Source organism: Pseudoalteromonas sp. SS15, from assembly GCF_049257195.1.
Taxonomy (GTDB): Bacteria; Pseudomonadota; Gammaproteobacteria; order Enterobacterales; family Alteromonadaceae; genus Pseudoalteromonas.
Genome location: NZ_JBMMUD010000011.1, coordinates 1 through 57,671 on the forward strand (window position 1 = coordinate 1; position 57,671 = coordinate 57,671).

57 protein-coding genes (1 of these 57 running past the window's edge) are annotated in these 57,671 nt (G+C 41.1%); 12 read left to right on the top strand and 45 right to left on the bottom strand.

Annotation, left to right across the window (positions count from 1 at the left end):
* Nucleotides 1-340: 340 nt before the first annotated feature.
* Complete coding sequence (locus AAEU28_RS18620; protein ID WP_421965443.1) at nucleotides 341-2,194, bottom strand: choice-of-anchor I family protein; 1,854 nt, start codon at nucleotides 2,192-2,194, stop codon at nucleotides 341-343.
* A 103-nt stretch (nucleotides 2,195-2,297) separates the two neighbouring features.
* Nucleotides 2,298-3,185: a LysR substrate-binding domain-containing protein gene (locus AAEU28_RS18625; protein WP_421965444.1), complete on the bottom strand. Its 888-nt coding sequence runs from the start codon at nucleotides 3,183-3,185 to the stop codon at nucleotides 2,298-2,300.
* A gap of 200 nt (nucleotides 3,186-3,385) precedes the next feature.
* Between AAEU28_RS18625 and AAEU28_RS18630 the strand changes: the two genes are divergently transcribed.
* From AAEU28_RS18630 to AAEU28_RS18655, 6 genes are all read left to right on the top strand, one after another.
* Complete coding sequence (locus tag AAEU28_RS18630) at nucleotides 3,386-4,516, top strand: S-(hydroxymethyl)glutathione dehydrogenase/class III alcohol dehydrogenase (RefSeq protein WP_058031687.1); 1,131 nt, start codon at nucleotides 3,386-3,388, stop codon at nucleotides 4,514-4,516.
* 62 nt (nucleotides 4,517-4,578) lie between these two features.
* Entirely contained in the window at nucleotides 4,579-5,421 is an 843-nt protein-coding gene (fghA, locus tag AAEU28_RS18635; protein WP_421965445.1) for an S-formylglutathione hydrolase, read from the top strand.
* Between the two features lie 146 nt (nucleotides 5,422-5,567).
* Entirely contained in the window at nucleotides 5,568-6,848 is a 1,281-nt protein-coding gene (locus AAEU28_RS18640; protein ID WP_421965446.1) for a LysM peptidoglycan-binding domain-containing protein, read from the top strand.
* Nucleotides 6,849-6,894: 46 nt separating this feature from the next.
* The gene (locus tag AAEU28_RS18645) at nucleotides 6,895-7,686 is read left to right on the top strand and encodes a hypothetical protein (protein WP_421965447.1); all 792 of its coding nucleotides are present in this window, start codon (nucleotides 6,895-6,897) and stop codon (nucleotides 7,684-7,686) included.
* A gap of 28 nt (nucleotides 7,687-7,714) precedes the next feature.
* The gene (locus tag AAEU28_RS18650) at nucleotides 7,715-8,365 is read left to right on the top strand and encodes a glycoside hydrolase family protein (protein ID WP_421965448.1); all 651 of its coding nucleotides are present in this window, start codon (nucleotides 7,715-7,717) and stop codon (nucleotides 8,363-8,365) included.
* Nucleotides 8,362-9,381 (top strand): helix-turn-helix domain-containing protein, encoded by a 1,020-nt coding sequence (locus AAEU28_RS18655; RefSeq protein WP_421965449.1) that lies wholly within the window; start codon nucleotides 8,362-8,364, stop codon nucleotides 9,379-9,381. Before AAEU28_RS18650 ends, AAEU28_RS18655 begins: the two co-directional genes overlap by 4 nt.
* Here the strand turns inward: AAEU28_RS18655 and thpR are convergent.
* A complete protein-coding gene (gene thpR, locus AAEU28_RS18660) occupies nucleotides 9,373-9,900 on the bottom strand; it encodes an RNA 2',3'-cyclic phosphodiesterase (protein WP_421965450.1) in 528 nt (175 codons plus the stop codon). The two genes, AAEU28_RS18655 and thpR, sit on opposite strands and share 9 nt — an antisense overlap.
* A gap of 134 nt (nucleotides 9,901-10,034) precedes the next feature.
* Between thpR and AAEU28_RS18665 the strand changes: the two genes are divergently transcribed.
* Complete coding sequence (locus AAEU28_RS18665; RefSeq protein WP_421965451.1) at nucleotides 10,035-11,273, top strand: serine hydrolase domain-containing protein; 1,239 nt, start codon at nucleotides 10,035-10,037, stop codon at nucleotides 11,271-11,273.
* A 71-nt stretch (nucleotides 11,274-11,344) separates the two neighbouring features.
* Here the strand turns inward: AAEU28_RS18665 and AAEU28_RS18670 are convergent, their stop codons facing one another.
* From AAEU28_RS18670 to AAEU28_RS18715, 10 genes are all read right to left on the bottom strand, one after another.
* A complete protein-coding gene (locus AAEU28_RS18670; RefSeq protein ID WP_421965452.1) occupies nucleotides 11,345-13,681 on the bottom strand; it encodes an ABC transporter permease in 2,337 nt (778 codons plus the stop codon).
* The gene (locus AAEU28_RS18675) at nucleotides 13,668-14,351 is read right to left on the bottom strand and encodes an ABC transporter ATP-binding protein (protein WP_421965453.1); all 684 of its coding nucleotides are present in this window, start codon (nucleotides 14,349-14,351) and stop codon (nucleotides 13,668-13,670) included. The genes AAEU28_RS18670 and AAEU28_RS18675 overlap by 14 nt, the downstream gene beginning before the upstream one ends.
* A gap of 30 nt (nucleotides 14,352-14,381) precedes the next feature.
* Nucleotides 14,382-15,617: an efflux RND transporter periplasmic adaptor subunit gene (locus tag AAEU28_RS18680; protein WP_421965454.1), complete on the bottom strand. Its 1,236-nt coding sequence runs from the start codon at nucleotides 15,615-15,617 to the stop codon at nucleotides 14,382-14,384.
* A gap of 86 nt (nucleotides 15,618-15,703) precedes the next feature.
* Nucleotides 15,704-16,273, bottom strand: coding sequence for a hypothetical protein (locus AAEU28_RS18685; RefSeq protein WP_421965455.1), 570 nt, complete (start codon nucleotides 16,271-16,273; stop codon nucleotides 15,704-15,706).
* Between the two features lie 26 nt (nucleotides 16,274-16,299).
* A complete protein-coding gene (locus AAEU28_RS18690) occupies nucleotides 16,300-16,869 on the bottom strand; it encodes a hypothetical protein (protein WP_421965456.1) in 570 nt (189 codons plus the stop codon).
* Nucleotides 16,870-16,892: 23 nt separating this feature from the next.
* Complete coding sequence (locus tag AAEU28_RS18695) at nucleotides 16,893-17,444, bottom strand: hypothetical protein (protein ID WP_421965457.1); 552 nt, start codon at nucleotides 17,442-17,444, stop codon at nucleotides 16,893-16,895.
* A 59-nt stretch (nucleotides 17,445-17,503) separates the two neighbouring features.
* Nucleotides 17,504-17,689, bottom strand: coding sequence for a hypothetical protein (locus AAEU28_RS18700; protein WP_421965458.1), 186 nt, complete (start codon nucleotides 17,687-17,689; stop codon nucleotides 17,504-17,506).
* A gap of 259 nt (nucleotides 17,690-17,948) precedes the next feature.
* Nucleotides 17,949-18,464, bottom strand: a complete 516-nt coding sequence (locus AAEU28_RS18705; RefSeq protein WP_421965459.1) for a hypothetical protein — start codon at nucleotides 18,462-18,464, stop codon at nucleotides 17,949-17,951.
* A gap of 219 nt (nucleotides 18,465-18,683) precedes the next feature.
* A complete protein-coding gene (locus tag AAEU28_RS18710; protein WP_421965460.1) occupies nucleotides 18,684-21,866 on the bottom strand; it encodes a lantibiotic dehydratase in 3,183 nt (1,060 codons plus the stop codon).
* Nucleotides 21,867-21,872: 6 nt separating this feature from the next.
* Nucleotides 21,873-23,084, bottom strand: coding sequence for a lanthionine synthetase C family protein (locus AAEU28_RS18715; protein WP_421965461.1), 1,212 nt, complete (start codon nucleotides 23,082-23,084; stop codon nucleotides 21,873-21,875).
* A gap of 193 nt (nucleotides 23,085-23,277) precedes the next feature.
* Between AAEU28_RS18715 and AAEU28_RS18720 the strand changes: the two genes are divergently transcribed.
* The 4 genes from AAEU28_RS18720 (at nucleotide 23,278) to AAEU28_RS18735 (ending at nucleotide 27,002) form a co-directional block, all read left to right on the top strand.
* A complete protein-coding gene (locus tag AAEU28_RS18720; protein WP_421965462.1) occupies nucleotides 23,278-23,466 on the top strand; it encodes a hypothetical protein in 189 nt (62 codons plus the stop codon).
* A 380-nt stretch (nucleotides 23,467-23,846) separates the two neighbouring features.
* Nucleotides 23,847-24,068 carry a hypothetical protein gene (locus tag AAEU28_RS18725; protein ID WP_421965463.1) on the top strand — a complete coding sequence of 74 codons (222 nt, stop codon included), beginning with the start codon at nucleotides 23,847-23,849 and terminating at the stop codon, nucleotides 24,066-24,068.
* 28 nt (nucleotides 24,069-24,096) lie between these two features.
* Nucleotides 24,097-24,315, top strand: a complete 219-nt coding sequence (locus tag AAEU28_RS18730; RefSeq protein ID WP_421965464.1) for a hypothetical protein — start codon at nucleotides 24,097-24,099, stop codon at nucleotides 24,313-24,315.
* Between the two features lie 614 nt (nucleotides 24,316-24,929).
* Nucleotides 24,930-27,002: a winged helix-turn-helix domain-containing protein gene (locus AAEU28_RS18735; RefSeq protein ID WP_421965465.1), complete on the top strand. Its 2,073-nt coding sequence runs from the start codon at nucleotides 24,930-24,932 to the stop codon at nucleotides 27,000-27,002.
* 7 nt (nucleotides 27,003-27,009) lie between these two features.
* Here AAEU28_RS18735 and AAEU28_RS18740 read toward each other — a convergent pair whose 3' ends face one another.
* The 14 genes from AAEU28_RS18740 to AAEU28_RS18805 are packed head-to-tail and all read right to left on the bottom strand — an operon-like array spanning nucleotide 27,010 to nucleotide 37,742.
* The gene (locus AAEU28_RS18740) at nucleotides 27,010-27,288 is read right to left on the bottom strand and encodes a 2TM domain-containing protein (protein WP_421965466.1); all 279 of its coding nucleotides are present in this window, start codon (nucleotides 27,286-27,288) and stop codon (nucleotides 27,010-27,012) included.
* 6 nt (nucleotides 27,289-27,294) lie between these two features.
* Nucleotides 27,295-28,212 (bottom strand): ketopantoate reductase family protein, encoded by a 918-nt coding sequence (locus AAEU28_RS18745; RefSeq protein WP_421965467.1) that lies wholly within the window; start codon nucleotides 28,210-28,212, stop codon nucleotides 27,295-27,297.
* 12 nt (nucleotides 28,213-28,224) lie between these two features.
* A complete protein-coding gene (locus AAEU28_RS18750; RefSeq protein ID WP_421965468.1) occupies nucleotides 28,225-28,569 on the bottom strand; it encodes a pentapeptide repeat-containing protein in 345 nt (114 codons plus the stop codon).
* 35 nt (nucleotides 28,570-28,604) lie between these two features.
* Nucleotides 28,605-29,837, bottom strand: a complete 1,233-nt coding sequence (locus tag AAEU28_RS18755) for an ATP-grasp domain-containing protein (protein WP_421965469.1) — start codon at nucleotides 29,835-29,837, stop codon at nucleotides 28,605-28,607.
* Between the two features lie 13 nt (nucleotides 29,838-29,850).
* Nucleotides 29,851-30,441, bottom strand: a complete 591-nt coding sequence (locus AAEU28_RS18760; protein WP_058031450.1) for a hypothetical protein — start codon at nucleotides 30,439-30,441, stop codon at nucleotides 29,851-29,853.
* Entirely contained in the window at nucleotides 30,431-30,808 is a 378-nt protein-coding gene (locus AAEU28_RS18765; protein ID WP_421965470.1) for a hypothetical protein, read from the bottom strand. The genes AAEU28_RS18760 and AAEU28_RS18765 overlap by 11 nt, the downstream gene beginning before the upstream one ends.
* A gap of 9 nt (nucleotides 30,809-30,817) precedes the next feature.
* Entirely contained in the window at nucleotides 30,818-31,189 is a 372-nt protein-coding gene (locus AAEU28_RS18770) for a hypothetical protein (RefSeq protein ID WP_421965471.1), read from the bottom strand.
* 2 nt (nucleotides 31,190-31,191) lie between these two features.
* Nucleotides 31,192-32,430: an AMP-binding protein gene (locus AAEU28_RS18775; protein WP_138561537.1), complete on the bottom strand. Its 1,239-nt coding sequence runs from the start codon at nucleotides 32,428-32,430 to the stop codon at nucleotides 31,192-31,194.
* A 35-nt stretch (nucleotides 32,431-32,465) separates the two neighbouring features.
* Nucleotides 32,466-33,881 carry an AMP-binding protein gene (locus AAEU28_RS18780; protein WP_421965472.1) on the bottom strand — a complete coding sequence of 472 codons (1,416 nt, stop codon included), beginning with the start codon at nucleotides 33,879-33,881 and terminating at the stop codon, nucleotides 32,466-32,468.
* A gap of 16 nt (nucleotides 33,882-33,897) precedes the next feature.
* On the bottom strand, nucleotides 33,898-35,184 hold the full coding sequence (locus AAEU28_RS18785) for a beta-ketoacyl-[acyl-carrier-protein] synthase family protein (RefSeq protein ID WP_421965473.1): 1,287 nt from the start codon (nucleotides 35,182-35,184) through the stop codon (nucleotides 33,898-33,900).
* A 15-nt stretch (nucleotides 35,185-35,199) separates the two neighbouring features.
* Nucleotides 35,200-36,297: a beta-ketoacyl synthase gene (locus AAEU28_RS18790; protein WP_138561533.1), complete on the bottom strand. Its 1,098-nt coding sequence runs from the start codon at nucleotides 36,295-36,297 to the stop codon at nucleotides 35,200-35,202.
* Nucleotides 36,298-36,309: 12 nt separating this feature from the next.
* Nucleotides 36,310-36,675 carry an acyl carrier protein gene (locus AAEU28_RS18795; protein WP_421965474.1) on the bottom strand — a complete coding sequence of 122 codons (366 nt, stop codon included), beginning with the start codon at nucleotides 36,673-36,675 and terminating at the stop codon, nucleotides 36,310-36,312.
* A gap of 52 nt (nucleotides 36,676-36,727) precedes the next feature.
* Nucleotides 36,728-37,444, bottom strand: coding sequence for an SDR family NAD(P)-dependent oxidoreductase (locus AAEU28_RS18800; RefSeq protein WP_421965475.1), 717 nt, complete (start codon nucleotides 37,442-37,444; stop codon nucleotides 36,728-36,730).
* A gap of 19 nt (nucleotides 37,445-37,463) precedes the next feature.
* Nucleotides 37,464-37,742, bottom strand: a complete 279-nt coding sequence (locus AAEU28_RS18805; RefSeq protein WP_421965476.1) for a hypothetical protein — start codon at nucleotides 37,740-37,742, stop codon at nucleotides 37,464-37,466.
* Between the two features lie 795 nt (nucleotides 37,743-38,537).
* Here AAEU28_RS18805 and AAEU28_RS18810 point away from each other — a divergent pair.
* A complete protein-coding gene (locus AAEU28_RS18810) occupies nucleotides 38,538-38,942 on the top strand; it encodes a DUF2306 domain-containing protein (protein WP_421965477.1) in 405 nt (134 codons plus the stop codon).
* Nucleotides 38,943-39,179: 237 nt separating this feature from the next.
* On the opposite strand, the gene AAEU28_RS18815 is transcribed toward AAEU28_RS18810, so the two are convergent.
* The 18 genes from AAEU28_RS18815 to AAEU28_RS18900 form a co-directional block, all read right to left on the bottom strand.
* The gene (locus tag AAEU28_RS18815) at nucleotides 39,180-39,752 is read right to left on the bottom strand and encodes a DinB family protein (protein WP_421965478.1); all 573 of its coding nucleotides are present in this window, start codon (nucleotides 39,750-39,752) and stop codon (nucleotides 39,180-39,182) included.
* A gap of 73 nt (nucleotides 39,753-39,825) precedes the next feature.
* Nucleotides 39,826-40,608, bottom strand: coding sequence for a class II aldolase/adducin family protein (locus AAEU28_RS18820; RefSeq protein ID WP_421965479.1), 783 nt, complete (start codon nucleotides 40,606-40,608; stop codon nucleotides 39,826-39,828).
* A 39-nt stretch (nucleotides 40,609-40,647) separates the two neighbouring features.
* On the bottom strand, nucleotides 40,648-40,803 hold the full coding sequence (locus AAEU28_RS18825) for a hypothetical protein (RefSeq protein WP_157599100.1): 156 nt from the start codon (nucleotides 40,801-40,803) through the stop codon (nucleotides 40,648-40,650).
* 24 nt (nucleotides 40,804-40,827) lie between these two features.
* Nucleotides 40,828-41,583: a 4'-phosphopantetheinyl transferase family protein gene (locus AAEU28_RS18830; RefSeq protein ID WP_421965480.1), complete on the bottom strand. Its 756-nt coding sequence runs from the start codon at nucleotides 41,581-41,583 to the stop codon at nucleotides 40,828-40,830.
* A 12-nt stretch (nucleotides 41,584-41,595) separates the two neighbouring features.
* Nucleotides 41,596-42,366, bottom strand: a complete 771-nt coding sequence (locus AAEU28_RS18835) for an outer membrane lipoprotein-sorting protein (protein WP_421965481.1) — start codon at nucleotides 42,364-42,366, stop codon at nucleotides 41,596-41,598.
* Complete coding sequence (locus AAEU28_RS18840; RefSeq protein ID WP_421965482.1) at nucleotides 42,359-43,573, bottom strand: ABC transporter permease; 1,215 nt, start codon at nucleotides 43,571-43,573, stop codon at nucleotides 42,359-42,361. Before AAEU28_RS18840 ends, AAEU28_RS18835 begins: the two co-directional genes overlap by 8 nt.
* Entirely contained in the window at nucleotides 43,573-44,268 is a 696-nt protein-coding gene (locus AAEU28_RS18845; RefSeq protein WP_421965483.1) for an ABC transporter ATP-binding protein, read from the bottom strand. Before AAEU28_RS18845 ends, AAEU28_RS18840 begins: the two co-directional genes overlap by 1 nt.
* Before the next feature lie 5 nt (nucleotides 44,269-44,273).
* A complete protein-coding gene (locus AAEU28_RS18850; RefSeq protein WP_421965484.1) occupies nucleotides 44,274-44,801 on the bottom strand; it encodes a hypothetical protein in 528 nt (175 codons plus the stop codon).
* A 300-nt stretch (nucleotides 44,802-45,101) separates the two neighbouring features.
* A complete protein-coding gene (locus AAEU28_RS18855) occupies nucleotides 45,102-45,890 on the bottom strand; it encodes a LytR/AlgR family response regulator transcription factor (RefSeq protein WP_421965485.1) in 789 nt (262 codons plus the stop codon).
* On the bottom strand, nucleotides 45,874-46,923 hold the full coding sequence (locus tag AAEU28_RS18860; protein ID WP_421965486.1) for a sensor histidine kinase: 1,050 nt from the start codon (nucleotides 46,921-46,923) through the stop codon (nucleotides 45,874-45,876). The genes AAEU28_RS18855 and AAEU28_RS18860 overlap by 17 nt, the downstream gene beginning before the upstream one ends.
* A 4-nt stretch (nucleotides 46,924-46,927) precedes the next feature.
* A complete protein-coding gene (locus AAEU28_RS18865; RefSeq protein ID WP_421965487.1) occupies nucleotides 46,928-48,112 on the bottom strand; it encodes a hypothetical protein in 1,185 nt (394 codons plus the stop codon).
* Nucleotides 48,113-48,281: 169 nt separating this feature from the next.
* Nucleotides 48,282-50,411 (bottom strand): peptidase domain-containing ABC transporter, encoded by a 2,130-nt coding sequence (locus AAEU28_RS18870; protein ID WP_421965488.1) that lies wholly within the window; start codon nucleotides 50,409-50,411, stop codon nucleotides 48,282-48,284.
* 47 nt (nucleotides 50,412-50,458) lie between these two features.
* Nucleotides 50,459-51,703 carry an HlyD family secretion protein gene (locus tag AAEU28_RS18875; RefSeq protein WP_421965489.1) on the bottom strand — a complete coding sequence of 415 codons (1,245 nt, stop codon included), beginning with the start codon at nucleotides 51,701-51,703 and terminating at the stop codon, nucleotides 50,459-50,461.
* A 143-nt stretch (nucleotides 51,704-51,846) separates the two neighbouring features.
* Nucleotides 51,847-53,208, bottom strand: a complete 1,362-nt coding sequence (gene glmU / locus AAEU28_RS18880) for a bifunctional UDP-N-acetylglucosamine diphosphorylase/glucosamine-1-phosphate N-acetyltransferase GlmU (RefSeq protein ID WP_421965490.1) — start codon at nucleotides 53,206-53,208, stop codon at nucleotides 51,847-51,849.
* 210 nt (nucleotides 53,209-53,418) lie between these two features.
* The gene (locus AAEU28_RS18885; protein WP_421965491.1) at nucleotides 53,419-53,646 is read right to left on the bottom strand and encodes a hypothetical protein; all 228 of its coding nucleotides are present in this window, start codon (nucleotides 53,644-53,646) and stop codon (nucleotides 53,419-53,421) included.
* Nucleotides 53,647-53,710: 64 nt separating this feature from the next.
* Entirely contained in the window at nucleotides 53,711-55,096 is a 1,386-nt protein-coding gene (locus AAEU28_RS18890) for a S41 family peptidase (protein ID WP_421965492.1), read from the bottom strand.
* Nucleotides 55,097-55,180: 84 nt separating this feature from the next.
* Nucleotides 55,181-55,558: a hypothetical protein gene (locus tag AAEU28_RS18895; RefSeq protein ID WP_421965493.1), complete on the bottom strand. Its 378-nt coding sequence runs from the start codon at nucleotides 55,556-55,558 to the stop codon at nucleotides 55,181-55,183.
* Between the two features lie 192 nt (nucleotides 55,559-55,750).
* Nucleotides 55,751-57,671, bottom strand: partial view of an insulinase family protein gene (locus AAEU28_RS18900; protein WP_421965494.1) — the 3' portion only. Its footprint extends 941 nt past the window's final position; only the last 1,921 of its 2,862 coding nucleotides appear in the window; its start codon lies off the right edge, out of view — the gene reads right to left on this strand; it ends in the stop codon at nucleotides 55,751-55,753.

Below are 57,671 nucleotides of genomic sequence, written 5' to 3' on the forward strand. Positions count from 1 at the left end.
TATCGGTGCAGCTATGAGAAAGCTTGCTCATATCTGCTTTGGTGTTGTGAAGAATCAAACTGAATATCAGTCTCAAGTTGTTTAAATCAAACTTGAGACTGGTTAGGAGAGATGGTATCTACAGGGGTAAAACCTTTGCCTGTGGGTCGTTTACGACTACAAAAATGGTTTCGTAAATGCCTCAGTTTAACTCCGTCTAAACTGGCTTATTAGCAATCTTGAGGAGTGTTACTTCCTTGTAGCATGGGCCTGTCGGCATCCTTGCCTCCACTTCCTCACACTGCGATGCTACGCATCGGTTGTTCGTCACCCTTGCGCAAAAGTAATCTGCTTCGCAGATCTATTTTGCACTTAATGCAACCTGCCAAACTGCCACTGAGCCTGAGATTTCATTACCAATAATAAGCAATGGCTTGCCTGTAGCACTTTGTTCAGCAGGCACGAATGACATGCCTTCTGGCGCTAAGTCACCGGTAATATCTGCGCCTTCAACCACACCGCGGTTAAAGAAGTAGTCAGCAAACTTGACGTCATAAGGGTTAGTGATGTCGTACACCATGATACCGCCCATACGCTCTAGGCCGATAAACGCAAACATACGCTCGCCAATTTGGCCCAGTGCCAACGCTTCTGGTTCAGCGCCTTTTGCATCAGAACGCGTGTCGCCTTCATTTTCATCTTCATCGTTGTTAAACGCAGCGCCATGAACAGATGCTGTGATACGAGCAATTTCATCACCTGAATCAAAGACAACTAAACCATTGCTGTCCCAAATCGTGAAAGAGCGCGCACCATATGTGTAAAGTGCTTCGTATTGACCATCGTTATCAGTGTCACCTTTCACTGTTGTCACTTTTAGGCGACCAATATCGTCATCATCGTTGTTTAAATAAGAGAAGTTACTGGCAAGCGTTAGGTCTTCTACTCGAGATTCATCGATATACGCTAAACAACCATCTTTATCGTCAAAGTCTAGACCGCCTTTTACGGTACAATCAGCCGCATCTGTGGCATCAAAGAAGTATTCGCGACCGTCACCTTCATTGGCAGACACAATGAAGTTTGCACCTTTCCAGCTAAAGCTTGCGATGGTATCTGGCTGGTACATACCGTACAGACCCGGGTATTTCTTAAAGTTGATCTTGCCGTCTTTGTCAGACGCATCCATGACTAAGTTTGACCAATCTTTAAAGCCTAAACCCATTAACTTAACGCTGTTGTCGCTTAAATCAACCACAGCTAAGCCATTGTTTTCTTGAATAGATACATAAGCATAGCGGTTGTCTTTTGAGATGCTGACATACTCAGGTTCAAGATCCATCGCCACCGTAGTATTAATTAGCTTGCCGTTGATTGTGCGACCCGTTGGGTTTGCGAACACCATCCCCATGGCTTCTAATTCAGCCTGTTTGCCGTTGTAATCTGTGAAGGTAATCTGTGTTGCGGTATCTGCCACTGTACCGCTGGTAACCGCAATCACACTGATGCTACCCTCAGGATCAACACTGTAATCACCTTCTGGCTCACCTTCGTTAGCCACAACGACTTTGCTGCCATCTGGGCTGAACGTCACCATGTCTGGTAATGCACCCACTGTGACATTTTTGATAAATACCGGCGCATCAGCTGAAATATCATAAAATGCGATCTGACCATTCTCGCCAGTGGTTTTTGCTGCCATCGCAACTGCTAACAACTGATTGTTTTCGTCGATTGCTATGCTATTCGCATCGCCTGGGGTGTTGTCGTTTAACGTTAACGTGATCGCACTGCTCAGGTTCGTCGTCGTGATCACACCTTCGTTATTTTTCACTAAACCAGCGGCATCAAAGCTGTCTGCAGCAATGATATTGACCACAGCGCTATCACCTGAGCTGTTAATTGCGTAGATCCATTTTTTAGATGCTTGGTAAACCACGATTTCGGCTGCACCCTCTGGGCTTTGTGCGTTTAACACTGCACGACCAACCATTTGAATATCTAACAGACGGTTGGCATCTTTACCATCAACCCCATTGGTGCCGTCGGTGCCATTTGAACCGTCACTACCATTTGTGCCGTTTGAACCATTCGTACCCGCAACACCTGCTGGGCCTTGTTCACCTTGAGGGCCTTGTTGACCATCGTCGCCGTCAAGGGCACAACCTGTTAGAGCCGTTAATAAAGAGAGCGCGATCAGAGAGCGTTTAAGCATGACTAAACCTATTGTTGTTTATTGTGTAATATTTAATAGCGAACAATTAAACAGCAGGTTTATGACGTTTAAGTTTCTGCGATCTTAAGGATTGATTGCAGTTTTATTGCGCATTATTGTCGGAATCTAAATGCGCATTCAGATAATCCACCAGCAATCTGACTTTAGGTGATAAATGACGATTATGCGGATACAGCGCCCAAATTCCCTCTTCAGCTTCTAAGTATTGCGGTAACACTTCAACCAAGTTGCCTTGCTTTAAGTCATCTGCAATGTAGTAGTCGGGTAACTTGATTATCCCCAAACCTTTAAGTGCCGCATCTCTAAGTGCAAAGCCACTATTACAATTGAGGCGACTTTTCATTTTTAACGTGCGCTCTTTGCCTTCAACGAGAAAACGCCAATACTCGCTGTTCCCTGTTAAACAGTGGTGTTGTTTCAGCTCGTCTAATGTATGAGGTGCGCCATATTGGCGTAAATAATCGGGCGAGGCGCAAACATATTGAATTCGGCTGGTTAAACGCTTTGCCATCATGGTTGAGTCATTCAACTTACCAAGACGGATGGCTAGATCAAATCCTTCTGCCACCAAGTCAAAGGTTTGGTTGCTTAAAAACATTTGCACTTCGACTTCCGGGTATTGGCGCATAAAGTCATGTACTAGCGGCATGATAAACTGCTCGCCATAGGCAACTGGGGCAGTCATTTTAATTAAACCCTGCGGCGTGTCTCGCAAATTACTAATGGCGCGCTCTGCCTCTTCAAGCCCAGTTAGCGCATGCTGGCAATGGTGAAAAAATACGTGGCCCTCTTCAGTCAGGGCAACCTTGCGTGTTGAGCGATAAAATAGCTTAGTACTGTGCTTCTCTTCTAACGCGGTGACTTGGCGACTGATGTGCGCAGTCGATACGCCTAATCGCTTCGCTGCTTGAGTAAAGCTACCCGATTGCGCCACCGCGACAAACTCATTAATGCCCTGCCAACTATTCATATCGCCTCATTATTACCACTGAGTAAAAGTAATTTACAAAAATAAGGGATTATCGAACAGGAGTAAACAAACTACACTTTCTCTCGTCAAAAATAATATTGCAAATACGCGTAAAGCACGTCGCTAAAACGGCTTTGAGTGCCTACGCTCTTATTTGCACAAAACACTTAAAACAATTCACTTAAAAAGCTGAGGACAACATGGCAGATCAATTTATTAAATCTAAGGCGGCCGTCGCATGGGGCCCAAATGAGCCACTCAAAATCGAAGAAGTCGATGTAATGCTGCCGCGTAAAGGCGAAGTATTAGTGCGCATCGTTGCGACGGGTGTCTGTCATACCGATGCATTTACGTTATCAGGTGATGATCCAGAAGGTATTTTCCCGTCAATTTTAGGCCACGAAGGCGGTGGTATTGTTGAGCAAGTAGGTGAAGGTGTAACTGGCCTAGAAGTAGGCGACCATGTGATTCCACTTTACACCGCAGAATGTGGTGAGTGTAAGTTCTGTACGTCAGGTAAAACCAACCTGTGCCAAGCGGTACGTGAGACGCAAGGTAAAGGCCTAATGCCAGATGGCACAACGCGCTTCTACAAAGACGGTCAGCCAATCTATCACTACATGGGTTGTTCTACTTTCTCTGAGTACACGGTGTTACCTGAAATCTCTTTAGCCAAAGTAAACAAAGAAGCACCGCTTGAAGAAGTGTGTTTATTAGGCTGTGGCGTGACAACCGGCATGGGTGCGGTACTGAACACAGCAAAAGTACAAAAAGGCGATACAGTAGCGATTTTTGGTTTAGGTGGTATTGGCCTTTCAGCGATCATTGGGGCAACCATGGCAGGTGCAAGTCGCATCATTGGTGTGGATATCAATGAAAGCAAATTTGATTTAGCGAAAAAGCTAGGTGCAACTGACTGTATCAACCCGAAACATTTCGATAAGCCAATTCAAGAAGTGATCGTTGAGATGACTGACGGCGGCGTCGACTTCTCATTTGAATGTATTGGTAATGTCGACGTGATGCGTTCAGCCCTAGAGTGTTGTCACAAAGGCTGGGGTGAATCAGTGATCATCGGTGTAGCAGGCGCAGGCCAAGAGATCTCAACGCGTCCATTCCAACTGGTTACTGGCCGTGTATGGCGTGGTAGCGCATTTGGCGGCGTAAAAGGCCGTTCAGAGTTACCTGAAATCGTTGAGCGTTACATGGCGGGTGAGTTTGGCTTACAAGACTTTATTACTCACACCATGGGCCTTGAAGACATCAATGAAGCCTTTGATTTGATGCATGAAGGTAAGAGCATTCGCTCTGTGATCCATTACAACAAGTAAACAGTTCAACACCCCAAAAGAGCTTGTATAAACAAGCTCTTTGTTCTTTATGGATATCAAAAATGAACTTAGAGAATATCAGTAATAACAAAAGCTTTGGTGGTTGGCATAAGCAATATACTCATCAATCTGAGGCGCTTAACTGCGCCATGCGCTTTGCTATTTTTCTACCGCCGCAGGTGAACGAAGGCCATAAAGTGCCTGTGCTTTACTGGCTTTCTGGCCTAACCTGCACAGACGAAAACTTTATGCAAAAAGCCGGTGCTCAACGTGTTGCCGCAGAATTGGGTATGGCCATAGTGGCGCCTGATACCAGCCCGCGTGGCGAAGGTGTGGCAAACGATGAGGGGTATGATTTAGGCCAAGGCGCAGGGTTTTATGTGAATGCAACGCAAACCCCTTGGGCGGCGCATTTTCAAATGTACGATTATATCCTTGATGAATTGCCAAACTTAATTGAAGCGAACTTTCCGGTCACTTCACAGCGTGCGATCAGTGGGCACTCTATGGGTGGACACGGTGCATTGATGATCGGCCTTAAAAACCAATCTCGTTTTAGTTCAATTTCAGCATTTAGCCCTATCACCAACCCAACGCAGTGCCCGTGGGGTGAAAAAGCCTTTACTGCGTACTTAGGCGACAACAAGCAAGCTTGGACTGAATACGACAGTGTTGAGCTTTTAAAAGCGGGTAAACCGAGTTTACCAATCTTGGTTGACCAAGGTAGCGAAGATGGCTTTTTAGCAGAGCAATTAAAGCCAGAAAACTTAATTGCCGCAGCTAAATCAGTCGATGCCGAGTGTGAGCTGAGAATGCAAGCAGGCTACGACCACAGCTATTACTTTATTGCCAGCTTTATAGAAGATCACCTGCGCTTTCACCACCAGCATTTAAATGCCAAGTAGCTAAACGGCTTTCACAGAGTGCGCGACGTAAAGTCGCGCCTACCATGTCACACCCTTCCCCGTAAAAATTTTCACTTAACCCCTGTAACTAACTTCTATACAATTGTTGCGATATTCAAAAATAACTCTAACTAAAAAGAATCTTCATGCGCATTGTATTTATCTCACTTTTTCTACTGTTATCTGGCTGTGCCAGTCTCACCAACTCACCCACTGAAGTTGAAGAACCCCTTGTTCATACGCCTCCAGTAGAAGACAACGCACTCGCAGAACCAAGTGAGCCGGTGGCACCGGTATTCGTTGAAAATATCTTACCGAGTGAAGCTGAAGATGTTTGGCATCGTATTCGTATTCAATTGCAATTTGCGCCATCTAATCACGAACGTGTACAAAACCGTGTTGATTGGTATTTAAAACACCCGAACTACATGGAAACTATTACAAAGCGCGCCGAGCCATTTTTGTATTACATCGTCAATGAAGTGGAGCGCAGAGGTCTACCAATTGAGTTGGCTTTGATGCCCTTAATCGAAAGCGATTTTGATACCAGCGCTTATTCTCACAAACATGCTTCTGGCCTTTGGCAACTAACGCCACTCATCGCCAAGCATTATGGTGTAAAAATTGGTCCTTGGTATGACGGTCGCCAAGACGTGATTGATGCCACTAATGCCGCACTCGATTTTTTAACCTATTTGCACAAACGCTTCGATGGCAACTGGTACCATGCTATTGCCGCTTACAATACAGGTGAAGGTCGTGTTGCACGTGCCATTCGCAATAATAAGAAGCAGGGCAAATCGACCGACTTCTTCCATTTAAAGCTGCCTAGGCAAACCCGTCACTATGTACCAAAGCTTTTAGCTGCCGCACAACTGCTTCGTGAAGAGCAAATGGTCTTTCCAAAAATCGCCAACCAGCCAACCATAGATGTGATTGATATGCGTCATGGGGTAATTTTAGATGACAAAAAGAAGTGGGCTCAGCTTGAAGTATTAAACCCGGGTTATACCCGTTTCCCAGCCTTATTAGACGGCCCTAAACACTTAGTTTTAAGAAAAGGCGAAAGTAAGAACTGGCAAGATTATGTCGCGAACTTACCCGAAATGCCGAGCGAACAATGGCAAAAGTACACCATTCGCCGCGGTGACAGTTTGAGTGTTATCGCCCAGCGTCACTCGATTACGGTTTCGCAATTAAAAAGCTTTAATCAATTAAAATCGAGCCGTATTCGCGCAGGCGACACCTTAATGCTGCCCATTTTGGCAGATAAGCAAATAGAGTATAAAGTTAAGTCAGGCGACAGCCTATGGCGCATCGCCAGACACTTTGATGTTACGGTCAGTAAAATTAAGCAGTGGAATAGCTTATCGAAAGACGTTTTACGGATTGGCGATAAGTTAACGATTTTCTTAGCCGCACCTTAAATACGATTTAAATAAAACAATAAAAATAACACGTTAAGGCAAGGACATGAGCGAACAACCAAAACAAGAACACACGCAACAGGCCTCAGACTCAAACCAAGAGACACTCCATGCGCTCTCTGAGCAAGCCGTGCTAGATCATCACGATGATAAAAAGCATAAGCTCAGAGCAAAGCGCCCACCGAGAAAAGGCCTTACCCGCTCAAAGATAAACTCTATGCTCGCAGTGTGTGCCATTGTCATTTCTGCAGCCTCGTTTTATGCCACTTATCTACAAGCAAAAGCCTCGCAAGAGCAAGTTGCCGCCGCTAAACGTCAGCTTAAAGCCGAAACCCTACCTTGGCTCAAAATGGGCTACTCTAATTTCGATATTAACCAAGAAAAACAATATATTAATATCAATATTTCTAACTCTGGCACCGGTCCAGCCATGGTCCATTACATTGAGTACATTTATAACGATGAGAAGCATTTTCACATTGAAGAGTTACTCGACACTTGCTGCTCGTTAAACGCATATAAAGAAGCCCTTGCTGAGATAGAGCAAGACCAAAGAGACATTAATTACCGCAACGCCTTCGGCTGGTTTGCGTCAAGCGATACCACTAACTTTTTACTTGCCGACGGTGAAGAATTTAATGTCTTTATGATGCAAAAGACTAATTTTAACTCGGGTCTTTGGCAGCAAATTGATCAAAGCATATTTGATGTAAAAGTGAACGCTTGCTACTGCTCTATCTTAAAGCATTGCTATATTGTTGATGAAAAGTCTAATATTGAAGAGGTACAAAGTTGTGACCTTCCTAAGCAGGAAGAAACACAAGCATTGACCGAATAATCCGTATTTTTCGACAGTATGAGTAGTTATGCCGAGTAACGACACCCAGTTTATACAGCAACTAAAACGCTTTGAGGGCGAAATCGCCCATCTCTATTTAGATAGCCGAGGTAATCCCACCATAGGGGTTGGATTCTTAATGGCCAACGCAAACCAGTTTTGTGCGCTCAATCTCGTCCATAAACAATCAGGAAAGCCCGCCAGTGAGCGCGAAAAACAAGCCGAATATAAAAAAATAAGCAAACAAAAGTCAGGTTATAAGGCCAGTTGGTATGCGCAGTTTTGTGAACTGACACTACCCAGCCATGAAACCGATAAGCTCCTTCACAAACACCTCGCCCAGTTTAAACAAGAATTGAACAAGGTCTTTAGCAAACAAAGCGGTTTTAACTGCCAATTTGAACAGATGCCACTGAGTGCCCAATATGCTTTGCTCGATATGGCTTTTAATTTAGGCACTCCGCATTTAGCGAAAAACTGGCCGAAACTACACCAAGCCATCAAGCAACAAGACTGGCACTGTGCCGCCCAAGAATGCAGCCGCAGACATATTCAAAGTGAGCGCAATGCAGCAACCGAACAGCTTTTTAAACAAGCCTCGAAGACTTCATCACCTACTACCAAGCCTTCGGTATTGAGTTGGATAACGAGCCGTATCAAAAATAAGCTACTGCCATGACAAGCCTAACACTCGTCGACCTATTACTGCGTTTTTCGAGTGTTGGCATCATGCTGACATTGAGCACCTTACTTTGGCACAAGCTTGGTCGAGGCGAGCGGCTTTTAGCGTTGGCACTTTCACTGTCTTTAACGGGCTTTCTATTGCTGACCCAGCCCATTCATGAGTTGAGGTTTAACCCAGCCAGAGGCGTGTTTCTCTTTTTAACTGAGCTGTTTCCTTTTGTACTCGCACTGACCTTTTGGCGCACCTTCCATGCTCGCTTCCCGCACTGGCTTTCACACAAAGCCAGTCAAGCCGGTATCTCCATACTTGTGCTGATTTTGTTTTGGCAGTTTGTCCTCACCGATATATCAACACCATTTCACCAAGTAATGCACTTATTAGAGGCCATCGCTTTACTTACCGCAATAGGTTTAAGCATGTGGGGCTTTCAGGATGATTTAGTCGATGCCAGAAGACGGTTGCGTATTGTATTGGCAACGTTATCTGTCGCTTATTGTTTATTACTGTTAGTGTTTGAGCTCACCGACTCGCCATGGCGTCGTCAATCTTGGTTTATGTTGAGCAATGCTTTTGTTGTGTTTATAGCCTTATTTGCCAGCCTGCTGGCGATTAAAGACTGGTTGTTCACTTCAGCAACTCAGCTTGGACAACCTACAATTGGCCCCTCAAGTGCTTTAACCGATAAACTCAATGCGCAGTTGGCAGCTAAAATCTATCTTCAACCAACACTCACCATTGCGCAACTTGCTGAAGCCATGACAGTGCCACCTCATCAGTTAAGAAAATATATTAATGAGCAACTTGGCTTTAATCACTTTAGTCAGTTTTTAAACCACCATCGATTAGATCATGTGGTTATGCAATTTAAGCAAGCAGAACAGGTAAATACACCAATATTAACGCTCGCACTTAATGCTGGGTTTAACTCTATCGGGCCATTCAATCGCGCGTTCAAGGCGAGATTCAACACCACACCTAGCCAATATCGAAAGCAGTTATTTTTAGATTAAATCAAAGGTCTCTATTGGCTCGTAAATGAGCCCGTCGGCTTCTGTGCGATACGAGTGATAAAGATGAAACTGGTTGACCTGAAGTGAACATGGCGCGATAGCCTGATTTGTTTCAGGACATGGCTTATGACTTCGGTATAAGGTGATGTGAGGCGAAAATCCATAAGGGTTATCATAAATACCCAGTTCAGTGCCTTTGCTCCTTAATGGCTCAGCTAAAGCTTTAAGTTGTGGCGCGATGAAGTCGGGTTTCAAATAAAAAATACCATTGTGCGCCCAATAGCCAGTTTCGCTAAACGTTACAGAAAAGCGAGCCACTTGAAGTGCGCGAGCAAATTCAATTAATTGCGCTTGCTGCTCAACAGACACATTCGGTAAAAAAGCCAAAGTAAGATGCCAGTTGCTGGGCTTGGTATGTGACTTTTTTGCGGTGACAGAGTTTGCAAGCCAAGCCTCAAGGTGCTCAGTCATCCCCTGATCTAATCCTATTCCAAAGAACAAACGTTTGGCTTCACTCATAGCTTCCTCTTTTTTATGATTTTTAATAAATAAACTTACTCTTTTAACTATCGACCAGCATTTTTATTTATCGGCAAGATTTAATAGCAAAACTTTCAATACATTAGCTCTATCATATTCAATGAGAGCTTGTTATGAAAAACAAAATTATTACCCTTATATGCCTGATTATTGCCTTACTGATCTGGTTATTCAAACCCGTTTACGATTGGGCAGCCTATCGTGGAAAAGTCCCAATTTTATTTGCAAGCCACTATGCGCTGCCAAACTCCCCTCACCCAGAAGCGAGTCATACGCATAGTGAGACTGAACTCGATGAAGCAAAGCTCATTAATATACTTAAGAAGTACCGAGAGCAAAGCCATGCACCAGGGCTATCAGCAGCCATTGCCTACCAAGGCAAACCGCTTTGGTCGGGTACAATTGGCTATGCGTCTTTAGAGAACAACACACCACTAACAACTACTCATCAATTTCGAATTGGCAGCACATCAAAGGCTATGACAGCAACGCTGTTGGCACAATTGATTGATAAGCATAACTTCAATTTAGATACCCCAATCCAAGACTATTTAGGATTCAACCCTAACCCACTATGGCCGGCAATGACACCTAGGCAGCTTGCCTCACACAGCGCTGGTTTACCGCATTACAAGCGCAATACTGACTTGATGGGCCTGTATTATGCTATGGCTCTAACCAATCACTTTGAAACACCGCTTGAGGCGCTAAAGGGCTTTGATGGCAGTGAACTACTCTACTCTCCCGGTGAACAGTTTTATTATTCAAGTTACGGCACTGTGTTGCTGAGTGCCGTGCTTGCTGCCGCATCAGGGCAAGACTTTATCGATGCTATGCGTGAACGCATCTGGCAACCTCTTGATATGACTCATACAGGGTTAGAAGCCGATGCCGAACACCTTGTTGATTTTTATTTTAATAACAAAGGACAACAAACAAATTATATACCTTGGCGCAATGTCGACTTAAGCCATCGTCTAGCGGGAGGAGGATTTATCAGTACACCTAGCGATCTGGCCAAACTCGGCAGTGGCTACCTAGATAGGCACTTTTTAAGTCAAACGACTGTCGATACCATGTGGACACCGCAACAACTCAACAATGGTGAAATAAACCCACAAAACTATGCGCTAGGCTGGCGAGAGGCAAAAAACTTACTACTCGATAAATATACGGTTTATCATCATGGTGGGGTATCAAGAGGGTCGCAATCAATCTTGATGGTTATTCCAGAGTTGTCTTTGAGTATTGCTGCAAACATCAATGTGAATACAGAAAAATTTTGGGACTTTGGTCATGTTGTGACGGCACTAGCCAGTGAAGTACATCAACAAATAGGTATAACAAACTGAATAATGTGTGGCTTTTAATCACAATCGTTCAAAGCCACACGCCTAATTAACTAGAACTTAGGTTACCTACTTTATAACTCCCGTAAAGATTGCTGGATTGGTTGGTTCAGCAACTTTCTCAGCGGTAATACCACTGCTACTGCAGATAATGCAAACGTCACTAACACCGCACTTAAAGCGGCAAGTATGTCTAGTTGCAGGGTATTGAACGAGGATGAATTGAATAGTACAAACACAGTTAAGCTCGTGAATATGGCTACAGCTAATGCCAATAGGCTGTACTTTAATCGCGTCAGCAGCACAAACTGCTCAGAGGCACCGATTGCAAGCAACACACTAATAGTTTGCTTTTCAACGCGTAATTGCGCCTGTATTTGATACCACAAACCACTGAATACACCTCCCACAATCACAGCAGAAACCAATAACGCAAACCACAGTACATCTTGCGATTGCTGATCGAACACTTGGATCACCAGCTCAAGCGTCTGGGCGTCAGATACTTTCGCACTTGGCACTTGTGACTTCACCCACGCCGCTAACTGCGCATGCTGTTTGGACTGCGGTGACTGTAGCACAGTAAATACTGCCATCGTGTCTGAGTTAAGCTGCTCTAAAGGTAAATACAAAGTTGGTTGCACACTCTGGGATCGCCCCCAATGTGGTATGTCTTCAACAATGCCTGTAATGGTATAGGTTTGCTCTTGCAGGCCATATTGAACCTGAGTTCCGAGTAAAGACATCAGATCTTCATGTTGACTCAAGCGCTCAGCAAATGTGTGATTGATCACAACACCACTGTGCCACTGCTTAGACTCTAGCCCAGTGACTTTAGCATCGAGTACATTAAAAAATTCAGAACTGGCATGCATAGTCGCAATATTAATCTCTTGCCCGGTTTGTGGTGCTTTAAACTCATAACGATTAAGTTGAGCAAAAGAAGAGCTCAAAATCGCCTTTGCTTCAGCGCCCTTGTCTTGTGCCAATAATTGTCGCCAAGATATAGGGAAATTGCCCGTATCAACTTGAGTTTGGGTTGCAGACAAGCCAATACTGGTTTGCTGATACTGTTGCCACTGCTCTTTCACCACAAAAGTCAGAGTATAAATAGCGACTAAGGCTGCGCTTAGTTGCAACACTAAAATGCCCTGACTCAATAACTTCTGCCATAAAGAAGCGCTGTGGTTGGTTTGTCGCGTAAACAAATCTTTCTTCAATAGATTCAGCAATGGAATACCGGCACAGGCCAATAAGCTCAGTATCATCATCAAAACTGCACTCAGTAACACAGCGCCGTTTAGCACCATGTCTTGCTGACTAAAATACTGTTGGTAACTGGCGGTGCTTTGCACCATGGCTTTTAAGAAAGCTAAACAAGGATAAATTAAAACACAGACCACACAGGCCATGACGAACGCAAAGCGCATCGCAGAGCGAAAAAAGTCTCGGTTTTGAGCGCCTAACAACCTCAATGTTCGCAATTCATCTGCTATTAAGATCGCCCGACTGCTTGAAAGCGAGAATAGTGTAAAAATTAAAATGAGCCACAACGACACCACTAAACCAAGCAATAACTGCCAAGCAAACACCAGACGCTGATAGCCTTTAGGATCAAACTGAACACCAGATAAAATGGCCAGAGGCAAAGTCGATTTACCGAATGACATACCTTTCACAGACAAGTCTAGCTCAGCCAATTGCGCAGTCGCTTGGTGTGGCTCAAACTCACCCGATGCCGATACCAAACCATAATACATTGGCGCCGCCAGTAAAAAGCGCTCGAGCATCATGCCACCAGTGAATGGAGCTGAATACTGCAAAATGTCTTCTGGCAACCAAGCATCGAGTAATTCAGCGCCAACCTGGTCGTATTTTTGGTCAAGTACCCCCAACACTGGCAGCCCTTGTGGTAAGCGCTTAAAGCTAAACACCTTACCAACCACGTCAGGGTCACTATTTAGGTTTTCTTGCCAAAATCGGTGAGTTAGCCAAATACCCAAGACACTACTTTGCGCCATATCTAGCCCTATATTCTCCGCTGAATTTGCAGAGAACACCGCGCTATTGACCGCATTAAAGGTTTGGTTATTAAGTGACAAGCTATATTTTTTTATCACCAACCAAGAGACATCTTCAACCATAGGAAATGATTTCAGCTTCTCTAGGGCCTGCCGACTCACCGGGCTTAAACTTTTATTCTCATGTAACCTTCCAACCGTATAAAGGGGTTTGTCGGTGTTTGTCCACTGTGGATTTTCGTAAAACAGCATGCCACCTAAACGCAGCGCAATGGCCAGCAAAGCTGCAGAGAAAGCAAAGCCAAATAAAATGAGTGCAAACTTAAAATACTGACCGCGCCAACGTCGCCACTCACATAGCAACTCAAAGAGTGTATTATTCGCCGTCATAAGTCACTTGCCCATCTAGAATTCGGATCTTGCGCTGACAACGCGCGGCAACATTTTCATCATGGGTAACTATAACCAAGGTTGTCCCTTGTGCCGACAGCGACAATAATAAGTTCATGACTTCTTCACCGGTTTTTTGATCTAGGTTACCCGTAGGTTCATCGGCAAGAATTAAAGCCGGCTCATTAATGAGTGCTCGCGCAATAGCCACACGCTGCTGCTGACCTCCAGAGAGTTTGTCTGGCGTGCTATTGCTTTTATCAGCTAATCCTACCTGCGCTAATACATTTTGTGCTCGAGCGATATATTCAGCAGGTTTAATGTCAGCGTTAAACCGCATCGGTTGTATAACATTCTCGAGCACTGTCATGCTGGCGATCAGGTTAAAGTTTTGAAAGATCCAACCTATATGACGATTTCGCAGTTGGCTTTTCTGCTTTTTGGTTAATGACGTGACGTTTTCTGTGCGCAGTAAATATTCACCTTTGCAAGGCTCATCCAGTAACCCGATGATTGAAAGTAAGGTGGATTTACCACTGCCTGACGGCCCCAAAATCGCAATCGACTCACCATCATGAATGGTCAAGTCGATGTCTTTTAAAACCGCTTCATTATTTGCTGCTTGAGCAAACGATTTGTTAACCCTGTTTAGAGCAATAAGAGTATTCACGCTTTAATCCTTAGCTTTATTTTCTGATTATTATAATTTTATTGCTGAGCGAGACTGAGGTAGTGCCTTTAACACCTGCTCACCTATTTCAACGCCCGCCAGCACTTCAATAAATTCACTGCCTTGCATGCCAATTTTGACCTGCTTTTCTTGCACTTCGTCACCATCAAAGACATATAAAACCTGGCGCTCTTCGCCCGCCTTTAAATAAAGAGGTTTAGCAACACGAAGTGTATTGTCTTTACTGGCTAACATGACCTCGGCTGAGACCGACAAGTTATTTACCGCAGAAGCGGGAATGTGTTCTGTAAAGGTGGCTTCAAACTTAATTTGATTGGCTTCAACATTTGGGTGTACGCGAACCACTTGTGCGGCATACGTTTTGCCCTTGATGCCAATATTCACTGCCATCCCCACCGATAAGATATCAATGGCACTTGCTGGTGCTAATAACTGAGCGAACAAGCTATTTTGACTCGATAATTTAGCCAACACTGTGCCCTTAGAGACCGCCTGACCTATTTCTATGTCTGCTAATAGCTCAGTTAAAATGCCCGACTGCGTTGTTGTTACTTGCAAATTGTTAACGTCATCTTGGGTCATCGCCAGTTGCTGCTTTTCGCTTTCAAGCTCAAGCGCCAAGGCTTGTTTTTCGTACTCTAAGGTGTTTTGAAAGGCCGCTTCACTGCGCTTGGTTAAATCGAGCTGCAATCGCAATTGCTCTAACCGCGTTTTTGCACGTAAGAAGTCCAGCTCACTCAATAGTTTGGTTTTATGCAGCTTACTTAAGGTCTCTATCTCTTGTTCTGCAAACTTTAATTCGCTGGCAGCCATCGCGACGTCGTTTTGCAATTGCGTGGCTTCTCGCTGCAATTTCGCCAGCGCTGAGACATGCTTTGCTTGCGCCTTTTGCCAGTTAAGCTTCGCGATTTGTAGCTGTCGTAATAATTGTGGGTTTGAGAGAGTAATAATAGCCGTATTGGCATCAACCTCTGCGCCTGGTAACACATTCAGTTCGCTGACATGCCCGTCGACCTGAGCCACCAAACTATTTGATGCTCTTGGCGTAAGACGGCCAAATACCGCTAAGGTCTGTGTTACTGAGCCACGTTCAACAGCAGCAAGCTGCAGCTCACTGGGTTGCTCTGCAAATAATTGTCGAGCAATAAACCACACAACCAAGGCAGTCAGAGCAACACCACTCATAACGAATATAAGCCGCTGTAAATGTCGACTGTTTGAGTCTTTTTCAGGGATTGTCAGCATCTAATATCCTTATGCTAGTTCAATTACCACAACCTATTAAACACTATATCATTATGATGAATATAATTTTTTAGCAGCATACCCTACTAAAATTGCTGGTTTTTAAAGCCGATTAAAGGAATTTCTATACGATACCAAGGTACCGTCTTAAGCCCTTTTAATATTGTCGCAGCCTTTTGCCTGTGCGCCTGTGCTTTTTCTAAATACTTTCTAAAATTAGGATTATCAGAGAATTCATAATTTCCATTCTTTTTAACTGGAAGCTCAAAGTAGATAAAAATATATTTATGCTTTTTTTTATCGGGAAGCGCGATATTAAAAGTACCTTCAATTTCCGAATGGCTGGCAGAAAATTGACTATTTTTATCTGTTAAAACTGGCTCAATCTCTTCGTAAATTGAGATCGCATTATCATGACTTAAAACCTCTTCAGACTCTAGATCGTACAAATATCCGCATCTGTAAAATGCTTTCTGACCTTTTTTTAAAAAATACTGCTCGAATGTGTCCCACCGTTTAGTCGTGCCCAATCGCCATTGCTCAATTTTATTTTGTTCATCAGTAAACCTGATAAGGTCTTGAGGGTGAACATTGTTTGCGAATACAGAAAATGCCGATGCTAGGAGCAATAAGCAGCTCCATAGAAGAGTTTTCATTGTGATGTCCTTATTAAAATTCACAACTAAAATTGCTGGTTTTTAAAGCTAATAAAAGGGATTGCTATACGATACCAAGGTATCGTCTTAAGCCCTTTTAATATTGTCGCAGCCTTTTGCCTGTGCGCCTTACCCCTCTCAAGAAAACCTCGCATATTAGGGTCTTCAGAGAAGATATAATTTCCTTCTTTATTAACGGAAAGATCAATATAGATATAGACATATTTATGCTTCTTTTTATCGGGAAGCACGATATTAAAAGTACCTTCAATCTCCGAATGGCTGGCAGAAAATTGACTATTTTTATCTGTTAAAACAGGCTCAAGCTCTGGAAAGGCTAATACTGAGTTTTCAAAGCTGAGTATTTCTTCAGACTCTAAGTCATATAAATACCCACACCTTTGATATGCTTTCTGACCTTTACTTAAAAAGTAATCTTCAAATATATCCCACCGTTTAGTCGTGCCCAATCGCCATTGCTCAATTTGATTTTGTTCATCTGTAAACCGGATAAGGTCTTGAGGGTGAACATTGTTTGCGAATGCAGAAAATGCCGATGCTAGGAGCAATAAGCTGCTCCATAGTAGAGTTTTCATTTGTGGCGCCCTTTGCTTATCACCTAGAATGTTTGAGGCTTGTAGCCAATGAGCGGTATTTGAATTAAGTAACCCGTAACATCATGCTGTTGCTTTACAAGCTTTGCGGCGAGCTTGCGCATCTCAATACTTTTCTTTAATTGCTTTGCAAACACCTCGTTACCAGCAAACAAGTACTTGTTGTTATTATCTGTATCTATGGGCGTATCAAAGAAAAATAAGGCATATCGCTTAGCATCTCTGATATCAATATTGGTAAAACTAACAACCTCGGCCAAGGTTAATTTAACGTCCATATGCTGTACATTCAGAATGGGTTGCAAAGCAGGCTTTAGTGATTTCGCGTCTTCATAAGACAGCCATTGCTGCTTTTCAACATCATATAAATAAGCAGTTCGGAAGTAAGCATCTGAGCCATACTTAAGAAAGAAATTTTGAAATGTATCAAATCGTTTTGTGGTACCGAGTTGCCACTGTTCTGTTTTATTATCTTCATCGGTGAAAGTGCTGGCATGTGAATAGAAATTGCCAAACATCAAAAAAACAATCAATAGCAACGCTTTAACTTTTAACATACTTTTAAATACTCCTTTAAAATAGCCAGCATTCGCTGGCTAGGTAATCCTATGACACACTATTCACAAGATATAGTGCAGCGATTATCCTCATCGCAGATTTTGATGCCTGATGGCGTTTCAACTGCACAAGTCCACTTACCATTGCTATCACCGCAAACACTATCACCACACGCTGCATATACACCGTAGCTTGCACCACTTAATACTAATGCCACTAACGTGGCCTTAATTGCTTTTGTCATTTTTAAATCTCCGTATAAATTAACAATTTCCCCAATATAGGGAGAGCTCAAAATAACAGCAGAGCAAAAAACAAGCAACAATAAACAAACAATTAATTCACAATAAACATTCAAGCCTTGTCTGTAGGTTTCGATGAGTTCGAGGTGAAACTTTAAATGGGAGCATCGTATTAAGTTACCCTTAATCAGGTATTGCTGAGGAGACTATGTGGCTAACATTGAAGTCAACCACATAGAAAGAAGGGTATTCTAGAGTGTGCTATTTAAACTTAACTTGTTTATTACTGCGCTGATAGCTACGTGACTCTGGCGCAGTCCATTCACCATTTTTTAAATATTGGGTCGAGACTTTAAACTCACCATCAACGAACTGGCTGGTGGATTTCACTTTGGTGATGCCATCTTTGTTTCCTGTTACGTCTTCATAAGCCACAAATGCCCCATTGGGTAATACCTCCATGGTGCCTTGGGTATAAAAGCCTGCGGTTGTGAAATAGTAAAACACGAGGCTTTGTTTGGTTTTATCCCAAAATATCAATGACTCACCACCATACATACCATCATTAATTGAATGCAGGGTGCGGATCGCGGTGCCGTTTAGTGCGCGCTCCCACTTACTGACATCTTGCATGGCAGGTTGACCTTTTGGCACGGCAAAGTCTGCCTGCCAAGTACCAAGGTAAGGTTCAAATACCTGTAATTCTTTTGCCAGTGAACCAGCAAACGTGGGGACGCTGAGTAACAGTGAGGTGATAAAAATAAGTGCTTTTTTCATGTTGTTATGGCTTTTTGAGCAATGTGAAATAGTAATGTTAGTCAGCATTTGATGAATAGACAATAAGCAAGAAATGGAAGCTATGCTGTTAAGGTGGAGATAAAGATAGACCCGACATAAAGTCGGTACTACCGAGGTTTAGGCTGATAAACATGACTATTGAACATAAAAAAGCACTGTAGAAACAGTGCTTTTTAAACATTGAATTACGATAGCCTGTTAGTGGCTTTGGCCTTTGTCTGCCGAGAAATATTTACGGCGCATCAAGTCATGGATCACCAACTCTTGCTCACGACCATAAGCTTTAAACATACGGTTGTTATGCATGTGCAGCAAAGAGCTCAGCAGTGAGTCTCGACTACAGTTGAGCTTGTCTTCTTCTAGCATCTCATTGAGCTGCGCAACCACAGGTTGTGCTTGCTGTTGCCATAAGTTAAGCAATTGGGCAATCGCGTTTTGGGCCTCATCGTCAGGTAACTGAGTTAAGTCAGCGAGTTTCACAAAGTCATCATCTAGCTGAGTTTGGTAGTCACGATAACGATTGCCTAGTTGCTTGCGCAGATGACTGGTTTCGTTAAATTCATTACCAAAACCGGCTCTTAACCCACTGATTAAATTAAACTTGCCTTCATCAGTATAATTGAACAAATTAAGCAGTTTATCGGTGCACTGCAGCGCCACACGCCAGCGAATGTCTTCACCAAACTCGTCAATTAAGCCACAAGTACGGGCTATTAATTCACTGTCTAGCATGAATAATGACTCAATCAGTGCCATAGACTCTGGACCACCGTAGCGCTCTACTTCACGCTCGTATGTCATTAGCTCGACCTTGTGTAGCTCGCCCGACTCAACCATAGGATCGAGTAACTGATTCAACTTAGGTAACAACTGACCACATAACTTGCTTGGCTCGCCATAGAAACGCAGACGTAAATGCCAGTCGGGATCGCCATAGCGAATGAAGAACCATTTTTCAAAATCACCTTGCTGCTCGGCAATAAATGGCAATAACTTTTCTGTTAATAGCTGCTCGACGATTGAATTACCTGAGTAAATTTTCAAGCTTAACCACTCTGAGCCAGCACTAAAGCGACGTTTAATCGGCTTGGCTGTGATATTTGCAAGTGGATCGTCTGAGAAATGGTGGTGTATTGGTGCATTGCCATTGAATAATGGGATCACCATTTCGTTGTTGTAGTGCTGACCTTGATTGTCGACAACACGCGAAGCATATTGCGTCGTTAGCACTTCTTTTAATTCAACGCGAGATTGCCCCTTGGTTTCTGATAGTAATACCGCCAGCATGTCTGGATGACGCAGGTCTAGCTGAAGTACGTTATCGGCCATGGCATAACAGACTTGTGGATCAAGCTGATACTTGGTCAATAATGCCTCTAGTTTTTCAGATGAGAATTTGCCGTTTTTACTGATGGCTTCGAGCTCTTTACGGTCAATACGCCACGTTTTTTCATTTAAGATCAGATTATCAAGCATCACTCTAGGCACAAACACGTCATTGGCGGTGCTACTTGGCATGCCGAAGTTCGGTGCACGGCCTTCTTGGTGTTGCAGCATGCATAAGAACTTATAAGCACTAAGACTACGCGCTGAGTAGTTATGTGCACATGATAAACGAGGGATGATCTGCTTATTTAAACGCTTGCTCCACAGTTTAACTTTTTGCCCTTCAACCCAGACAAATAAATCACTGAGTGGAATTTGATATTCACTGTCTAAGCTACTGTCGGCCATAAAGACGATTTCGTACTCGCGTAGGTGTGGGCGTGCAATCACGTTGCCTGGACGACCTTCTGGCATATGCGCAATTTCGGCAAAAATCACATTTTCTGAGTGCGCTTGCTCTTTTTGCAACTCATCAATCACAGACTGCTTGAGATCATCGTTTAGGTGACAAAAGCGGCCCAATAAATTGGCAGATGATGGGCCAGCACAACCGCCCAGCTTGAACACAGGATTTGATCTGTCGTCTTGATACGCACTGAGCATCACAGAAAAAGAGGCTGGGAAATTTTTGCTAATGGGTTCTTTGCTGTTTACTTTACTTCTTAGCTCTTTGCTCTTTAGAACTATGGTGTCTTTGCTGCGATTCGCCGGTAAGCTCAGGGCTTCTTCAATGATCTGATTCAGCAAAGTCGGTCTTGGCGCTTCACCCGTGCCTTGATTACCCTTAACTAGGTTTAAACCTGCCACCAGCGGGGCTTCGTATCCGGTTTCATTAGAAACGCCAATGCCTGACTCGTCATCTAAGATCACATCAAGCGGTACAAACTGCCCTTCAAAACGAGCATTAAACTTAGTGATAAAGTTACTCAATGGGTTAGATTTATCGGTATCACCTAATTCAGCCAATAACTCGAGTTGCTTTTGTACCCGTTGCACTTCTTGAGCGCTTAATTGACACTGTTCAAAGGCGCGATAAACGTCTGTTTGAAAAAGCTTATTTTCTTGCGCTTTAACTGGCATGTTCTGAAAATGTTCAAGCAATTGCTTGTAAGGTTTAATTTCGCCGCTTTTCTCGTTATCGAGCTTTTCAATCATGGCCAGAGCTGTTGCAAGTTGATCTGCGGTTGCCAGCTCTTCCATATTTTGTAATGACTTTAAAAGAGCATAATCAGGTGAATCGCCCGTCAGCGGCAGCGGGATATCGGCCTGTAGTATTTTTTCGTCAATCAGATCTTGAATGTATGCTTCAACGTCTTCTTTTTCGGCTTCAGCATACTGTGCGCAAAAAGCATCGACTAGACTATTAAAATTCAAGCCGTCTTTTGCAAGCTTAAGTACACACTGAAAATATTCATCACTGTCTACCGCACTTAAACGATACTGCATGCTGTCTTCAGAGAGATAATTCTCGATATAACGACATTGCTCGGCAACAAAGTAGTGAGAAGGGTTTGGACGATACATCAAGTTATCGGCACGTTGTGCCTCTTTCACAAAATGCTCTTTTAATGCCGACAGATAAAACATATCAAGGCGTGTTTTACGGCTATCTTGAGTATGTGATGCACTTACAAACTCGGTGGTATCACTCACTTCACCTTTGTGGATCCCTGAGAATAAACCAAAAGGCGTCGGCCTTGCGCACATGCGCAACATGTATTTAAGTAGAGCTTGCGCAACCTTTTTACCTTGTTTTGATTCTGGCTTTGTTCGCCATTGCTCAATACGTTCAAGTAAAGAAGGGCTAGCAAGATAAATGGCTTCTTCAACCCCCTCAATTGCTAACCACTTTTCTAAAATGGCATTGGTGTCGGCTGACTCTGAGCTAAATTCTGCTAGGTGCTCTAGTGATAAACGCGGCGTACGCATAACAAAAAATGGCGCATGCTTAATCGGTTTGTTTTCTTGTTTTTGATTATTGTTGTTCAACATCATCACTCCTTATGCCATCAATAAGCATTCAGCCCAATCTAAGTCATCATTTAAAACTGAGATAAAGCCAACGCCAACCCCAGCATAGCCCATTAAGAAACCAAAATTCTCATAGTGCTCCATGGTTTCACCATTGTATGCGTAAAATGCTTCAAGGCCTTTTTCTTGGTATTGCTCAAGGCTGTAGTTGAGCCAATATTTTGCAGCTTGTTCAAGCTCTGGGTGGGGCATAAGTTGATTTAAAAGTTGATAAATACTGACTAGACCAACGAAACCATGACATAAGCCAGCATCGTTTATAAAACCACTTTCGGCATCACGCTTTGCCGCTTTTAACGCCATTCGGCGTGCTTCATCGACATAACTCGGTCTATCTAGTGCGTGACCTGCACGAGCAAGGGTTAATGCGATTGTTAAATCACCATAACACCAACCGAGTCTCGATTTGTGCTCGCCGCCAGAGCATGAACCATAGCAGTGTTCTTCTTCATGATTTGGGTTTTGCTGGGTAAGCAACCAGTCACAAGACTGCGTGACTAACTGAGCGGTCTTATCGCTAATGGCATCTATATTTAACGCAGGAATAAGCGCTGCGATGATCCCCGGCACACCATGGGCCAGTCCTAAATTGAATTCAGGCTTCTTACGGTCTTCTTTTTCAAAGCGATAGACTGAATACTCAGGTTGAGACCAGCTTATTAGTTTGTCATCTACTTGCTGTGCCACACTGGCAAAGTTATCGACTATTACACCGTATAAAGCGGCTTGATCTGATTGCTTGCAGCGCCTTGCGGTATAAGGGGCATAACCCGCAAGGCCAAGTACCGATTCTATTTCACCCGGCCAAGGCTGAAAGTTCAGTGCATCATAAAAGATTTGATCCATATCGCTGAGCAACTCAGGATCATAGTCTTCCATGTCTGCTTGGTTTAAATATTCTAATACCCAAGCTTGACCAGCAAGGCCATTACTGAGCTCAAACCCTTGCTGCTCTAGTTCTTCTTGCAGCTTTTCTAGTTTTTCTGAGAATAGCGTTTCATCAACAAAACTTGGGTCGATGCGGTAGGCATTATATAAAAATAATAAATGGCCAGCTAAGCCACTTAACAATCCATTGGTTTCTACATTATGAAGATCTTGGCTCACTTTTTCGGCCAAGCTTTGAATTATTTCGCGCACCTGAGCTGCTTGCTCTACAGACGCAATCGCTTGTGTTGGCATATCTATCCTTAGGTGAAAACACCATTTTAATTATTATTCCTGCAACAACTGACCGATACCTTACTGAAGCGTCACCAAAACCTCAACAACTTTAAGATTGTTAATAAAAGTTAAACAGCTTGCTAATTTAATTTGTATGAACTATTTTAATTTTGCACTTTTAAAAAGTGCTAATTTTTATAAGGAAAATAAGATGAAACTTAAATTAAACAAAAAGAAAATTAAATCTCTATCTTCAGATAAGAAAAACATTCCTGCAGCAATGACACCAGAGATCGCAGGTGGTTTTGATTATCAATTGACTGATATTGATTGTGGTCGCCTTACACTAATACCTCGTTATACATGTGGTATGGGCTATACGTGTCCGCACGTATTCTAATAAAGCGCTTTCAAATTTAAACTAACTTTTAATCAGTTAAATTTATAAAAAGCGAACAAGGGCCATGTTTTCCTTTAAATATCGCCCTTTACTCACCTTCGGAATTTTTCATAACGACTTTTTAATTCCATAAAACAAAAGTACACCTCTACCTAGTTACAACTCATATGCTTGTTAGTTTTTTCATAATTAGTATTTATTTAAACACTCTATTAATTACGATTTACGCAACAAGCAAAATAACAATAAAAATGCCTAGTTCAAACCAGCCGAAAGGTGAATTTGTTAAATTCAATTTAATAACTTGAAAACATTATAAAGATGAATTAATTTGAATTTGCACCTTTTTTAGGCGCTAATTTTTAAACAAGGATTAGATTATGAAATTAAAGTTAAACAAAAAGAAGATGAAAACCCTGTCTGCAGATAGCAGTAATATCCCTGCAGATATGACTCCACAAATTGCGGGCGGTACGCAGATCAATAGCAGCTACGTAACTTATCGCGATTGTCCTCCACCACGTACTATCTCAGGTGGTGCAGTATCACTATGCCAAGCACATACATGCGGCATGGGTCACACTTGCCAAGATGTTTACTAACCACAATTAACTTAGAAGGAAACTAACAATGAAACTTAAACTAAACAAAAAGAAAATGAAGACGTTATCTGCAGATAGCAGCAATATTCCTGCAGAAATGACCCCACAGGTTGCGGGTGGTACGCAAATTAACAGTAGTTATGTTACTTACCGCTGCCAGCCAATTGATGGCCCAAGTGCAGATGGTGTAACACACTGTGTAGCTAACACCTGCGGTCGTGGTTACACATGTGGTGAGATTTATTAATCTAAGTTTAGATTAATACGCATAAACGCCTCTTTTGAGGCGTTTTTCAATTCGGTATTTGTAAACCCATCAAAAAAATAAAAAGCAACCCCACATCATGCTAGCTTGCAAAACCGCCGGCTTTTAATTTTCATTTTATCAACAAGGTGTTAACCGTAAATCTAAGGCGTTAGTAATGCATGAAGCCCGAAGGTTTGCTAGGAACAATACAATAAATGTAACAAATCAAGGCCCTACCCTAGCTTGAAAAGCGAAATAAATTAACTTAACCTACTCTTGGCCTTAGTTTAGGTATTTGTTTAATTCAAGGATCTAGAAACGATATTAAACAAATTAAAATGATTTAATTAACCATGACAGCCTTAGTTTAGGCATTTGTTTAACACAAGGATATGAAAATGAGATTAAACAACAATAAAGTACTTTCTCGATACAAGCTTAGTTTTTACTTTGTAATTAAAGAGCAAAATTAAAAGCTTAACATTTAAGCTCACTTAATTTTCAAATTTTATTGCCTAAGTTCAGCGTATTGGGAAATTGACTCTAGTTTTATAGCCTCCCACCCTCTGAACAACCGCATTATCAATTCTAAACTATTGTATATTAGAGAAGTTATGCAAACTTATAAAACACCACATTGGACGTTTTATTCCGCTAATAATGAACTTATTTATTCAGATGGTAAATCTATCCAATTAGCGGCAAGACATAATGCCTGCCTATTAGCGCTTTTAGAGGCTAAAGGTGAAGCCGTTGATTACGATACTATGTTATTGAAAGTTTGGGGAACTCAGTTTCGCGATACCAATACCATAGCTTCTGTTATATCAGAGCTGAGAAAACAAATTAATTGTGGTGATCCTTCTTTAAAATACATTGTAACTATTCCCAAAAAAGGTTATCGCTTCAATAACTATGAAGAAGTAGAGGTTCTTCTAAATAGCATTCATCACCCTCAAAAACCCCAAAGCGAAAATGACTCTAATTTACAAACTAAAGCTTTAACAACTAAGTCAAAGAAGCCTTTGAGTACAATTTTTAGTTTTAAAAATACAACTCTTCCAATTCTAGGTTGCTTGCTAGTTTCAGCCTTTTTTATTACTGATGTTTACTCATTTTTATTATCCAAAGAACTTTCTCTTTCAGCTTTAACCTATGAGAAAGGCATTGAGTATGACTTTGAAGTCTCTAAAGATAGACAAACTCTTATTTATACCAACGAGCAAAAAGATAATTCTTATTTAATTTCAAAAAATATAACAACGGGTGAAAAGCAGGTCATAAAACTGGAGACAGACCTTGTTATTTCTTCCTTTGCGCTTTCTGCAGATGGTAATCAACTTGCTTTTATCGAACAGAAAGAAGACAGCGCTTGTCTTTATATAGCCAGAGTGGCTGATAGTAAAATTCAACTCCAAGAAAAAAAGCTAATCACGACATGCGATGAAAATAGCTTTCTGTTTTCTCTTGAGTTTTCTCATTCAGCAGACGCAATATTCTATGCAAAAGGTAAAGGTATCTCAGACCCTTACACAATATCAAAACACGATTTAACGACGGGTCTTGAGCGCAACCTCACTTCACCACCAACCACAGGTCGAGGTGATTATGCGCCCACACTCTCTCCTGATGGCCAAAAAGTTGCTTTTATTCGCGATATTTTTTGGGAGCGTTCGAGTGTTTGGACATTGGATTTAACATCTGGAGAAACACTTAAACTATTCGAGTTTCCTCACGTCATTGATAAAGTCAGTTGGCACAACGATGAGATGATTATTTTCACTCATTCGAATAAGTTGCTTTCTTACTCAACCGTTGATGATGACATTGAAAATATCCATGAAGCTGACTCTCCACTCTATATGCCTAACTCAGTTAATGGAACAATATATTTAAGCGCGGGCTCATTATTCAGCTCATACTTAACAAAGATACAGTTAGCGACTCTAGAGGTTTCTACAAAAGAGCAAAGTGACTATTTAGAGCACACACCTACTCATATTTTAGACGATCAAAGCTATTATTTTTTAAGTAACCGCTCTCATAAAATGGGAATATGGAAAAGCCAAGGCTCTTCTAGTCAACTCGTTATTGATAGTGATGATTTAAAAGACGTGACCACGCTAAGGGATGCTGGTGACATGCTTTTAACGACTACACCAAGCAAGTTACTTCAGATCGACAAAACAACGGGCAATATTTCTGTTTTGAAGAGCGACATTCCCAATATAGAGAATTATTCTTACTCTAAACAGAATGGAAAAATTCTTTACAGTAAAGAAGTCGGTGAGAGCTGGTATTTAGAGTCATATAATTTAAAAACCCAAGACAAAGAGCTACTAGGTGTATCTGGTTACACCGGTCATTTTTTTGATGACATGATTTATCTAACCGAGTTTAGAGAACCTGGTCTGTGGGAATACAACCCGAACACGAGAGAGAAGCGGTTATTAATAGCTGACTTCAATAGTTTTTTTACTGATAGATGGACAGTCACACAAGAGTATATATTTCTCTTAGATAAACAGAATTTGAAAGTGTGGAATAGACTAGAAGACTATAAATTAGTTAAGAATATGCAATTAACCGACACACCAAAGCGTATTAGTTGTGGTGAGAATGAGTGCATATTCGATCAATATGCACTCGGTAGTACAGGTATTGTTTCATTAGTCGAATCTGATTAGTCTTTTTTTACTTACCCGTTTGAGATAAGCTCTTTGCTATTTGCTTCTCCTCCCACCGCTTGTCAAATAAGGAGGCGAATCCAAATGTACTTACCCACTTAACGGCAGCAATTACGGCCCATCCTGCTAAAACCCAAAGGCTCCACATATAATCACTGTTTGTCACAGCGTTAAGCAGGATCAGCATAACGCTGAGCATTAGCCCTTTTAACACAAATTTGTAGAATGATTTTATACGCGCAACATGTGTTATTGCATCTTGATATGATTCAATATCAGTTTTCATAAATTTTTACCTTAATTGGTTTTGATAAACTTCTAACTGGCTATGTACTGCGTTCATCAGTGGCAGTTTAATGCTTTTCTGCTCAGCGAAATTACACAGCTCTGAAATTAAATTAAGCTCAATTACATGATTATTTTGAATATCTTTTAGCATTGAAGCCGAAAGCGGGGAGTTTTTCTGCTTACATGCATCTCTAGTTATCTTGTTTGATCTGGGCCTTATTTCATAACCATGCGCTTTTGCAACTGTTTGGCATTCATCAATGATCGCACTTGCTGTTTGTGCTCCATATTGTGTTTCCACAACATCTCCAACTGTGCCCCTAAGCAAAGTCGTCACACCAGCCAATGCATTAATGAATACAAACTTCTCCCATAACTCTTGCTGAATAGTCTTACTCACTCTTAAATTAAAATTAGCCAATTTAAACTGCTCAATAAGCGCATTAACTCGCTCATCTTCACTGTAAGCTGAAGGTATCCCAATCGTCATTTCATGGATCGAATTATAATGTCTAATATGCCCATTTGACTCTCGAGCAGCACTGACGTTGCAGTACCCATGTAATAGCCGAGCTTCGGGAAAAGCATCTTGAATTTGTTGATAATGACCAAAACCATTTAACATTGGCAGTATGTAAGTTTTATCATTCACTGCTGCTTCGCAATCTTTTAAACACTGTGCCAGGTCATAAGCTTTACAAGTCAACAAAATCAAATCATAGGGTTGTTTAAGTGATGCTTTTGTAATGGCGTCAACTGAGACAGAGACATCGCCTCTTGCACTAAACAATTTTAAACCTTCTCGTTGAAGGCGCTGTTGTGTTTTTTCTCGGGTTAGAAAAGTCACCTTGGTGCCAGCTTCAATAAGCCGAGCACCAAAGTAACCACCAATCCCACCACAACCTACGATGAGAACATTCATTGCCAGCCCTTGTTATGCTGCAGATTGCTGCATTTGATAAGCTTGTAACAACTTGAAGACTTCTATGCCTTCGATGGTCATACCCTCATAGTTACAACTAGAAATTTTAAGATTGTGTAAGTTGCTTCTAGTCAACGTCGCATTTTGCAGGTTAATTGAGATCATATTTGCATTTGTAAATGACACACTGTCTAACTCGGCATTTTCTAACTTCACTTTTTCTAGCTTTGACTCAGTTAAGTTAACCTGGTTAAGTGAAGAACCGGTCGCATCAACTTCTTCAAATGTACTTTCCGTCATGTCTACATTTAATAGGTCAAAAATGTGTTCGCAGTTGTGTAGTTTAATTGTGTTCATGATTTTTCCTTATATTCTCTGTTGATATTTAAAATTTAAACTGTTGTTAATATTAATTTTTCTTGATACTTATCTTGAAGCTCACGCCATTTACTATGGAATGACTCAGTATTAGTTGAATCAAAAACAAATAAGCTTAAGAAATCGGTACAATGCGCTGAAGCCGCTTTAAATGACCCAGGTTGAATAAATGCTTGTTTTAACTTGATACACCCATCTGTGACTGACTCTAATGGCAGGCAAGATTGCACAAAGCCTGACATATTTGAACGTATGCCAATTAACCCCGATATATCACGCTTTTCATAGTTGATAGCCGGCAAAATCTCTGAGCAGCCAGCTTCAATCGCTAATACAGCTTCACTATAATTGACGCCATATTGTGATTCGATCATCCAGACAATACCGCCGCCACCAGGTCTTAGACCTACTTCACAGAAAGTTAACTCACCATTTGGAGATACAAAACACTCTAAATGAGTCACACCATTCTTAATATTGAATGCTTTATTTACCTCATCAGAAAACGCGACAAGTTTACTTTTTAATGATTCATCTTCTTCAATCACACTGATAAATGGCGTACCCGCAGAGAAATCAATATTACTCATTCCCGGTAAATAAGCTGCCGGAGCGGTTAATTTGGCTTCGCCGTCAATAATGAGTGCGTTTACATGGTAAAGCTGTCCTTCAATAAACTCTTCAGCTTCAAATTGGCTTAAATTGGCTTGGTTTTTTTCTAACCATGTTGCTAATTCTTGCTGACTTGATACAAACTCAACTTCTTTACTGCCAAAACCATCTTTTGGCTTGATTACCAGCTTATTGAATTGTTGAAGCATCTCTTTAACACGCGACTCCTCACTACAGCATGCAAACTGCGGATACTTTACAGGAGAGCCTTTAAGACACTGCTTCATCGCTACTTTATCTCTGAAGAGCTGACCTTGAGCACTTTGCAAACCTTCGATATTAAGTAGCTCTCTTAAATTTGCAGCCAGCCCGACGTTTGATTCATCTAATGTTGCTATCGCTTCAAACTGATGCGCTTGGTGCAGCATTTGGGCAGTTTCAAGCACTTTAGTTTCATCAGACCAACGAACCACTTCTACCGTAAATTTGTCTGTCAGCTTTGCAAAAATCTTCGCATTGCCTCTATCTGCTAAAATAACGCCTTCGCAAGGCAAGTTTTCGAAAATGCTAGAACCATCTAACTTCAAAAAACTTTCGTATTCGCCACGCGCCAAAATTAATAATTTTTTACTCATGCTCATTTCCTTTTTATGCTGTTTGCGCTTTTAGTTCTGCTTCTTTTTGAGCTTGTTCACGCATTTTTAAAGCTTTTTCTCTTACATACAGTGGGTACTTGTCACTGAATACTATTGCTGCAGTCAGCACAAAGTAAGTTGTGATTAAGGTTGCCCATGGGAAGTACATTTCAAACATCATGACTAGGCCATTTATTGCAAAACATGATGCCCAAAAAGCTGAAACCACTTTGTTCGTTTTTAAGAATATTGGATGACCCCAAAACTCTTGTGGCGTCACTAATTTTGAATGTGTGATAGTGAATGGCTTATTTACTAACACCGATGTAATTGCCGTAAATGCAAAGACGCCATAACAAATTTGCGCACCATATTGCATAGCCCAATATGACCAACCGACAATACTGTTAATAAACAATGACAAAAATAGTATGGATGATACCCATGACAATGGATTGCCAGCCTTTAAGTAATTTCTACCGAAATAGGTATGTAGTACGAAAAATGCAATCCAAGACGCTGTGATTAAATCAGCAGTACCAAACCTCAAAACTAAACTGAATAGGATCCATGGCCCTACACCAAGAAGTATTTTACGCAGCATGTTCAACCTCACTCTCACTCATGAAAGAAACTATGCCTTTGTTGTAATCTTTTCCTGCATCATCCGAAATAGAAAAGAACAAGGCCTCGTTTGACCTGACTTTAAACTTACATGTGTAAGTATTGCCCGGTACCATAGGGTTCAAAAACTTAGCATTTGAAATTGAGAACTTAACTCCCTCTTGCGTATATCGCTCAGCGACACAGAGGTTAATAAATTCCATAATTAAAGATGCAGGCACGACTGGAAACCCTGGAAAGTGCTCATCAAATAAAAAGTGCTCACTATCAAGAACAAAACTCACTTGATCATCTTGGTGCGCATCAATATTTTTAAAAATTGAATTAGCTTGTTGGAGATATTTCATTGCCATTCCTTAGACTCTTGCCACTGTTATTTGAGCGTTTATTACCTGCTCAGCAGACACCGCATCATTTACTGAGATAGTCACTCGAGCAGACGGTCCAAAAGCAGCCGCTTCACAAGCAAATTCATATTCTTTTAGCTCAACATCTGCGAGCTCAGTAAATTGGTTAATATTTACAGGTAGCACTCGAACATCACGGCTACTTGCACCTTCAATTACTTTTTTGCCCGCTCTCACAGCGACTTGATGAATGCCTTCCAGTGCGAGGAATAATGGCTTAACTGACATGCCGCCTTGATAATTGTTGAGCTTTAAGAGTCCTGAACCCTTGCCTTCTTCAACAGTGCCTAACTGGCAAATGTTTAAAAATTGACTATCCATATTTAAGCTCGCTTATCTAGAATCTGGCGGTGCTTATTACGGCCAGTTAAAGTCGCACTCTGTGGAGTATCGAACTCGACAGTCACAATTCCTGTATTTTTGTCTAAAGCCTCTTTAACTTCTTCATAGCTAAGCAAAGCATCAGCGATCACCACTTCATCTTCTTTAGACAACATGTGGCTCAGCACTCGAATCGTCAGTAAGTCTTGTCCTTGCTGATTAGTATCGAGAAGTGCTTCGATAATAATGTCTGATTCACCAATGGCTGCTGCTGCAATTTGGCGTAACTCGCGAACATCCACTAAGTTTCCGACGAAGTTGAAACTCGTATCAGATCTATCAATACCAGCCATAATCACTTGATCACCGCGTGCTGTCAGCGATACGGCATCTCCAGTATCAAAGCGTAAAAATGGCATTGGTAATTCGTCGTTTAAACAAGTAACGAGTAATCGACCTGCATCATTGATTTCTAGGAAATAAGCGTTTTGTCTAACTTTATACTTTTCACCCTGCTCCTCGATTGCCATAAATCCACATTCTGACAAACCATAAAAACCAATAATGCGTACGCCAGGGAACACCGCTCTAAGCACCTTCGCCTTTGCTTCACCAAGGCGCTCACCTGTGTATAAGATCCGCTCTATTTTTAGGTCTACACCGCTTGCTTGAACAGCATGTGCAACTTGAATTAGCGTCCCTGGCGTGCCCGTTAATACATTGACCTTATGCTTCTTCATAAATGCTAACTGCGTATCCGTTTGCTCTGGGTTTAGCATGCCTAAAGGCAATACTGAGGCATAACATGCTTCAATAATTCGATTAAAACCATGATGCAAAATAGAATACATACCTACCATAAACAGGTTTGCAGCTATGTCTCCAGGACCCAATACACCAGCCATTCTTAGTTCAGTGATCAATTGAATATCGTCTTCGCTTGGTTTTGAGCCCGGTGTATTCGTTTTTTCAATGACTAACTTGCTTTGCCCTGAAGTACCACTTGAACCACCAATGATTAATGGCACGTCTTTATGGTTTGCAAACACCTTCTCAGACAATGCGATGTATTGCTCCTTGCCCATTTCTGGAACTAGGTTTGCAAAAGACTCATAGTCACTAATCTTAGGCGCTTTTTCAGATGGAAAACTTAATGCCCAAAACTTGTTCACAATTGCCTGAATTCTTTTCCTATCAAACGCACTATGGCGTAATGAAAGTGTATCTCTTTCATTATTCATCTTTTATCCTGTTGATTTATATATTTAAATTATTTTTATAGACTTCTTTGGCGTAATTCTGATAAATCTAATTTGCCGTTTTCTGTTCTTGGTAATTTAGGGACTAATGACACTCTGGAGCGCTTACCGCGCAGTGTATTCGTCATCAATGAAGTCAGCTCAGTGTGCAATGCTTCGTTCACATCTGAAGATTCAACAAATGTACAAAGCTCACCCTTTTTATTCGTGACATAACCCACACCTGATACCGCTTCAAAGTTCAGAATTTTGTTAGTAAGCGACGTCAATGGCACTAGCTCACCATTTACTTTGATAGTGTGACTACTACGAGTGATCCAATGCCAGCGCCCCTGTTCGTCTTGTTTGAACAAATCTCCACTGTCTGAAAATGCTTCAACACTTTGAACATCTCCACAATCAAGCAGGTACCCAACCATCTTAAAAGGCGTTTTGTAATAAAGGTTACCGATACCTGTATCTACACTTTTATTAACCAACTTAACCTTAATAGCTTCATCAACTGGGTAGCCCACTGATACCGTGTTGTTGTGGCATACTTCATTTAAATCTGTGAACTGTTTCAGCTCTAAAGCGAAGATCCTTGGACCAGATTCAGTTTGCCCTAGGTTGTTCCAAAACGCTGTGGCCCATGGCATTACTTCTTGTGCCTGTGACTGCAATAACCTATCTGAAGCGTTCAGTAGAATCAGTCTGTTGGGCTCAAAACCTGATAGCCACACTTGACTCAATTCATAACTCCATTCACCTAAGATAGGTAACACAGTGACATGATTCTTCATGGCATAACTTGCAACTAATGAAGGACTAACAAACTCTCCATATGAGATTTCACTGCCACTATGTAATGCACATAACGTTGTCGATAGACCATACATATACTGCATCGGAAACACGCAGTAAGAACTATCTGTTTGCGTTAAACCTAAATAACTAGAAACGACTTTTGCATTGTTCACTAACCGCGTTTCGCAATGCACCACACGCTTTGCTTTACCCGTAGAACCTGAAGTACAAAAAACAAATTGCGCTTTACTATCACTCGGCTGAAGCGACTCTGTTGTCGCGACTAAAGTCGGTGAATAGTTTAATTCTAGCGACTTTACCTTTTGCGGAAGGACGGGTGTTTTTCTACCAATAGGTGTAACGATGACCCCTAGTTTAGATACATCATATCCATCAAGTAATTTATTCAGACTTCGCGGTGAAACCACAGCGCAAGTCAGGCCTAGATATGAGCCAATGAAATAGGACAACAGTGCTTGCAAAGGACTATAAACACAAAACACATGTAATTTCTGTTTATCTAGCTCGCCAAGAGGACCGGCATTCACTGTGCTCAATAAATTAGAAACAAACTCTGCATTGATAGAATTTTTTCCGTATTTCGCAACCCAAGTTTGCTTTGCTCCTAAGAAATCGATAAAACGCATTCTAGGCTCCTTACAACTAAGCTACAGACGGGTTCTGCAGCACCATTGATGCAGCTAAACCACCCATACCAAAAGAGTTTTTAAGTACGTTAGTAATAGGCTTATATTGAGTTTCTTTTACAACCGGAACCTTAATGGCAGGGTCTTGTTGCTCAAGATTCGCTACTGCTGGAATGAAACCATCACGAAAAGAGGCCATGACACCCAATACTTCCATCGCGCCTGCCGACGCAATTAAATGTCCATGAAGTGATTTCGTCGACGTTACCGGTGGTACATTATCTTCACCGAAAATGCCTTCTAGAACCTGAGTTTCATGGTAATCGTTCAATTTCGTAGATGTCCCATGCGCATTTACAAAGCTATAAGATGCTAACGGTAACGCGGCCTCCTCAATGGCTCTTTCCATGCATAATTGCATCTCTCTACCTTCAGTATGAGGCGCAACCACATGTTGAGCAGCTAGACTTGCGCCATAACCTTTCAAGCGACAATATTTTTGTCCTTCTCGAGCTTCAATGGCGCTTTCTTTTTCAAGAATGAAAAGAATTGAGCCTTCAGCCGGCATAAAGCCAGAGCGACGAATATCAAATGGACGACAGCGTGCAGGCCCTTCTAAAAGCGGATCTGTACTTACTGCACCCACAGCTTCAAGCTGGGCTAGATTAAATGGTGTCACCTTTGCTGATACACCACCGACGATCATCGCATCCGCTTTTCCATCTAAGATTGCCTGTCTTGCCATGCCTAGAGCTTGTAAAGAAGCCGAACATAAGCCGACATGACAACGTGTGTAACCACTAAAAGGAATATGCTTGTGTATGACCTTTAATGCAGATGTAACATCTAAGTCCATCATCTCTGAAATGCGGTAAAACTCCGTTCCTTCAGGGATAAACTCATCACGCTTCTTGCATTTATCAGCACCAATCTTTGCCGTGAATTGTGTTGTTCTTTCTGGATCAACACCAGGTTCATCAATGCCGATGACACAGCCAATTCGGTCTGGGCTGTATTTTTCTAAGGGGTTGAACTGTGCAACTAACTGTTTAACTGCTTTTTCTGCGTAAATTAGCTCGCCAGGTCTGTTTGGTTGGCCAGGTCTTTTCGGCCAACGAATATTTTCATTGCCGTACTCAGGTAAACCTGCCCACTTTGTTTTAAATGTCGAAGTATCAAATTTCTTTACTTCGCGGATCCCTGTGATCCCATTTTGTAAATTATGACTAATTTCATCTAATGTTTGACCCAGTGGGGTCATTGCACCATACGCGCTAATGCAAACACTATCCTGCTGATTCATTTTATTCACCTATGGCTATGATATTTTTATGTTTTTTAATTTTTTAATGACAATAAAGCCAATACCAACACTAAACCCTGCACCATTGATTAGAATCGTCGAGCCAACTGGCACACTTTCATCTACTAATGCAGCTGTAAGGTCTAAAATATTGTTTGCCTTACTGGTGTAACCAAACGATGATTTATAGTTTTTCTGTTCAATGTTTGGGTATACATCTCTTATTGCGGCTAACTCGTTTTCATTATTTGTTTTTACGCCGTTGCAATATGAAACTATTAAATCAATATCAAGACCTTTAGATTTCACTGATTCAAGTAAGTCATACCAATCTCTTGCAGACGGAAATGGCGATGGACTATAACGACTTTCCACTGCTAGCACTTCTGCAAGCGCATCATGCTTTTCTTTACTCAGGTGAAGTGTGCCGGCACCAAACGACGGGTCTATTTCACTTTCTTTTTCGTCTTTGCTTAAAAGACCCAACTTGTCGAATACCAGTAAAGTGTCAAAGTTGCGCATACTACCTGCACCCACAACCACCCCTTGTGACTCTCGACCTTGCTTAATATCAGTAAACGCATCTTCTAAAGCCTGCATGCCTGATAGGGACATGCCACGAATTGGATAGCCACCACCTCGCAGGGTTAAACGCTTTGAAGCATGATATAAAGGGTTTGTAGATAGGTATCGCATCATATTGATAGGGTTGCTCATTTTACTAAGCTCACCTAAATTCTTTAGTGCACCTTCTACACCACCGTGCTTTTCAATGACTTTATGCAATCCCGAAAAGTTATATTCAGAAACACCATCCGTGCCTGCATAAAGCGGCGTATTTTCAGAATCTTTTACTTCTCCATCAGGACTATTAGCTAACAAATCTCCAATAGAGTTTAAAATCATGGTTGATAGATCATTTAAGATAGAGCGATCTTCTCTGGCAATTGCTGCAACCTCTGATTTAGTTAATTTCCGATTCAGAGGCTTATAGATATTCTTTTCTGCACTTTCAGCTCGAGCCTGTCCGCGGTTTAACACCGCATCCAGGGCTGCTAGCTCATCGAAATACTCAGTTTGAATACCTGCTGCTCTTACATAAACTGCAGACATAACGAAACCTCTTTATAGTGTGCCAATTCGGTGTTGGATAAAGTCCACACTAAATAAGTTGTATAGTGACTCTGGGCTTGGGTTTTCTTCGTTTAAATCTGTAAAACCATTGAATACTTTCTTTAATGCTTCACGACCTGCATCAGTCCATTGGCCATTTTCATAAAAATCAGGGTTATCCATCATAGTGTTGATTGGCCAAAGCTCATCTGGATCGAATTCTTTACCAGACTCACCTTTTAGTTCGAAAGCAAAGTCAACGTAATCTAGTGAAGACATTGAGTAGTCGCCGAATAGAGAGCGATCAAATTCAATTTCACTTACATCATCTAGATATAGAATATTTGCTGCGATTGTTGCGATTTCTGTTTGGTTCATTTTGTTTACCTTTATTTATTGTGTTAGTTGTTGTATCTATAGTTAATTTTGGTTAAAGCACAGGTGCGCCGTTGGTTAGTGACAACGTAATACCCGTAGATTTGATATTGCCGGTGACAAATGCCATAGCTGCATTTGCAACATCCTCGACCTCTAGAATTTCTCTCAAAGGTAGAGTGCGAATAACTTCTTTTTCTTTTCCGTTTGCAAACTGAGTAAACATAGGCGTGTTTACAAATGCAGGTGCTATATTGATTGTTCGAACCTTGAATCGGGCTACTTCAAGACTCAGTGATGCGGTGAAGCGCTCAAGCGCGATTTTCGCACTGCCATATGCGCCATTACCTGTTTTAGGGCTCTTTGCAGCAACTGAGCTGATATTTATAATGTGACCTTTACGGTTAGCCATCATCAACTCTGCTGCTTTTGCTGAAATAATCGAAGGCGACAAGAAGTTTACGGTATGCACCTTTTCCAAATTCTCTGAAATTTCACCGAATGAAAGCGCGTCATTTGTAATACCAGCGACATTCACTAAAACATCTGGTGAAAAATCTGATTTGAGCATTTTTGTAAACGCTACAACTTCTTGTGTATTTGCTAGATTTAGCTTCGCAAATTGAATGTTTGTTGGCTTATAGCTAGCAACTTCTTCTGCTTTATTTTTGTTGCTGTTATAGGTAAACATCACATCATAGCCACCATCGACTAGTTTATTGACTATGGCTTTACCAATTTCTGATGTTCCGCCAATAATTAATGCCTTCATCACTTTTAACCTTTATTTTTTAGTTAGCTTTTTTGATACTGTCAGAGACACTTGAAGTGCCATCTGTTGGATTGATTTTGCATCGTGGATAAGGGTTGCATTTCATTGGCTGTTTCTCTTCCTTTTCGCCGTCAATCAATCCATCTAGACTTAACCACTTCATGATTTCTAATTCGATTGGCGCTTTAACTTTACTGTCATGACTCACTTCATTCTCTGCTAGAGAGGTAAATGATGCTGTAATTAGGCTAGCGGCAATTAAACCCTTTAAAGCTGATGTAAATTTTTTAGAAACCATGTTGTGCACTCCTTTAATACAAATATGTACGTTTTTTTATTTTGTGTAGTGAGGGTGCTTAGTGCTCCCTCGCTGTTGATGAGTGCCATTTTGTCAATCTGACGAAAAAAGTCTTTTGGGAAAGGTTCTATAAAACTTCCAAAAAAAATAAGCAGCAAAATCAATTGCATGAGTTTTTAAACTCAGAAATTTAAAAGCTTTTTATAATTGGAAAGAGGTGCGATATCGATTTAACAGTTAATCAAAAAAAGCTGAGTCAGTATTTTTAGTCACTCAGAGACCTAAGAAGCAAAATTTGCATATGTGATTTGACTTCTTAAGCTTGAAATCAAGTGTTTTTCTATTCATTTTCTTGAAATTCATCTTAACTTTGAGAGGTAACGAGGGAGTAGAAGCGCAAAAAAACGCGCTGCTAATTGAATTACCTGTTTTGCTAATGAGTTGGCGAGGATAAACGTGTTCTTTAAGGCAAACACACTTTATCTAATCGATATGTAAAACGAACCTGTACTGGCCAGATCTAAGATTTGGTTAAATGCACGCTGTATCTGCAAGCATATGCAAGGAATCTTTTTGTTATTATTTTAATCCGCCTTTTATTTTCGGCTAAAGCTTCCCAGGTTAAATATCTAAAAAGGCATAGTAAAGTAAAAGCGATCTATTAAGTGTTTTACTCTCTAAAGTAAGGACTTAGAGTAAATCAAAGGCGCTCAATACCCACGCCATTTGTACCTTTAAAAGAACACAGTAACTCGATACTATAAATAGATAAAAATAAACTCTAAGGAATAGTTAATGAATATTGGTATCTTATTGAATGCCTCTCACCCCATACCCCTTCACTCTTTTTTTGCCATAGCTGCACTCATTTTTGGGGCTGTTCAACTCACTAGACAAAAAGGTACACGCGCGCACAGAGCATTTGGGTATTTGTGGGTAACATCTATGGTAATTGTCTGCTGCTCTAGTTTCTTTATTAAAACCTTGCAATTTGACTTTTTGTTTGGCTTTAGCCCAATTCACTTGCTAAGTATTTGGACTTTAATTTCTATGTACTTAATGATTTCTCATGCTAGGAAAAAGCAAATACCTCAACATAAAACATGGTCAAGAAATACCTATTTTCTATCTCTCGTCGTCGCTGGCTTTTTTACTTTTTACCCTGGCAGGATCATGTATAGGGTTTTCATGGGAGCCTAGATTAAGTATTACCACCTGTTGCTATGCTTAAACACGCTCTTTGTGATGTACGCTTTTGTAAAACCAGCTCTTTTGATCGAGCAGTTTAAACAAACCTGTCTACTAAACCACGCATAGCAACAAGAGAATGGATCTAAAAAACTGATAAGTAAGGATAAATTTAGGTGATACTCATTTTTATGTTTATCACCTAATGAATCGTATTTAAACAAGATGACGACACGTAATAAAAGTTTTCTACATGTCGAAATAAGGAATTTTAGGAGAGTGTCCTAACAATCGAGCATACTGGGCTAAAGCACCTCTATGGTGAGCAGTATGATCTAACATGATTTCTATAATGTCTTCTGCACAAAAGAAGTCTGGCACTAATGAGTTTTCACCGATCGGCTGTTGTAACTCGACTTCCGATGGGATAGCAAAAGCATCACTTGCATATGCCATTGTCTTAGAGAAAATCGCCTTAATTTCTTCCATGTTAACTTCTTCATCAAACTGCTTCTTGTCAGCATTTTGAGTCCACCTCATATCCGTCACAGCGGTACTGGAACCTAACCATACTTGTCCTGGTCTAAATGAAGTATGAGTGATTTTTGAGGTAGACTCTAACGTTGCTAAATAAGCACTTACAAATAGCTCTATTGCTCCGACCGTATGCATAACCTGATCTTTTACAGAAAGCATATTTTGCTGCGGCCTAAAGTTTGAATCTTCATCATTGAAAGCACTCAAGGTACGAAGAAAAAATTCATTATGCATATGAAATTTAATTCTAAAGACATTATTCTGAAAGGCTTTATGTTCTGGCATCTCAATCCTTAAAATATCTAAATGAATCAAAAACTGGCTATAAAGTGTGGCAATACAGCCAGTTTTATCTTTCTTAATGGAATAAATCTGGCTGTTGTTTCGAGATAGACTCGTAGAGTGACATGAAGTTGAACCAACCTGTACGCTCTCGACCAATTAATTTCTGAGTCTCTTTTGCGACCGAATCCTCTATTAATTGCGGTTTGCCAGCTGTTTCAGCAAGTAGTTGAACCTGGCATGCTCTTTCTAGTGAAATATACCACCAGCAAGCAGATTCAATACTTCTCCCAACTGTCAACAAGCCATGATTTTGTAATATCATGGCCTTTTTTCGCTGTAAGGCTTCAACAATTAATTCACCTTCCGATTTATCCAGTACAACGCCGCCAAACTGTTTGAAGTTCACACAATCATTATAGAAAGCGCATGAATCCTGAGTGATCGGCAGCAGCTCTTTATTCAAGGTAGAAAATGCTTTGCCATACGTAGAGTGCGCATGTGCTGCAGCAACAACATCTTTTCTATGCATATGAATATGCGAGTGAATAGTAAAAGCAGCACCATTTAACAACCCTTCACCCTCTACCACATCACCTTTGTGATTTACCAAAAGTAAATCTGAAACTGCGATGTTTGAAAAGCTTTTACCTAATGGGTTAACCCAAAAGTGGTCTTGGTACTTTGGATCTCTGGCAGTAATGTGGCCAGCTACACCTTCATCAAAACCATACTGACCAAATAATCTAAATGCTGCGGCAAGTTTATTTTTTCTATCTTGCCTGATCCCTTCAATGGATGTGCTTAACCGGGTCGGATAGCCTGGGTTTTGAGCGTTCATTACAAGTTGATTCGTCATGACTCTTTTCCTTAAAAGCTCCTTAAATGTATTCTCAAGTTACTTTTTCTTGCATAGCACAAAACTACCGCAACCCGTATCTGTCGGAGATGGCAAGTCTAGTGAACCACCAGCAACTTTTGCGGTTAATTTATCTATATTAAAATCTTTTACATTCAGATTCTTAAGTACTTTTTTATTCAGTTTAGTTTTCATTATTTTCTCCTGTTGGTTGATTTTTTATGCAGCCTGAGCTTCAGGCACATTTGGTAAATAGTGGAAACTGCGAAACTTAATCGCGGTATTTTTTACGTTTTTGTCATCTAATAAAGTAACAGCCAATCTGTGCTGTTTAGATATAGGCCAAAGCCAACTAAAGAAGTGACCCGATACCTTTGTTAGTTTCAAGCCATCAATACAGAAACTAGAAACAGGGTCGTTTTGCGAAAAAGAGACATTACTTAGCTTTGTGGTTAGTCCTTTTCCCGTTGCCTTTATGAGTGACTCTTTCAATGTCCATCGATCATAAAAGTATTGCTCTTGTTTAAGCTCAGATAATGCCTCGAATTCATCGTATTCACTTTCCGAGAACAGAGATTTAACCAATGCTTTGAGGTTGCGCTTAAAACGGATCCTTTCAATATCAATGCCGACGGGCTTGTCTTTACAAATGACACAAGCAAGAACATTGTCACTGTGTGATAAGTTAAACTCTAACTGATACCCTGCATTGGCAATCTCAGGCTTGCCATGCAAGCCTTGTCGGAATTCAATTTCGGTTGGCTGTAAGCCTGTATACTTGGCTAAAACAGCTCTGAGAAAAGCCCTTGATACCGTTTTAACTTTCCGCTCAGGGGCCCTTTTAAGCATGCTAATTTGCTGCTTATCTGATGCAGTAAGCAGCGTTTCCAGTTCGCTTAGTGCATTATTTTGTTCAAACAAACTTAGCGAGGTCTGCCATACGTCTATTTGATTGTTTGTTAATTGTAGTTCCAAAATTACAACCTCTTATTGCGTTAAGAGCTTATCCAAGTCGCTGCGAATTAAAATTTGTGGATTAAATAACTTGGGTGGCACTTTGATTGGCTTAATTTCATCGTAAGCAATCACAGTTCTTTTACCTGGTTGCATCTGATCTTGTAGAGACATAGCAACAACCTTTGACTTGCCATTTCTTTGCCCTCGATCAAACGTGGCCGTTTTCGCATGCTTACCAGAGCGAAGATATAATTCGGCTTTTAAAGGAAATAAATCGCTTTTATCAACCGTTAATTGAATCTTTTGATAACTGGCTTTGCTGGAATTAGCCGACAAGTTAAAGACAATTTCACTCTTATCAGATGAAAACGAACTCACCTGGTAATCCTTACTCCAGCTCAAAGTCGCAATATCTCCCAAAGAAGCTTCGCCTAATAGCTTTTGTAAAGGGGTAATGCGAATTGGTCTGCGGCTTCTTGGCATAAACATCCAAAAATCGCTCTCTTTCATCAATACTTTCTGGCCTTGCTCAGAGGCTGACCTGAATACAACCAGCGATTTCTTATTGGTAGATGAGTAGACGTCGTATTGTTTCTCATTCTTTAATGAGCCATTGTCATAAGCGCGAACGGTTGCTGAAATCTTGACTGAATCAGATTCACTGCGAAAAGCATCAACGCTAATTAATGAAAGTTGGGGGTCAAATACCTCACTATCCTCTTGATAAACGGCCTGTGCCATCGTTGATAAGGAGACCATAGAAATTACGCAAAAAGATATTTTGCTAATAAATTTAAACATGGCTTAATGCCTCCGTAATTGATTTAGAACTTCCTTTATGTGCCGCTTTAAAAGCTGCTAACACACATACCAACACCATGGTGAATAAAACGATACCTGCGATTTCCCATGAGAACGTTATCGTCAACGGATAACCTTTATTGCTGCCTGGAGGCGGTGGCATTTCTAGCCCTACGTACACCAAACCCCAAGCAATAAATGCTGATGCGATGATCCCTAAACTTGCACCTATGAAACCTATGATGCTAGATTCAAGCACAAAATTACGAATGATTTCCCATTGGTAAGAGCCCATCGCAGATACCGTGCCGATCTCTCTTGTTCTCTCTGTGACAGTCATTGCCATGGTGTTAGAAATTGAGAAAAAGACTAATAGCACCATGATCCCACCAAGTAAGCCGAAGATTCTGTTATACAAATCTTTTACTGATTGGTAGTAAAATGCACGCTCCCACCAAGGTGTAAATTGCAGAGACTGATCACGCTTTTGATAATCTGACACCTTTTGCTGGGTCTTATTTATATCGAATAAATAAACAGATAAAGAGCTTACTTTTTCGGTATAGAGAAGTGATTGAGCATCAGACAATTTGACGTATAGCTGGCGTTTATCTAAGTCAGGCACACCTGTGGTGTAAATGCCGCGTACAGTAAAATCAAAAGCGTTCAATGCCCCATCTGTGGTTGTAGACATCAGTGTAATGTAATCACCCACCTGCACTTTCAAGTTACGAGCAAGCTCTTTACCTAATACCACTTCAGCTTCTTCTTCATTACCGAAGCTTGAGAGCGCTTTGCCTTCTAACATAGTTAGGAAAGGCCCTTTCACCATAAACTCTTCTGGTTCAACGCCCAAACCAATGAAGATAGAACTCTTTTCTCCATTAGATACCAAACCATTAAAATTTATTCTCGGCAGAACACTTTTAATATCTTCATCTGATGATAGTTGCTCTATCAGTGTTTCAGTATCATCTAAGCCATACTGCAGGGGCGTGTCTTCCTCTTCTTTAAGGAATTTTTGGTGTGTAATGATAAAGTTGCCTTCATCTCTCGCCGCCTTTTCAGCAAGTGATTGATATGTAAATAAAGCAAACCCACTTGTTGTCAAAATCGCCGCAACAGCAACCGCTGCCACTAATATCGTGAGCAATGAGCGTCGCCCGTTGCGCCATACATTAAAGAATGCAAATGAAATCCAACGCATTATCCCGCCCTCCTTTGAGTTTCGTATGGGTTGAATGTAGATAAATTGCCGTCAGCAAGATTTAATACTCGATGACAACGTTCTGTCATTCGATGATCGTGCGTAGCAACGATAAATGTGCTACCAAGGTCATTGCCCAGATCACGCATCAAATCAATCACCATATTTGCAGTGGATGTATCCAGATTTGCAGTGGGTTCATCCGCAATGACAATTTCAGGTCTTTTAACTAGAGCTCGAGCAATTGCCACACGCTGTTGTTGGCCGCCTGATAGCTGATCAGGACGCTTTGATATATGATCTTTCAAACCAACTTTACTAATAATATCAACAACCTTATTCATCCTTTCTCTTTTGCTCATATTCAACATAAGAAGTGGATATTCAATATTTTCATACACTGACATCACAGGAATTAAGTTGTATCTCTGAAAGATAAATCCCAATTTTTCACGGCGGATTTGCGTCATAGCTTTTTTATCTTTGGGCACAGCTTGACCTGCAAGCCAAATATCACCGGTATAATCATCATCAAGTAACCCACATATATTAAGTAGTGTTGACTTTCCACTCCCTGATGGGCCACATAGTGCAACTGTCTCACCTTTTTCTATGTCTGCAGAAACACCTTTAAGCGCATCTACAACAACCTCTCCAGTACGATAAGATTTAACAATGTTAGAGAATTTAAGCATGACACCTATTCCTTTTCTGATTTTAAGAGCAGGGCAAATGTCTCTGATTTCTCTAACAATGATTTAGCTCTTGGCTTATCCTCTAATTTATCTGCAGCCATTGCCGCACAACGATAGGTCATTTTTTTAAGTTGATTATTTAACTTATCAAACTCACTGCGCTCTGCGATGACCTGTTTCAATAAGTGATCACCATGCTCCGCTCTGTTCATCATTTTTGGTACTTGCGAAAATGTACATCCAGCAGTGATATATACTCTGGCTTGCTGCGGGTAAGGGGCTTTCTTGACTTGTTTCACGGCTTTATTGAGCTTTGAAATACCCAGCTCTGCAAATTTCATTTTTTGCCAAGGTTGATTGGTATATCTTGCCTGAGTCGTTTCTGCACTGCCTAGCATAGCCAAAGTGATTGGCGAAGGCGCTTTTTCATTTAATTCTTTTAATGCGTTGATTGCATGTTGATTTTGCGCTTGTGAGCCAGCAAGTCCCGCTTGATAAGCTTTAATAACGTGAGATGGTATTTCAGCTGCCATTGTTACAGTACTAACTATCGAAGCGCCAAAAATAGCTTTTTTAAATATAGAAAGTGGCTTCATCGTCATAATCCTTCGTTGTTCCTGTTGATGTAGCTATCTTATGAAACAATTCAGGCTTGGTGTTGCCCAGGTGATAATCGGCAACATAGAATGATAAAAGGTAAAAAATAACGATAAACGACAGCTAGGAGCCAACAGAGTGAAGGGGTCGTGTTATGAAAGATAGGCACAAAAAAAGAGGCAGCTTTTAGTGCCTCTTTCTATTCAGTTGAGCGAATCTAAATAAAGGTGCTGCTTTTACATCTGTTTAAATAAGTGATGGTACTTCCTGCTTACTGATAGTTTTTCATTACTCCCCTTTAAGTTCACATAAACATGGCCTAACTCATCTTTTGATATATGCGCAATGGTATCTACCCGCACAATACAGTTGCGATGAATACGCCAAAAAACGTCGGGATCTAACTGGTTTTCTAAGACAGTAATCGCAGTTTTAATTAAATGCTTATTAAGTCCTACGGTTACCTCTGTGTATTTATTATCTGCAATGAAGTAGTCCACATCATCTACATCAACCATGTAAACGTCATTGTTCTTACTCGCTCTAATCCACTTTAGATACGTTTGTGATGAAGCATCTCCACTCTCTTGCATTAATTGAGAAAGCATTACCTGTAACTGAGAGTGTTGTTCGCTTTCAGAGTGCTCATTCGATAAAAGCTTTTGAATTCGCTGGACTGTTTTTATCAGCCTCGATTCTTCTAGTGGTTTTAATAAATAGTCAATTGCTTGGTTTTCAAAGGCAGTAACAGCATGTTCATTATAAGCTGTCACAAATACGATAACTGGAGCCTGCTCTGACTCAGATAAAATTCTAGACACTTCTAAGCCATCGATCCCTGGCATATTTATATCTAAAAACAATACTCTAGGGCTGAATGCTTCTGTTAGCTCTAGCGCTTCTTCTCCATTTGCAGCCTGACCTACAATATCGATTTCAGGCCAGACATCTTCTAACATCATTTTTAGATGTGCACGTAAAATTGGTTCATCATCTGCGATCACTACTTTAACTTTGTGAGACATTTAATGGCACCTCCATTGTCACAACCACTTTCCCCACTTGGCTGTTGTCGTATCTCAAACTAGCTTGGCCCTCGTATAGCTGTTGCAACCTTGTTTTCACATTATTCATTCCTACTTGAGTTCCCTTACGATTGCTGCCATCAACGGGTACATTATTTGTAATGCTGATTACTAAGTTACTTTCTTCTTTTTCAACCGATAATGTCAGTTCTCCACCGCAAGTTAACTGCTCTATGCCATGCGTCACAGCATTTTCAATCAATGGTTGCAATAACATAGGAGGGAACAAGATATCATCGGTAATTTTATCGGTAACGTCATAGTTAATTACCAACCTATCACCTAAACGAATTTTCTGTATAGCGAGGTAAGCTTTGTTAAAACGAAGCTCATGGCCTAATGTTAGCCATTCAGATCGGGTTCTATCTAAACTTTGTCGCAATAAAGCCGTTAATGCGATTAACATTTTATTCGCTTGCTTGGTATCAACCGCGATTAATGCCTGAATATTGGCTAACGTATTAAACAAAAAGTGAGGTTCAATTTGTGACTGCAGAAGTCTTAACTCTGTTTCGAGCAGGACTTTGTCTTTTTTAATCTGATCTAATTCAACTTGCGCCAATGATTGCTTTAAATCTTGCGCTTGAATACTTTGGTAATAAGTAAAGCTCACGACAACCATAATAAAGCTTCCGATAAGCAACATACCAACATATTGCTGCCAATCATCTACATAGCCCCCTGTACTTTTTACAACACCAAGCAGCAATGGGGTAAGCCCCCAGACGACAAAAGAGAAGGTAACCGCTAACAGAAACTGTAAAGATAGGTTCATTTGAGGATAGTGCCGCTTTAACCATTTTCGGCATAAACGAATACTAAACCCTATCCCTAATGAAATTAATATCGAAATAATTGGGTATTTTGCCCATCCAATAAAATGAATAAGTAGACCAAGTGCAATACAAACCACTGCTAGCTTAAGATTACTCATCCAACTTTCTGATCCTGAGAAAGAGTTGATTAGAGACATGAATTTACAACTTTATTTCTACACTAAGGTACCCTGTTTTTTGATAACTTAGTTGCTCATATATTGATTTATTCCCACCAGCATAAGATCTATATCCTAAGCAAAGTTGGGTGCTCTCGTATTTAGAGTAACATAGGCCTGTATCTATTAACATACTGTTATCACTGGGGTTCATTAACCATGTTACCTCTGGTTGCCAGATTGGATTTGACGATCTTAAATGCACCATTATATTGTCTCTGAATAAATTTTGGGTCGCAAAGTGAGCACGATAGAGGCTTAACTGATGTTCTGAAACGCCTTCATTGGCACCAGCAATCACTTCTCGCCACTGCTGGTTACTTGGGGCTCGACCGTCATGCCAATACTCAACTATCGCAGTAACACCAACCGAAAAACTATAATTCAGTCCAAGTAATGCCTGTAAGCTCCCTTTTTGCCATACCGTTTCAACATTATTAAACCCATGATACGCAGTTACAATTGGCGTTCGATGTCGTTGCTGCCAAATAAACGATCCATGTAGCTCTAGACTATTTCCTATGACCGTCTGTGCACTGCCTCCCACTCTAAACCCTAACTCATTATCATAGTGAGCAACCGCTTGAGCTTCATAACCATCAAAGAATTGATAATAACGACCACCACAACCATGCCCTGGCTTAACTTTTTCACCTCTTTCAAGATACTCAACACGTGTTTCATTACAGATAAAAGTGACATTTCCTGACTCTGTAAAATAGTCCCCTGTAACCATTAATGTACCTGGAGGGACCGCTGTATAAATGGCTAAAGAGTCTGTTGGTGAGAACATGTCTAAAGGCCTAAAACCATAACCAACATCCCAGTCTAGTTTCTTCTTTCCAGCAGATAAGTACCAGTTTTTTATACTAAAGTCATAATATGCTTCAGATATTGTTAGCTTAGTTTCGCTACTGCCGCCCATTTTATTGATACTTGCTGTTGCCGCTAGGCGTAGCCCATCACTTTCAGCACTCATATCTAAAGCCGAGAAAAGTGATGAAGTATTATCAGTTGCAAAAATTGGTTGAGACGTCGCTTTTAAACTCTGACCATGAAAACGAACTCGACTATCTAATTCTAAATTTTCTAAAAATGTCTCTGCACTTACCTCTGCAGCTAGAATTAAGGCAATTAAAAGAAAAGCTTTGTTATATACACCAAACACAATACCAATCCTACTCAAGTATTTTTAAACCAGTTTAAAAGGATCTACTGGCTGAAGTAGCTCAAGTGATAATTGGTGATATATCCTGATGAAAGGACGTAATTGTAGATAAAATGAAAGATAAATATGCCAGCTGACAATCCAACATATTTATCATCTTCATTTTAGTTTACGAGGTAGCCTCTATTTGATTTTCTGTTAGAGGTTTAACTAACTTAATTTCTCTATCAGCAGACGCAATCGTTTCTTTTCGGTGGGCGATGATCACTCGGGTGATATCTAAACGAGAAACCGCCTCATTAATGTCAGCTTCTAAATTAGTATCTAAGTGGCTGGTGGCTTCATCCATAAACAAGATCTTAGGCTGTTTATATAAAGCGCGGGCAAGAATAATACGCTGCTTTTGACCCCCTGATAAGCTTGAGCCCATATCGCCAATTAAGCTGTCATAACCCATTGGCATTTGCGCAATATCATCATGTATAGCAGCTAACTGGGCACAATAGACAACGCGCTCCATATCAACGGGAGAATCAAAGAAAGCGATGTTATCTGAGACCGACCCAGATAAAAGCTCGTCGTCCTGCATGACCGCCGCGATTTGCTGTCGATATTGTCGCGCACCTATTTGCTCAAGCGGTACGCCATCAATCAGCACTTCGCCAGATTTGGCTTTATTTAATCCCAATAAGAGTTTTAGTAGCGTAGATTTACCACAGCCCGAGGGCCCAGTGATTGCCACCGACTCGCCAGCTTTTATCTTCAAGCTCAAGTTATCAAGTACATTCGGTGTTGCATCTGAATAAGCAAAGCTCACGCCTTTGATTTCAATATCACCTTCAATGCTATGACGTTTAATATTCGCAGGCTGTAAATCTTCTTTTTCAGTCAATGCAATATCCGCTATACGCTCAAAGTGTAAACCTAGCATTTTGAACTCAATAAACTTCTCAATGAGGTTGGCGGTTTTTTCCATAAACTGACGTTTATAAGACATAAATGCAAATAACATACCGGTACTGAATCCACCTTGGATCACTAAGTGTGCCGCCAAATAAACCACCACTATATTTTCGATACCAAATAAAGCACGGTTTATGGCTTCATAACCAATATTAAAGTTACCAATGCGAATATTTTGATTAATGGCATTGGCATAGCGGTTTTGCCATTGCCCTTCACGCTTAACCTCAGAGCCAAATAGCTTGATGGTTTGAATGCCTCGCACTGTTTCCATGAAGTTAGAGTTTTCTTCGGCTCGTGCCATAATTTCTTGCTCACTGATCGCACGGTATGGCTTATACATAGCTATTCGCACGCCGGCATAGGCAAATACCGCCACCAGCACCACCGCAGAAAGGGTTGGGCTATAGAAGAAGATCATCGCCAAGGTGATTATCGCCATTAGGCCATCAATAATGGCCTCAATAACCCCAGTGGTGAGTAATTGTTTAACCTGCTGTAGTGAACCAAAACGCGATACCACATCACCCATGTGGCGCTTTTCAAAGTAAGAAATCGGTAAGCGTACAAGGTGATGGAATAAATTGGCACCGAGCTGAATATTCATTTGATTACCAAAATGCAGCAAGGTAAAGCCCCGCAGCGCATTGGTGGCTATCTCAAACACTAACACCAAGAAGAAACCGACGGCGAGTACGGTCAATAAGGAGGTATCGCCTGTGAGTACAACATCATCAATGACTAATTGTATGTAATAGGGTGCAGCCAGGGTGAATACTTGTAACAGCAAAGACAGTAAGAAGATCAGCAATAAAGAACGTTTAAGACCCGAGATTCGGCTCCAAAAGTCAGAGAATCTGAGTGTGGGTTTACTTTCTTGTTTTTCAAAGTCTTTGGTCGGTGTGAGTTCTAGTGCAACACCGGTGAAATGTTTTGACGCTTCTTCAAGGGTCAGCGTTTTTTCGCCTTTAGCAGGGTCATGAATGACAATGCGCTTTTCATTGGCTTTCTTTAACACCACAAAGTGATTGAGATCCCAATGTAAAATACAGGGCGTTTGCAATGCGTCGAGATCTTCAAGCTCAATACGCAGTGGTCTTGTGCTTAACTTGAGTTGCTCTGCAAATCCCATAATATCGAGCAGCGTCGCGCCCTCTAGAGAAATGCTAAATTTTTGTCGAATAGATACCAAGTCGGTTTGATAGCCATGGTAACACGCCACCATGGCTAAACTAGCTAAGCCACACTCTGCGGCTTCCGACTGTAAAATAATGGGCAATGAGTTCCTTGACCAAAACTGTAGTTTGTTGACTACACTTTCATCTTCTTCATGCATCTTTTACTGCCTTATTATTGTTATACAAATAGTCTTGTGCTGAAAATTTACAGCTGACCTTTAATACTAAATACCGGATCAAATAACCAACGTAGAAGTGAACGCTCTTCGATCACGATGTCTGCGTCGAGTCTCATACCCGCTCTAAGTGGTGTTGCTTTTCCATAAGCTTGAATATCTTGTTCAGAGAGTGCCACAACCACACGATAAGCAGGCTCTGTCAGTACGCCAGGCGTTGAGGTCTCTTCAGGTAATATCACTGAATTACTGATTTCTTTGATGGTGCCATCGTACACCCCGAACTTTTCATACGGGAAGGCGTGGTAACGCAAACGCGCATTTTGGCCAACATCAACAAAACCAAATGCCGAAGTAGGCACATAGACGATTGCTTGCATTTCACTGTTTTCAGGAAGCACAGAGAGTAAGCTTTGCCCTGTTGCCACTGTTTTGCCTACTTTTGCAGTGAGGCCACTGACAATACCTGATTTAGGTGCTCTTAACTCACCTAGGCGCTGCTGCTCAATCGACGACAACTGCATTTTAAGATCGGCGCGCTGTGACTCCAATTGTGCAATACGAGTTTGCTGTTGCAAAGGTCGTTGCTCAATTTGCTTTTCGAGTTGCTGTAATTGACTAACCAGCGACACCCGCTCTGACTTGATACTCGAAGCCTGTTGTTGCAGCGACAACAAGGTATCTTTTTGCCTTTGCAGTTCTAACTCTGAAATATAGCCTGTGCCCTTTAAACTACCGACTTGCTCAACCATCTTCTGATTTAACATCAGTCGCTGTTTAAAAGTAGCTGCTTGGCTATCTAATTCAGATAAACGCTGCTCGAGAGAGATTCTCTGCAAATTCAACTGCTCAAGATCTAAGTTATCCTGCGCGATTTGCTGGGTGATCTGTCGCTCGAGTGAATTAAGTTGAAACTGGTATTGGTTAAGTAAAGCCTGATTGAGTTCTAACTCTTGGCTGCTGTGCTTCGCAGAGGCTATTCTCAACAGTGGCTCACCGGCTTCAACAAACTGACCTTCAGAAACCAGTACTTCTGAAATTAAGCCTGCTTGCGAGGCCTCAACACGTAAAAGACCGGCATCGGGTTCTATCACCCCACTCACACGCTCTTTTCGGGTGTATTGCCCAAGGCTCAAAAATACCAGACTGACAATGACGACCGTTAAGATCAACACTGTGAGTCTTCTAAAAATAGGTGGCTGAATAAGCGACACAGCTCCTTCTAGTCGATGTCGTTTATGCTCCAGCACTTCTTTGCGGAATAGACTGTCCATAGGTTACTTCTTATACGTTAACGTTAAATTAACTTTGAAATTCAATGTACCACTTTGCCCACCATAAAGAAATATATGTAGGGTGAAGGAAAGTAAAAGAGCGGCTGTTGCCGCTCTTTTTTCACTATGTCTTAGCCTTGATATTAGCTTTTCTTAACTGGGCGCTGCCAACCATCAAGATTGCGTTGCTTACCACGTGCTACTGCCAGTTGCTCGTCTTCTACCGTTGAAGTGATCACAGAACCTGCGCCGATTGTCGCAGTCGCACCAATTTGCACTGGCGCTACTAGAGAAGAGTTAGAGCCAATAAACGCGTTGTCACCAATGATGGTTTTTGATTTATTCACACCATCATAGTTACAAGTAATGGTACCTGCACCAATATTTACTTTTTCACCGACTTCAGCATCACCTAAGTAAGTCAGATGATTTGCTTTTGAGCCTTTACCTAAGCGTGATTTTTTCATCTCTACAAAGTTACCAATGTGAGAGTCTTCTTCCATCACCGCACCTGGGCGTAAGCGTGCAAACGGACCAAGTGTACATTTAGCAGCGACTTGCGCCTCTTCAATCATGCTGTTTGCTTTTACAACCACACCATCACCGATAGTACAGTTTTTAAGTACGCAATTTGGGCCAATGACTACATCGTCGCCGATCACAACATCACCTTCAAAGATAACGTTCACATCGATTTGTACGTCCTGACCTGTTTTTACCGTACCACGCACGTCGATACGAGCTGGGTCTGCAAGGCTTGCACCGTTGATCATTAACGTTTCTGCTTGCCATGCTTGGTAAGCGCGCTCAAGGGCTGCAAGTTGCACACGGTTGTTCGCGCCTTCAACTTCCATTGGATGATCTGGCTGAGCCGAAGTAATTTCAACGCCTTCACTGTGCGCCATGGCTACGATGTCTGTCAGGTAGTATTCGCCTTGTGCATTGTTATTTGAAAGGTTGCTTAACCAACGCTTTAATAACTCACCATTTGCCGCCATGATACCCGTGTTGATCTCTTGAATAGCTAACTGCTCAGGTGTTGCATCTTTTTGCTCTACGATACCCACAAGTTTGCCGTTTTCACGCAGCATGCGACCATAGCCTGTTGGGTCGTCAAGGTTCACTGTTAATACTGCTAAACCTTTTTCCGGCGTCGCGGCGAGTAACTTTTCTAATGTCGACTTTTTAGTTAGTGGCACATCACCGTATAAGATTAAAACCGTGTCATCATCTGCAATATGCTCTTTCGCAACTGCAACCGCATGACCTGTGCCTAGCTGCTCTTCTTGTAAAACCCAGTTTACTTCATTGTGCGAAAGCGCCGCTTGTAGCTGTTCACGACCATGGCCGTATACTAAGTTTGTTTCACGCGCACCGAGTGACACTGCATTGTCGATTACGTGCTGCACCATAGGTTTACCTGCAACCGGGTGAAGAACTTTTGGAAGTTTAGAGCGCATACGGGTGCCTTTACCCGCAGCGAGGATGATAGATGTAAGTGCCATTAACACAGAGTCCTTATTCTTTGCTTGTGTTTAAGTTTCATACATATTGGTTTGCGCTTACTTTAAACAAATCACGTCTTGTGCAAATGTATACTGCAAGTTGCAGCAGCAGAACAAACGATACGTATGAAGTTTGCGCTATTGTAACGCCTTACAAGCCGATTGATAAGCATAGAACGGCTTTAAACTCCGCTGAAAACAGTTAAATTTTTATTTCTGAGTTAACTCAGCTTTCTTTTTGATACCTTGTCCCCAATACCGATGAAAACAATAAACATTCACCATGGCGAGTATAAAAAAGAAAGGCAACATCTCGATTTTAACTGCCACATCAAAACTGTGGGTCTGATACCAGTCGAGTAAAGCGTTGTACATGATAAACATACCAAAATAGAAAAGTGACTCCCTCAATACTGATATAAAATTAGATTTGTACATGTTTTTCCTTATATATTTTAATTTATTTAGCTACGATCTCATTGAAACAAAATAACAGATCTATTTAATAAGCTTTAATGTGTGATGCTTTGCTAATCTCGTCTTTTATCTGCGCTAAGCAAGCTAACTTCACACAATGAGTATGCGGCGAGACCCCATGATACTGGCTAGTAGGCCAAATATCCGCGCTGGTATCTCTGTATGTATAGGTGGTTGGTATGCCAACCACTAGTTGAGAATAATTAAGCGTAATCAGTTTAGAGTTACCATAGTTTCTGAGGGCATTACCATATGCAACAGTGCCAAATATTCTCGCTTTCCCAGAGCGCTTCATTTGCCCTGCAAAAATGGCGGCTGACGACGCTGTGCCACCATCAATAACAATATATATTTGCGGCGAAGTTTGAATCTTAGTAACCCGTGTTCGCGCCTCTACATTTTCACAAATAGCGCTCAATTTTGGCTTAACTTCTTTATAAAAATAGGCGTCTTTAAAGCCACATTCTAAAAAAGCACTGGCTAAGAACCAAAATGGCGAACTACTTCTATTCAGCTCAGTCAGTTCTTTACTTAATTTTATTAATCGATTTTCGTGTGGCGATATATGCTTAAAACCATGTTTTGTAGTTAAAAACTCGAATAGTTTGGCTGTTTTTGCCACACTACCACCTCTGTTTCCTCTCAGATCTAAAACCAAATGTTGTTTTGAAAGCTTGTTAAATTCATTGAACAGTATTTGGGGATCGAGTTTTGACATCGACGAGATTTTTACATACAAAAAGTCATCATTTTCACTCATTAATACTGATGAAGATGAATTTGCTTTTGAGGCTAGAAAAGTGTGCTTTGCAGATGTCGTTGTTACCTCTATGTTATTATTATCTAATAACAGCGGCAGAAAATGTTTAGAATGAGCACTGATGTAACTGTCTTCTAAGTTCGCATTAAGCCGTGGGGTTAAGTCTTCTAATTCAAACCAAACTTTCTCTACAGGCATGCCATTTAAGTGTTTTATATTTCTAAGTATCTCTCCCGAATCTAACAGTAATTTGAACTCGTTCTGCGACGCTTTATGCAGCTCAAATGGCAGCGACTTTTTAAAGCCGCTCACGAACAAATGATCGGTACCAATAAAGTGAATGAGTTTTAGAGTAATCATTTTCAGATCTCGTATCGTGCAAGTATCAGGGCACACTTCATTCTTCAATTGTTGAGACTTACGTTCGATTTGTTCAGTAGAGACAAAGTTATCGACATACGGATGTAACACCCTTAAATTTGAAAGAAACTGGCTAATATCAGCGTCAATCTCTTCTCTAGTCAGCACTTTGTTATCGTTGGCCGCTTCAACGTCGTATAAACTAATGCTAATACTTCTCCCTGTCGCGATTAAATAAATTAAACCAATTAATGTTAGGTAACAGAAAATAGTCAGTTTTTTTCTAAGCATTAAACAAAACCTTCCTTGAAATAGTTACAGTAGTAACCTTGATTAAACGCATGGTCTTTCTGCTGATAATGACACAAGCACACTCTAGTTTGCTGGAGCGCCTAAGTGCTCTATTTCTGTTCTATACACTCGAGATTTATCATCTAAGTAGACATTTAATACCGTCTGTTCTTGTTCAGAAATAGCGACTTTATAATATAAGCTGCACGCGAGTTGACAGGTCTCCTCACAGCGCTCTCCCTCTCCAAGCATATTGTTTAACTCACTGAGCGTCATACCTATTAGAGAACCTGCAGAATGAAAAGAGTAAGCTGCTCTCTTTCGATAAGTATGATGCTTTAAGCTCACATGGTCTGAATATACAAACCAACTGATACGGTCAAACTCAAACTCACCGTTTACTACTTCACTACTTCTGCCAAAGAAACAGAATAGAGAAATAAGAAAAACTAATTGCTTCATTTTCTAACCTGAGCTCCCAAACAACCGCTGAAAAATCCAGACTGAAAATAAGTAGGCTAAAGACCCCCTCAACCTACTTGTACAATTTAATCAGCAAGATCTACTTAACCTGAACTTTGGTTAAGAGATTTTCTAGCGTATTGATATTGAATAAGTAATTGCTGAAGATATATTGTCTATCCAGATTTCAGGTTACTTACTAAACTCGAAATACCCGCCCTTAGAGTCATCCCCTTTTAGTTGTAGTAAGACAGTTTCTGCTTGGTACTCGAGTAAAACTTGTTTATAGACATCGAGTACTTGCTGTTTATTTAACTTTTCAAGTGCTTGCTCGTAACGCGCTCTTGAATCAAACTGGTAGTTACCTTTCTGCCAATCAGAGAAATACGGCTGAGATTCAACAAAAATATTCTCAGGCTTTTTCTTCAGCTCTTTTATCAAGCCTTGCTTTACTGTTGTAATATCTTGTTCTGACACTTGTTCTAAACCGCTGTAAAAACCGACTATAAAGTTGTCAAACTCGGTTTTAATCTCGTTAAGTGAAGCATCAGCGCTTTCCATAAATACACTAAATGCCGGAAACTCGTGAACTCTGAACGCCCGACTGCCAACAGCATAAGCCATTTGCTTTTCAGTTCTTAAAGTCTTAAATATGGCGTTATTAAACAGCTGATTGATCACTTTCAGAGCTGATAGTACCGGTAAAGATTCTTGCGGATAGATATAGCTCTCTCTAAGGTAAGTATTATCAAACGGCGTGGTAACTTTCTTGTTGAGTGCTGAGCCTTTAACAGGTTTATATTCATCAAGATATATCGGCTTATTGACTTGGCTTGTGTCACCTAATATTGAGCGCACTGAGTTGGTAATGGTTTTTATCTCACCTTCGCCGTATTGACCAAACGCGAACAAATCGACATACGTTGCGGTTAATAACTGCTTATGCATTGCTTTAACATCTGACAGTGTCACGGTCTCAAGTTGAGCAATTATTTCTTGCGGTGACCAATGCATGGCCTCAGTTTTAACTAATTGCCCAAAATAAAGCTCTGATTGCTGGATTAACGGCAACTTATCAAGATTGCTTAAATTTTCACTGTAGAGTTTTTTAGCACTGTTAAAGCGAGATTCTTTAAACTCCATATCAGCCATTGCTTGAAACAGTTTTTGAGCATAATAGCCATGTTTTGCCGTTTTCCCGGCAATGTTTATGGCTAAATTACCGTTTGATGTTTGCAATAACATCAAATTTGTTTGATGACGCTGCTGAGCACGTACGCCGAGTCGCTGTAAGTCTTTCAGCATCATGAGGCTTAATAAGTTGGTCAACGTGTGACTTTTAAGGTCTTGGTTCAGTTTTGGGCTTTCAAGTGAAATCGCTATGACGCCTTGCTTCTGAGTAAAATGCTTACTTGTTTTTAACCATGCCCTTACCCCTTTGTCATTGAGAAGCTGTTTTGGTTTATCTGATTGCGTGATGATTTGCACATCATGTTGTGCAGCATCTAACTCAGGTTCATGAAGATTAAACTTCAAACCAGAGCTTGCGGCGTAAATGGTTTTGTCTTTTTTCGATAATGGTGCGACCTGATACCCGCCATCGGCATAACTTAATTGAGTATCAACTTGTTCACTACCGCTGACATGCCAAATGCGCGCCTTATCAAGGGTAAGGTTATTGAGCACCTGTTCAATTGCTTTTGCATTAAAGCCTGAGAAATACGTATCAAAATGCAGAATATCTTTTGCCGGCACGCTATGCATCATACGGCTAAACTGTCTTGCTAAATGCAATGCTGAGGGTTTTTGATAGTCATTGAACAAACCTTGTAATTGCTGTTTTAGCTCTGCACTGTAGCCCTCGTTTATGCCTTCTTGCTTCAATAAAGCAACATAATCAAAAAAGGCAGCGATAATTTTATCTTTGTTCTTTTTGCCCTTTTCAGTTAGTTGAAATTGTATTAGTGCAGTTCCTTCGCTGCCATAAGCATTAGGAGATAACATAGGCAGCACCATATGAACTAGCTCTTGCTCAATCAGTTTAGCAGCCAAAGAACCTGGCTCGTGTGAAGACAACAACATATTTAGATATGCATTGGGCTTGTATTGCCAA

Excerpts from the sequence above, each read along its gene's own strand:
- AAEU28_RS18735 (WP_421965465.1), top strand. The coding sequence starts at position 24,930 with ATGCAAACTTATAAAACACCACATTGGACGTTTTATTCCGCTAATAAT.
- AAEU28_RS18885 (WP_421965491.1), bottom strand. The coding sequence starts at position 53,646 with ATGTACAAATCTAATTTTATATCAGTATTGAGGGAGTCACTTTTCTAT.
- AAEU28_RS18705 (WP_421965459.1), bottom strand. The coding sequence starts at position 18,464 with ATGAAAAAAGCACTTATTTTTATCACCTCACTGTTACTCAGCGTCCCC.
- AAEU28_RS18805 (WP_421965476.1), bottom strand. The coding sequence starts at position 37,742 with ATGGTTTCTAAAAAATTTACATCAGCTTTAAAGGGTTTAATTGCCGCT.
- AAEU28_RS18645 (WP_421965447.1), top strand. The coding sequence starts at position 6,895 with ATGAGCGAACAACCAAAACAAGAACACACGCAACAGGCCTCAGACTCA.
- AAEU28_RS18845 (WP_421965483.1), bottom strand. The coding sequence starts at position 44,268 with ATGCTTAAATTCTCTAACATTGTTAAATCTTATCGTACTGGAGAGGTT.
- AAEU28_RS18690 (WP_421965456.1), bottom strand. The coding sequence starts at position 16,869 with ATGAAAACTCTACTATGGAGCAGCTTATTGCTCCTAGCATCGGCATTT.
- AAEU28_RS18780 (WP_421965472.1), bottom strand. The coding sequence starts at position 33,881 with ATGCGTTTTATCGATTTCTTAGGAGCAAAGCAAACTTGGGTTGCGAAA.
- fghA (WP_421965445.1), top strand. The coding sequence starts at position 4,579 with ATGAACTTAGAGAATATCAGTAATAACAAAAGCTTTGGTGGTTGGCAT.
- AAEU28_RS18745 (WP_421965467.1), bottom strand. The coding sequence starts at position 28,212 with ATGAATGTTCTCATCGTAGGTTGTGGTGGGATTGGTGGTTACTTTGGT.
- AAEU28_RS18740 (WP_421965466.1), bottom strand. The coding sequence starts at position 27,288 with ATGAAAACTGATATTGAATCATATCAAGATGCAATAACACATGTTGCG.
- AAEU28_RS18750 (WP_421965468.1), bottom strand. The coding sequence starts at position 28,569 with ATGAACACAATTAAACTACACAACTGCGAACACATTTTTGACCTATTA.
- AAEU28_RS18855 (WP_421965485.1), bottom strand. The coding sequence starts at position 45,890 with ATGTCTCACAAAGTTAAAGTAGTGATCGCAGATGATGAACCAATTTTA.
- AAEU28_RS18695 (WP_421965457.1), bottom strand. The coding sequence starts at position 17,444 with ATGTTAAAAGTTAAAGCGTTGCTATTGATTGTTTTTTTGATGTTTGGC.
- AAEU28_RS18680 (WP_421965454.1), bottom strand. The coding sequence starts at position 15,617 with ATGCTGACAATCCCTGAAAAAGACTCAAACAGTCGACATTTACAGCGG.
- thpR (WP_421965450.1), bottom strand. The coding sequence starts at position 9,900 with ATGAGTGAAGCCAAACGTTTGTTCTTTGGAATAGGATTAGATCAGGGG.
- AAEU28_RS18795 (WP_421965474.1), bottom strand. The coding sequence starts at position 36,675 with ATGAACCAAACAGAAATCGCAACAATCGCAGCAAATATTCTATATCTA.
- AAEU28_RS18620 (WP_421965443.1), bottom strand. The coding sequence starts at position 2,194 with ATGCTTAAACGCTCTCTGATCGCGCTCTCTTTATTAACGGCTCTAACA.
- AAEU28_RS18630 (WP_058031687.1), top strand. The coding sequence starts at position 3,386 with ATGGCAGATCAATTTATTAAATCTAAGGCGGCCGTCGCATGGGGCCCA.
- AAEU28_RS18720 (WP_421965462.1), top strand. The coding sequence starts at position 23,278 with ATGAAACTTAAATTAAACAAAAAGAAAATTAAATCTCTATCTTCAGAT.
- AAEU28_RS18700 (WP_421965458.1), bottom strand. The coding sequence starts at position 17,689 with ATGACAAAAGCAATTAAGGCCACGTTAGTGGCATTAGTATTAAGTGGT.
- AAEU28_RS18665 (WP_421965451.1), top strand. The coding sequence starts at position 10,035 with ATGAAAAACAAAATTATTACCCTTATATGCCTGATTATTGCCTTACTG.
- AAEU28_RS18890 (WP_421965492.1), bottom strand. The coding sequence starts at position 55,096 with ATGCTTAGAAAAAAACTGACTATTTTCTGTTACCTAACATTAATTGGT.
- AAEU28_RS18670 (WP_421965452.1), bottom strand. The coding sequence starts at position 13,681 with ATGACGGCGAATAATACACTCTTTGAGTTGCTATGTGAGTGGCGACGT.
- AAEU28_RS18755 (WP_421965469.1), bottom strand. The coding sequence starts at position 29,837 with ATGAGTAAAAAATTATTAATTTTGGCGCGTGGCGAATACGAAAGTTTT.
- AAEU28_RS18760 (WP_058031450.1), bottom strand. The coding sequence starts at position 30,441 with ATGCTGCGTAAAATACTTCTTGGTGTAGGGCCATGGATCCTATTCAGT.
- AAEU28_RS18850 (WP_421965484.1), bottom strand. The coding sequence starts at position 44,801 with ATGGCAGCTGAAATACCATCTCACGTTATTAAAGCTTATCAAGCGGGA.
- glmU (WP_421965490.1), bottom strand. The coding sequence starts at position 53,208 with ATGGCACTTACATCTATCATCCTCGCTGCGGGTAAAGGCACCCGTATG.
- AAEU28_RS18875 (WP_421965489.1), bottom strand. The coding sequence starts at position 51,703 with ATGGACAGTCTATTCCGCAAAGAAGTGCTGGAGCATAAACGACATCGA.
- AAEU28_RS18770 (WP_421965471.1), bottom strand. The coding sequence starts at position 31,189 with ATGGATAGTCAATTTTTAAACATTTGCCAGTTAGGCACTGTTGAAGAA.
- AAEU28_RS18790 (WP_138561533.1), bottom strand. The coding sequence starts at position 36,297 with ATGTCTGCAGTTTATGTAAGAGCAGCAGGTATTCAAACTGAGTATTTC.
- AAEU28_RS18820 (WP_421965479.1), bottom strand. The coding sequence starts at position 40,608 with ATGACGAATCAACTTGTAATGAACGCTCAAAACCCAGGCTATCCGACC.
- AAEU28_RS18870 (WP_421965488.1), bottom strand. The coding sequence starts at position 50,411 with ATGCATGAAGAAGATGAAAGTGTAGTCAACAAACTACAGTTTTGGTCA.
- AAEU28_RS18685 (WP_421965455.1), bottom strand. The coding sequence starts at position 16,273 with ATGAAAACTCTTCTATGGAGCTGCTTATTGCTCCTAGCATCGGCATTT.
- AAEU28_RS18710 (WP_421965460.1), bottom strand. The coding sequence starts at position 21,866 with ATGATGTTGAACAACAATAATCAAAAACAAGAAAACAAACCGATTAAG.
- AAEU28_RS18895 (WP_421965493.1), bottom strand. The coding sequence starts at position 55,558 with ATGAAGCAATTAGTTTTTCTTATTTCTCTATTCTGTTTCTTTGGCAGA.
- AAEU28_RS18640 (WP_421965446.1), top strand. The coding sequence starts at position 5,568 with ATGCGCATTGTATTTATCTCACTTTTTCTACTGTTATCTGGCTGTGCC.
- AAEU28_RS18775 (WP_138561537.1), bottom strand. The coding sequence starts at position 32,430 with ATGAATAATGAAAGAGATACACTTTCATTACGCCATAGTGCGTTTGAT.
- AAEU28_RS18625 (WP_421965444.1), bottom strand. The coding sequence starts at position 3,185 with ATGAATAGTTGGCAGGGCATTAATGAGTTTGTCGCGGTGGCGCAATCG.
- AAEU28_RS18785 (WP_421965473.1), bottom strand. The coding sequence starts at position 35,184 with ATGAATCAGCAGGATAGTGTTTGCATTAGCGCGTATGGTGCAATGACC.
- AAEU28_RS18810 (WP_421965477.1), top strand. The coding sequence starts at position 38,538 with ATGAATATTGGTATCTTATTGAATGCCTCTCACCCCATACCCCTTCAC.
- AAEU28_RS18765 (WP_421965470.1), bottom strand. The coding sequence starts at position 30,808 with ATGAAATATCTCCAACAAGCTAATTCAATTTTTAAAAATATTGATGCG.
- AAEU28_RS18655 (WP_421965449.1), top strand. The coding sequence starts at position 8,362 with ATGACAAGCCTAACACTCGTCGACCTATTACTGCGTTTTTCGAGTGTT.
- AAEU28_RS18840 (WP_421965482.1), bottom strand. The coding sequence starts at position 43,573 with ATGCGTTGGATTTCATTTGCATTCTTTAATGTATGGCGCAACGGGCGA.
- AAEU28_RS18725 (WP_421965463.1), top strand. The coding sequence starts at position 23,847 with ATGAAATTAAAGTTAAACAAAAAGAAGATGAAAACCCTGTCTGCAGAT.
- AAEU28_RS18715 (WP_421965461.1), bottom strand. The coding sequence starts at position 23,084 with ATGCCAACACAAGCGATTGCGTCTGTAGAGCAAGCAGCTCAGGTGCGC.
- AAEU28_RS18815 (WP_421965478.1), bottom strand. The coding sequence starts at position 39,752 with ATGCCAGAACATAAAGCCTTTCAGAATAATGTCTTTAGAATTAAATTT.
- AAEU28_RS18800 (WP_421965475.1), bottom strand. The coding sequence starts at position 37,444 with ATGAAGGCATTAATTATTGGCGGAACATCAGAAATTGGTAAAGCCATA.
- AAEU28_RS18730 (WP_421965464.1), top strand. The coding sequence starts at position 24,097 with ATGAAACTTAAACTAAACAAAAAGAAAATGAAGACGTTATCTGCAGAT.
- AAEU28_RS18825 (WP_157599100.1), bottom strand. The coding sequence starts at position 40,803 with ATGAAAACTAAACTGAATAAAAAAGTACTTAAGAATCTGAATGTAAAA.
- AAEU28_RS18835 (WP_421965481.1), bottom strand. The coding sequence starts at position 42,366 with ATGTTTAAATTTATTAGCAAAATATCTTTTTGCGTAATTTCTATGGTC.
- AAEU28_RS18860 (WP_421965486.1), bottom strand. The coding sequence starts at position 46,923 with ATGTCTCTAATCAACTCTTTCTCAGGATCAGAAAGTTGGATGAGTAAT.
- AAEU28_RS18650 (WP_421965448.1), top strand. The coding sequence starts at position 7,715 with ATGCCGAGTAACGACACCCAGTTTATACAGCAACTAAAACGCTTTGAG.